This is a genomic window from Halobacillus trueperi (genome assembly GCF_003386945.1).
Classification (GTDB): domain Bacteria; phylum Bacillota; class Bacilli; order Bacillales; family Halobacillaceae; genus Halobacillus; species Halobacillus aidingensis.
The window spans coordinates 57672-115342 of the sequence record NZ_QUAE01000005.1 but is presented as its reverse complement, the minus strand read 5'-3'; the positions used below and the strand labels follow the sequence as shown (position 1 = coordinate 115342).

The 57671-nt window shown below is 43.4% G+C and carries 56 protein-coding genes (1 of these 56 only partly in view); 3 read left to right on the top strand and 53 right to left on the bottom strand.

The window, feature by feature from the left end:
* Window positions 1-170 precede the first annotated feature (170 nt).
* On the top strand, window positions 171-794 hold the full coding sequence (gene lexA / locus DYE48_RS08485; protein WP_089654996.1) for a transcriptional repressor LexA: 624 nt from the start codon (window positions 171-173) through the stop codon (window positions 792-794).
* Window positions 795-840: 46 nt separating this feature from the next.
* On the opposite strand, the gene DYE48_RS08480 is transcribed toward lexA, so the two are convergent.
* The 8 genes from DYE48_RS08480 to miaA form a co-directional block, all read right to left on the bottom strand.
* Window positions 841-1065, bottom strand: coding sequence for a hypothetical protein (locus tag DYE48_RS08480; RefSeq protein ID WP_115823244.1), 225 nt, complete (start codon window positions 1063-1065; stop codon window positions 841-843).
* A 164-nt stretch (window positions 1066-1229) separates the two neighbouring features.
* Window positions 1230-2561, bottom strand: coding sequence for a type I glutamate--ammonia ligase (glnA, locus tag DYE48_RS08475; RefSeq protein ID WP_089652331.1), 1332 nt, complete (start codon window positions 2559-2561; stop codon window positions 1230-1232).
* Between the two features lie 24 nt (window positions 2562-2585).
* Complete coding sequence (locus tag DYE48_RS08470; RefSeq protein WP_089652332.1) at window positions 2586-2990, bottom strand: MerR family transcriptional regulator; 405 nt, start codon at window positions 2988-2990, stop codon at window positions 2586-2588.
* A 126-nt stretch (window positions 2991-3116) separates the two neighbouring features.
* Window positions 3117-4364 carry a methionine gamma-lyase family protein gene (locus DYE48_RS08465; RefSeq protein WP_115823243.1) on the bottom strand — a complete coding sequence of 416 codons (1248 nt, stop codon included), beginning with the start codon at window positions 4362-4364 and terminating at the stop codon, window positions 3117-3119.
* 55 nt (window positions 4365-4419) lie between these two features.
* Entirely contained in the window at window positions 4420-5652 is a 1233-nt protein-coding gene (gene hflX / locus DYE48_RS08460; RefSeq protein ID WP_115823242.1) for a GTPase HflX, read from the bottom strand.
* An 80-nt stretch (window positions 5653-5732) separates the two neighbouring features.
* Window positions 5733-6677: an AAA family ATPase gene (locus DYE48_RS08455; protein WP_115823241.1), complete on the bottom strand. Its 945-nt coding sequence runs from the start codon at window positions 6675-6677 to the stop codon at window positions 5733-5735.
* A 147-nt stretch (window positions 6678-6824) separates the two neighbouring features.
* Window positions 6825-7049 carry an RNA chaperone Hfq gene (gene hfq / locus DYE48_RS08450; protein ID WP_089652336.1) on the bottom strand — a complete coding sequence of 75 codons (225 nt, stop codon included), beginning with the start codon at window positions 7047-7049 and terminating at the stop codon, window positions 6825-6827.
* Window positions 7050-7094: 45 nt separating this feature from the next.
* A complete protein-coding gene (gene miaA, locus DYE48_RS08445) occupies window positions 7095-8024 on the bottom strand; it encodes a tRNA (adenosine(37)-N6)-dimethylallyltransferase MiaA (RefSeq protein WP_115823240.1) in 930 nt (309 codons plus the stop codon).
* 185 nt (window positions 8025-8209) lie between these two features.
* Between miaA and DYE48_RS08440 the strand changes: the two genes are divergently transcribed.
* The gene (locus DYE48_RS08440) at window positions 8210-8569 is read left to right on the top strand and encodes a helix-turn-helix domain-containing protein (protein WP_115823239.1); all 360 of its coding nucleotides are present in this window, start codon (window positions 8210-8212) and stop codon (window positions 8567-8569) included.
* Window positions 8570-8677: 108 nt separating this feature from the next.
* On the opposite strand, the gene mutL is transcribed toward DYE48_RS08440, so the two are convergent.
* From mutL to DYE48_RS08320, 24 genes are all read right to left on the bottom strand, one after another.
* A complete protein-coding gene (mutL, locus tag DYE48_RS08435; protein ID WP_115823238.1) occupies window positions 8678-10540 on the bottom strand; it encodes a DNA mismatch repair endonuclease MutL in 1863 nt (620 codons plus the stop codon).
* Window positions 10541-10553: 13 nt separating this feature from the next.
* Entirely contained in the window at window positions 10554-13136 is a 2583-nt protein-coding gene (mutS, locus tag DYE48_RS08430; protein ID WP_115823237.1) for a DNA mismatch repair protein MutS, read from the bottom strand.
* 621 nt (window positions 13137-13757) lie between these two features.
* The gene (cotE, locus tag DYE48_RS08425) at window positions 13758-14333 is read right to left on the bottom strand and encodes an outer spore coat protein CotE (RefSeq protein ID WP_115823236.1); all 576 of its coding nucleotides are present in this window, start codon (window positions 14331-14333) and stop codon (window positions 13758-13760) included.
* Between the two features lie 169 nt (window positions 14334-14502).
* Entirely contained in the window at window positions 14503-14928 is a 426-nt protein-coding gene (locus tag DYE48_RS08420; RefSeq protein WP_089652342.1) for a YlbF/YmcA family competence regulator, read from the bottom strand.
* The gene (gene miaB / locus DYE48_RS08415; RefSeq protein ID WP_115823235.1) at window positions 14929-16500 is read right to left on the bottom strand and encodes a tRNA (N6-isopentenyl adenosine(37)-C2)-methylthiotransferase MiaB; all 1572 of its coding nucleotides are present in this window, start codon (window positions 16498-16500) and stop codon (window positions 14929-14931) included.
* Window positions 16501-17189: 689 nt separating this feature from the next.
* The gene (locus DYE48_RS08410) at window positions 17190-18365 is read right to left on the bottom strand and encodes a glycine C-acetyltransferase (RefSeq protein WP_115823234.1); all 1176 of its coding nucleotides are present in this window, start codon (window positions 18363-18365) and stop codon (window positions 17190-17192) included.
* A gap of 18 nt (window positions 18366-18383) precedes the next feature.
* Window positions 18384-19424: an L-threonine 3-dehydrogenase gene (gene tdh, locus DYE48_RS08405; RefSeq protein WP_208639645.1), complete on the bottom strand. Its 1041-nt coding sequence runs from the start codon at window positions 19422-19424 to the stop codon at window positions 18384-18386.
* A 504-nt stretch (window positions 19425-19928) separates the two neighbouring features.
* Window positions 19929-20189, bottom strand: coding sequence for a stage V sporulation protein S (locus DYE48_RS08400; protein ID WP_008640081.1), 261 nt, complete (start codon window positions 20187-20189; stop codon window positions 19929-19931).
* Window positions 20190-20297: 108 nt separating this feature from the next.
* The gene (locus tag DYE48_RS08395; RefSeq protein ID WP_115823233.1) at window positions 20298-21095 is read right to left on the bottom strand and encodes a TIGR00282 family metallophosphoesterase; all 798 of its coding nucleotides are present in this window, start codon (window positions 21093-21095) and stop codon (window positions 20298-20300) included.
* 87 nt (window positions 21096-21182) lie between these two features.
* Complete coding sequence (rny, locus tag DYE48_RS08390; RefSeq protein ID WP_089652346.1) at window positions 21183-22745, bottom strand: ribonuclease Y; 1563 nt, start codon at window positions 22743-22745, stop codon at window positions 21183-21185.
* Window positions 22746-23088: 343 nt separating this feature from the next.
* A complete protein-coding gene (recA, locus tag DYE48_RS08385; protein ID WP_089652347.1) occupies window positions 23089-24132 on the bottom strand; it encodes a recombinase RecA in 1044 nt (347 codons plus the stop codon).
* Between the two features lie 165 nt (window positions 24133-24297).
* Window positions 24298-25536 (bottom strand): competence/damage-inducible protein A, encoded by a 1239-nt coding sequence (locus tag DYE48_RS08380; protein ID WP_115823232.1) that lies wholly within the window; start codon window positions 25534-25536, stop codon window positions 24298-24300.
* Window positions 25533-26111 carry a CDP-diacylglycerol--glycerol-3-phosphate 3-phosphatidyltransferase gene (gene pgsA, locus DYE48_RS08375; RefSeq protein WP_089652349.1) on the bottom strand — a complete coding sequence of 193 codons (579 nt, stop codon included), beginning with the start codon at window positions 26109-26111 and terminating at the stop codon, window positions 25533-25535. The genes DYE48_RS08380 and pgsA overlap by 4 nt, the downstream gene beginning before the upstream one ends.
* A 117-nt stretch (window positions 26112-26228) precedes the next feature.
* Window positions 26229-27146 carry a helix-turn-helix domain-containing protein gene (locus DYE48_RS08370; protein WP_115823231.1) on the bottom strand — a complete coding sequence of 306 codons (918 nt, stop codon included), beginning with the start codon at window positions 27144-27146 and terminating at the stop codon, window positions 26229-26231.
* A gap of 18 nt (window positions 27147-27164) precedes the next feature.
* Entirely contained in the window at window positions 27165-27956 is a 792-nt protein-coding gene (locus DYE48_RS08365; RefSeq protein WP_089652351.1) for a DUF3388 domain-containing protein, read from the bottom strand.
* Window positions 27957-28150: 194 nt separating this feature from the next.
* On the bottom strand, window positions 28151-28411 hold the full coding sequence (locus tag DYE48_RS08360; RefSeq protein WP_115823230.1) for a DUF3243 domain-containing protein: 261 nt from the start codon (window positions 28409-28411) through the stop codon (window positions 28151-28153).
* Between the two features lie 67 nt (window positions 28412-28478).
* Window positions 28479-29198 (bottom strand): elongation factor P 5-aminopentanone reductase, encoded by a 720-nt coding sequence (ymfI, locus tag DYE48_RS08355; RefSeq protein ID WP_115823229.1) that lies wholly within the window; start codon window positions 29196-29198, stop codon window positions 28479-28481.
* Window positions 29191-30483 carry an EF-P 5-aminopentanol modification-associated protein YfmH gene (yfmH, locus tag DYE48_RS08350; protein ID WP_115823228.1) on the bottom strand — a complete coding sequence of 431 codons (1293 nt, stop codon included), beginning with the start codon at window positions 30481-30483 and terminating at the stop codon, window positions 29191-29193. Before yfmH ends, ymfI begins: the two co-directional genes overlap by 8 nt.
* On the bottom strand, window positions 30483-31769 hold the full coding sequence (yfmF, locus tag DYE48_RS08345; protein ID WP_115823227.1) for an EF-P 5-aminopentanol modification-associated protein YfmF: 1287 nt from the start codon (window positions 31767-31769) through the stop codon (window positions 30483-30485). Before yfmF ends, yfmH begins: the two co-directional genes overlap by 1 nt.
* 140 nt (window positions 31770-31909) lie before the next feature.
* Window positions 31910-32869 (bottom strand): ABC transporter permease, encoded by a 960-nt coding sequence (locus DYE48_RS08340; protein WP_208639644.1) that lies wholly within the window; start codon window positions 32867-32869, stop codon window positions 31910-31912.
* Window positions 32870-33916: an ABC transporter permease gene (locus DYE48_RS08335; protein ID WP_115823226.1), complete on the bottom strand. Its 1047-nt coding sequence runs from the start codon at window positions 33914-33916 to the stop codon at window positions 32870-32872.
* Complete coding sequence (locus DYE48_RS08330; RefSeq protein WP_115823225.1) at window positions 33916-35442, bottom strand: ABC transporter ATP-binding protein; 1527 nt, start codon at window positions 35440-35442, stop codon at window positions 33916-33918. Before DYE48_RS08330 ends, DYE48_RS08335 begins: the two co-directional genes overlap by 1 nt.
* Window positions 35443-35570: 128 nt before the next feature.
* The gene (locus tag DYE48_RS08325) at window positions 35571-36692 is read right to left on the bottom strand and encodes a BMP family lipoprotein (RefSeq protein ID WP_279629294.1); all 1122 of its coding nucleotides are present in this window, start codon (window positions 36690-36692) and stop codon (window positions 35571-35573) included.
* A 113-nt stretch (window positions 36693-36805) separates the two neighbouring features.
* Entirely contained in the window at window positions 36806-37531 is a 726-nt protein-coding gene (locus DYE48_RS08320) for a GntR family transcriptional regulator (RefSeq protein WP_089652357.1), read from the bottom strand.
* 351 nt (window positions 37532-37882) lie between these two features.
* Here DYE48_RS08320 and DYE48_RS21630 point away from each other — a divergent pair, with 351 nt between their 5' ends.
* A complete protein-coding gene (locus DYE48_RS21630) occupies window positions 37883-38155 on the top strand; it encodes a hypothetical protein (RefSeq protein WP_482793341.1) in 273 nt (90 codons plus the stop codon).
* 232 nt (window positions 38156-38387) lie between these two features.
* On the opposite strand, the gene DYE48_RS08315 is transcribed toward DYE48_RS21630, so the two are convergent.
* The 21 genes from DYE48_RS08315 to DYE48_RS08210 all read right to left on the bottom strand — a co-directional run.
* Window positions 38388-40688: a DNA translocase FtsK gene (locus DYE48_RS08315; protein ID WP_115823224.1), complete on the bottom strand. Its 2301-nt coding sequence runs from the start codon at window positions 40686-40688 to the stop codon at window positions 38388-38390.
* Window positions 40689-40816: 128 nt separating this feature from the next.
* Window positions 40817-41023, bottom strand: coding sequence for a YlzJ-like family protein (locus DYE48_RS08310; protein ID WP_089652360.1), 207 nt, complete (start codon window positions 41021-41023; stop codon window positions 40817-40819).
* Window positions 41020-41739: a ClpP family protease gene (locus tag DYE48_RS08305; protein ID WP_115823223.1), complete on the bottom strand. Its 720-nt coding sequence runs from the start codon at window positions 41737-41739 to the stop codon at window positions 41020-41022. The genes DYE48_RS08310 and DYE48_RS08305 overlap by 4 nt, the downstream gene beginning before the upstream one ends.
* Window positions 41740-42303: 564 nt before the next feature.
* Window positions 42304-43176 (bottom strand): 4-hydroxy-tetrahydrodipicolinate synthase, encoded by an 873-nt coding sequence (gene dapA, locus DYE48_RS08295; RefSeq protein ID WP_115823221.1) that lies wholly within the window; start codon window positions 43174-43176, stop codon window positions 42304-42306.
* Window positions 43173-44414: an aspartate kinase gene (dapG, locus tag DYE48_RS08290; protein ID WP_115823220.1), complete on the bottom strand. Its 1242-nt coding sequence runs from the start codon at window positions 44412-44414 to the stop codon at window positions 43173-43175. Before dapG ends, dapA begins: the two co-directional genes overlap by 4 nt.
* Before the next feature lie 25 nt (window positions 44415-44439).
* Complete coding sequence (gene asd, locus DYE48_RS08285; RefSeq protein ID WP_089652364.1) at window positions 44440-45486, bottom strand: aspartate-semialdehyde dehydrogenase; 1047 nt, start codon at window positions 45484-45486, stop codon at window positions 44440-44442.
* A gap of 103 nt (window positions 45487-45589) precedes the next feature.
* The gene (locus DYE48_RS08280; protein WP_115823219.1) at window positions 45590-46186 is read right to left on the bottom strand and encodes a dipicolinate synthase subunit B; all 597 of its coding nucleotides are present in this window, start codon (window positions 46184-46186) and stop codon (window positions 45590-45592) included.
* Window positions 46186-47079 carry a dipicolinic acid synthetase subunit A gene (gene dpaA / locus DYE48_RS08275; RefSeq protein WP_115823218.1) on the bottom strand — a complete coding sequence of 298 codons (894 nt, stop codon included), beginning with the start codon at window positions 47077-47079 and terminating at the stop codon, window positions 46186-46188. The genes DYE48_RS08280 and dpaA overlap by 1 nt, the downstream gene beginning before the upstream one ends.
* A gap of 110 nt (window positions 47080-47189) precedes the next feature.
* Window positions 47190-47417: a YlmC/YmxH family sporulation protein gene (locus DYE48_RS08270; protein WP_244157172.1), complete on the bottom strand. Its 228-nt coding sequence runs from the start codon at window positions 47415-47417 to the stop codon at window positions 47190-47192.
* A gap of 27 nt (window positions 47418-47444) precedes the next feature.
* On the bottom strand, window positions 47445-48365 hold the full coding sequence (locus DYE48_RS08265) for a polysaccharide deacetylase family protein (protein WP_115823217.1): 921 nt from the start codon (window positions 48363-48365) through the stop codon (window positions 47445-47447).
* Between the two features lie 171 nt (window positions 48366-48536).
* Entirely contained in the window at window positions 48537-50660 is a 2124-nt protein-coding gene (gene pnp / locus DYE48_RS08260; RefSeq protein ID WP_089652369.1) for a polyribonucleotide nucleotidyltransferase, read from the bottom strand.
* A 122-nt stretch (window positions 50661-50782) separates the two neighbouring features.
* Window positions 50783-51052, bottom strand: a complete 270-nt coding sequence (rpsO, locus tag DYE48_RS08255; protein ID WP_089652370.1) for a 30S ribosomal protein S15 — start codon at window positions 51050-51052, stop codon at window positions 50783-50785.
* Window positions 51053-51253: 201 nt separating this feature from the next.
* Complete coding sequence (truB, locus tag DYE48_RS08250) at window positions 51254-52150, bottom strand: tRNA pseudouridine(55) synthase TruB (protein WP_115823216.1); 897 nt, start codon at window positions 52148-52150, stop codon at window positions 51254-51256.
* 67 nt (window positions 52151-52217) lie between these two features.
* Complete coding sequence (gene rbfA / locus DYE48_RS08245; RefSeq protein WP_089652372.1) at window positions 52218-52568, bottom strand: 30S ribosome-binding factor RbfA; 351 nt, start codon at window positions 52566-52568, stop codon at window positions 52218-52220.
* A gap of 27 nt (window positions 52569-52595) precedes the next feature.
* Window positions 52596-52874, bottom strand: coding sequence for a DUF503 domain-containing protein (locus DYE48_RS08240; RefSeq protein ID WP_089652373.1), 279 nt, complete (start codon window positions 52872-52874; stop codon window positions 52596-52598).
* Window positions 52871-54931, bottom strand: a complete 2061-nt coding sequence (infB, locus tag DYE48_RS08235) for a translation initiation factor IF-2 (RefSeq protein ID WP_115823215.1) — start codon at window positions 54929-54931, stop codon at window positions 52871-52873. Before infB ends, DYE48_RS08240 begins: the two co-directional genes overlap by 4 nt.
* Before the next feature lie 7 nt (window positions 54932-54938).
* Window positions 54939-55253 (bottom strand): YlxQ family RNA-binding protein, encoded by a 315-nt coding sequence (locus DYE48_RS08230; protein ID WP_089652375.1) that lies wholly within the window; start codon window positions 55251-55253, stop codon window positions 54939-54941.
* Entirely contained in the window at window positions 55250-55525 is a 276-nt protein-coding gene (gene rnpM, locus DYE48_RS08225; protein WP_115823214.1) for an RNase P modulator RnpM, read from the bottom strand. The genes DYE48_RS08230 and rnpM overlap by 4 nt, the downstream gene beginning before the upstream one ends.
* A gap of 14 nt (window positions 55526-55539) precedes the next feature.
* Window positions 55540-56649: a transcription termination factor NusA gene (nusA, locus tag DYE48_RS08220; RefSeq protein ID WP_115823213.1), complete on the bottom strand. Its 1110-nt coding sequence runs from the start codon at window positions 56647-56649 to the stop codon at window positions 55540-55542.
* 14 nt (window positions 56650-56663) lie between these two features.
* Window positions 56664-57137: a ribosome maturation factor RimP gene (gene rimP / locus DYE48_RS08215; protein WP_089652378.1), complete on the bottom strand. Its 474-nt coding sequence runs from the start codon at window positions 57135-57137 to the stop codon at window positions 56664-56666.
* A gap of 344 nt (window positions 57138-57481) precedes the next feature.
* Window positions 57482-57671: the final stretch of a PolC-type DNA polymerase III gene (locus DYE48_RS08210; RefSeq protein WP_115823212.1), read on the bottom strand. 4103 nt of this gene lie beyond the right edge of the window; only the last 190 of its 4293 coding nucleotides appear in the window; its start codon lies off the right edge, out of view; it ends in the stop codon at window positions 57482-57484.

Here is a 57671-nt window from a genome sequence, read left to right as displayed (position 1 = left end):
CCTCCGTTTTCATAGAACGAACGTTCTTAAGAACCTGTGTTCGTGTTTGTTACTTTTATTATATACGAACACAGGTTCTTGTCAATGGTTTTTTCGAACGCGTGTTTGTATTTTTGAATCATAAGTGGTACAATGTGGTTACTATAATCCTATGTACGAGGTGCTAATCTATGAGTAAACTTTCAAAACGGCAGCAGGAAATACTAGATTTTATTAAAGAGCAGGTTTTAATGAAAGGATATCCACCATCCGTAAGAGAGATCGGTCAATCCGTTGGTCTCGCTTCAAGTTCAACAGTACATGGTCACTTATCCAGATTAGAGAAAAAAGGCTACATTAGACGCGATCCGACGAAACCTCGTGCCATTGAAGTCATTGAATTGGAAGAAGATCACAGTATTCCGAGAAGTGAAGCCTCCTATGCTCCAGTAATCGGTAAAGTCACGGCTGGTTCACCGATTACAGCTGTAGAGAATATCGAAGAATATGTCCCGCTTCCAGATACACTCGCAGGATCTGATGACAACACGTTCGTCCTGATCGTCCAGGGGGAAAGTATGATTGAGGCAGGAATTCTAGACGGCGACATGGTCATCGTCAGACAACAGCAAACCGCTCAGAACGGCGACATCGTCGTGGCGATGACAGAAGATGAAGAAGCCACTGTCAAACGATTCTTCAAGGAAAGAAATCACGTTCGTTTACAGCCTGAAAACGCAACAATGGAACCGATCCTATTACAGGACGTATCCATTTTAGGGAAAGTCGTCGGTCTATACAGAACCGTACATTAATTGAAAGAGGCGAGTTTTGTTAAACTCGCCTCTTTCTTTATTTTTGTCATGCTCCATAACTTTTCCGGATGGAGGTTAAAGGAAATACAGACAATATATTATTTTTTCTGAACGTTCTCACTTGTTTTCGTTCATAGCAGTAAGCAATTACATATTCATCCTGAATGTCGACCACTCTAATCACCCGTTGAGACAAATCGCCTTTATGGTTGATATAGATCCATTCCAACTTCATCTTTTCGAGTTTTGAACGTTGGAATAATGCTTCCATTGGTGACACCTCCATAATAGGGAACGTTTGTTCTTACTAATATTATATGTAACACATCCACTAAAGTATACGACCAAAATCTTGAAATTTTCTTCACCCTATTCAAACTGTTTCGTGAGGCATAGAAAAACCCTTGAAGCTATTAGCTTCAAGGGTTTTAAGGTTTAATACGTCTGTAAATATTGTTCGCGTTCCCACGGATGAACCTGTGTGCGGAACATATCCCATTCAATTTCTTTCGCTTCAATGAAATGTTCAAATAGGTGTTCGCCGAGAGCTTCTACCATGATTGGATCTTGATGCAGCTCTTCCAATGCATCATACAAAGTAGCAGGTAGGTCTTTGACTCCGTGTGCTTCACGCTCTTTCTTATCCATAACGTAAATGTTCCGATCGACTGGAGCAGGTGCTTCCAGTTTATTTTCCACACCATCAAGTCCAGCAGCAAGAAGGACTGCCATCGCCATGTATGGGTTCGCTGATGGATCAACACTCCGAACTTCGATTCTTGTGCTCAAACCACGGGATGTTGGAACACGTACGAGCGGACTACGGTTCTGACCGGACCATGCTACATAACATGGAGCCTCATACCCTGGTACAAGACGCTTGTAAGAATTGACAGTAGGGTTTGTCACGGCTGTGAAGTTCGTTGCATGCTTGATGATGCCTGCTGTAAACTGGTAAGCCACTTCTGACAGTTGTTCCTTCCCTTTCTCATCAAAGAAAGCATTACCCTTTTCGTTGAAAAGAGACATGTTCGCGTGCATACCAGATCCGTTCACGCCAAACAACGGCTTAGGCATGAACGTTGCATGCAAGCCATGTTGACGTGCTATGGTTTTGACGACAAGTTTGAATGTTTGAATATCATCACAGTGCTTGACGGCATCCGCATATTTAAAGTCGATTTCGTGCTGACCTGGAGCGACTTCATGGTGAGAGGCTTCAATTTCAAAGCCCATTTCCTCAAGCTCAAGGACGATGTCACGACGGCAGTTTTCACCAAGATCGGTCGGTGCCAAGTCGAAATAGCCGCCTTTATCATTCAATTCCATCGTCGGTTCGCCTTTTTCATCTAATTTGAATAGGAAAAATTCAGGTTCTGTACCAATGTTGAAAGCAGAAAATCCGAGTTTCTCCATTTTTTTGATGTTACGCTTTAAGTTATAGCGTGGGCATCCTTCAAAAGGAGTTTGGTCTGGGTTGTAGATGTCACAGATGAATCGTGCGACCTTCCCTTTTTCTGAAGTCCAAGGGAAAACGACGAAGGTATCCAGGTCTGGAACCAAATACATGTCCGACTCCTCGATACGAACGAATCCTTCAATGGAGGACCCGTCAAACATCATCATGCCATCAATAGCTTTATCCAACTGGCTTAGTGGAATTTCCACGTTTTTGATCGTACCAAGCATATCCGTGAACTGAAGACGGATAAACTTGACGTTTTCCTCATCGATTTTTTTGTAGATTTCTTCTTTTGTTAAACCCATTGAATTTCTCCTCTCAACACAAAATTAATGGAAGAACCTTGACATTTCTCCCTGTCTGATTGCTAATTTACCTTGTCTTCCCGCTGTGAATAGTTCTCGTTGCAGCATACGACGTAGTTCTTTTTCGGTAAGTTCATTATGAACTTCCTTCACTTGATCCTCGTCATATACTTCATTATCTGGCTGATCGTTCAGCTTCAGAACTTTCTTGATTCCGGCCATGTTCACACCTTGATCGATCAAGTCTTTGATTTCAAGCAGCCGATCGACATCATTAAATGAGAACATGCGACGGTTCCCTTCTGAACGGGCCGGCTGAACCAGCTCGTGCTGTTCGTAGTACCGGATCTGCCGTGCAGTAAGGTCTGTCAATGATTGAACAATCCCCATCGGGAATAACGGCATAGAACGACGAATTTCATCACTCATCGATGTGCCACCTCCCCATAAGAATGATACTTTAATTATACGTCACGCAAGGGATATGTCAACATATGTGAGGAATGTTCACACAATTTGGCGCTATTTTTTGAAAGGGTTATCATTCCCTCCGCTTCAAAGTTTAACCATACCCTCTTCGATCAACTGCTCTACCGCTTGTACGACAGCGATCTTTACATGCGCGTAGGTCAATCCACCTTGAACGAATGCCGTATATGGGGGACGAATGGGACCATCGGCCGTCAATTCAAGACTCGCGCCTTGAATGAAAGTACCAGCAGCCATAATCACTTCATCCTCGTATCCAGGCATGGCGCTCGGTTCTGGTTTGAAATGAGAATTCACAGGAGATGCCTGCTGAATGGATTGACAGAACCTGATCATTTGTTCAGCCGTATTGAAATTTACGGATTGAATCAAATCCGTCCGCTTCACATCATAAGCAGGAGATGTGTCGAAGCCCCATTCACTTAAATATTTAGAAGTGAAAATGGCTCCTTTCAAAGCTTCTCCTACAACATGTGGTGCGAGGAAAATCCCTTGATACATCTCTTGCAGGCTGTTCAAACTCGGCCCTGTTTCTTTCCCTAACCCAGGAGCCGTCAGTCGATAGCTGCATTTTTCAATCAGGTGTTCATGTCCCGCAATATAACCCCCGACTCTGGCAATCCCGCCTCCCGGATTTTTTATTAATGAACCAGCAATCATGTCAGCACCTACTTCAAGCGGTTCTTTCATTTCTACGAATTCACCATAACAATTGTCAACAAAGATTATCACATCGTCTTTTATCTCACGGACGAACTGAATGATGGATTGTAACTCGTCAATAGTAAACGAAGGGCGATCCTCGTATCCTTTGGACCTTTGGATGGCTACGACCTTCGTTTTTTCATGTATAGCTGCTCGGATTCTATCATGGGAAAAAGCCCCACTCCCTTCTAAAGGAACGGTTTGATAGCTGATACCAAAATCACTTAAAGAACCTGTATCCTTATTGTCTTCAGAACCAATGACATCTCTTAGGGTGTCATAAGGATCTCCAGATATGTATAGCAGTTCATCCCCCGGGCGCATGACACCGAATAAGGCGGTCGTGATCGCATGCGTTCCGGAGATGAGCTGAGGTCTGACAAGGGCATCTTCCGCTTTGAATATTTCTGCATACAAAGCCTCTAGTGTGTCTCGCCCAAAGTCATCATAGCCATAACCTGTCGTCGGATTAAAGTGAGAATCGCTGACCCTCAGTTTATGGAATGCCTTTAATACCTTTTCTTGATTGTACTCGACAATCTCATCAACCATCTCGTGTTGGTTCTTGATCTCTTTTTCTACATGGTGTTTCAATTCTTGAATGTTCATGATGAGTCCTCTTCCTATCTTGCAGAATTTCGTTGATTCAACGTTTTGTTCAAATTTATAATATTTGATGTTTCAATGGGTGCTCAGGATGGATGAAACCATGAAGGGCATAGCCTTCTTTCTCCTCATAAAAATGGATGCTCGTGATCATACTGTAGGCCTTGAATTGCTGCAATCGTTTCCCTTCAGAAGCTGGCACGAAAACGTCATACTCATACCACTCTTCCTTTAAAACCTCTTCGATTTTATGAAGGACACGTTTACGGTCAATCGGATCATGAACGCTCACCGTCAACGACGGGAAGGAGTGTGGAATGAAATCCTCCTGCAGTAGATCTTTTTTATTGTAAACGGTCAGGATCGGCAGTTGACCAGCTCCAAGTTCATCCAACAATCTCAATACGGTCTTTTCCTGCTGCATATGATCAGGGTGTGAAGCATCCACCATATGAACGATAAAGTCCGCTTCTGTTACTTCCTCTAATGTCGATCGGAAAGCCGCGATGAGCGTCGTTGGTAAGTCCTGAATAAAACCTACCGTATCAGAAAGGAGAGACAAAAAGCCAGAAGGAAGGCTCATTTGCCTTGTCAATGGATCGAGCGTAGCAAACAATAAGTCCTCTTCAAAGGACTGGCTGTCGGTCACTCTATTGAAGAACGTCGATTTACCAGCATTCGTATAACCTACGATTGCGACTTGAAAGGCACGGTTTTCTTTTCTCCGTTTTCGATACTGCTCCCGTTGTTTTACGACCGTATCCAACCGCTTCTTGATATCATCAATTCTACGTTGGATATGACGACGGTCGGTTTCCAGTTTGGTTTCACCAGGACCACGGGTACCAATCCCTCCACCTAACCGGGATAACGCTGTTCCTTGTCCGGATAGCCGTGGAAGTAAATATTGCAGTTGAGCAAGTTCCACCTGCAATTTTCCTTCCTTTGTACGCGCCCGTCCTGCGAAAATGTCCAGGATCAGCTGACTTCTGTCGATGACACGCACGCCGACCCTGTCCGCTATATTTCTAAGCTGGCCAGGTGATAACTCATCATTGAATATCACGAGTTCAGCTTCAGCTTCCTCTGCTGCTTCTTTTATTTCTTCCAGTTTGCCCTCACCTAAATATGTAGCCGGGTGAACCCGGTCACGCTTCTGAGTAATAATTTTGCACACTTCTCCATCAGCGGTTTCCGTCAGTGATTGAAGTTCTTCCAAAGAGGACTGAAACCGTTCTTCTTGTTCGAATGGATCTTTTCGCGCAACTAACACGACCAATTCTTTTGACATCTGTCTCTTCACCTACTCTTCCGTCTACCTGTATCTTTTTCATCATAACAGAAAAATGTTTCCTATGAATGTACGACCGTTTAGATCAAGTCTGTTTCTTGTAAAGGAACATCAAAATCTTCCGCCTGAAGGGTCATCAGTGTTTTTTTCTTCGGATTCGGGGTGCTGATCACTCTCCAAGCATGTTTTCGAATCGCTTCTTCAATGAGGTTCCTTACATAGCGGGCATTTGAAAAATTCTCCTCACGTCTGGTGTACACGTGGGCCAGATGCTGAAAAAGTTTTCGCTCCGCTTCTTTTGTTAAACAATATTCCCTTTCTTCAATCATTCCAAAAGCAATCTGCGTAAGTTCTTTCGCAGAATAATCCTTGAAAGAAAGCTGGATGGGGAACCGGGAAGCAAGGCCTGGATTTAAGGTCAGAAAATCCTCCATCTCATCCGGATATCCAGCAAGGATGATAATGCATTCATTATGATGATCTTCCATGCATTTAACCAATGTATCAATCGCTTCTTTTCCGAAATCTTTTTCTCCACCTCTTGCTAATGAGTAAGCTTCATCAATAAAAAGGACGCCCCCCAATGCTTTATGGATCAGGTCCTTCGTCTTTTGAGCCGTATGACCGATATACTCTCCTACAAGATCACTCCGATCCGCTTCGATGAATTGACCCTTATCAAGCACCCCGACATCGCGGAATAAAGCAGCAACCATCCGCGCGATGGTCGTTTTTCCCGTGCCGGGGTTTCCATGAAAAACCATGTGCAGAACTTGCGCATTCGATTTCAATCCTGCTTCTTCTCTTTTCTTAGAAACGAGCACCTGTGCATAGATTTCTTTTACCCTGGTCTTTAAATCCTCCATCCCAATGATGGAATTGAAAAATTCCTCGATTTTCAGAAAAGGGGCGCCTGTCTGTTTGAGGGCGGCTGCTTTCCGATCAGGAATCGCTTTTTCTTTAGAATCATTCAACACAATATTGATTGTGCTGTTTGGTCTCACCGTTTTAGCTTGGGGTTGCACATCGATCCCTCCTCATTCTTCTTCATCATACGCGTAGGTGGGGTTTCCTGTGACAAACGCCCAAGGATGATCATGCAAAATCATTTCCTTTATCCATGAAAGAAGCGGATGCCTTTAAAGGCACCCGCTTTTTTGCTTCCATTTACACTATTCTTTATCCAATGAAACATTTTTGACAGGAGCAAATGTTGAAATTGCATGTTTGAAGATCAATTGTTGCTTTCCTTCCGTCTCTAACAAGACAGTAAAATTGTCGAATGCTTTGACGATGCCTCTCAATTGAAAGCCATTGAGTAGAAAGACAGTCACCTGCATGCGTTCTTTCCTTAATTGATTCAAATAATTGTCTTGGATATTAACCGATTGGGCCATGGATCTTCCTCCTCTTTTCTATCTGTAATAATACGATTCTACGCATTAGTCTATCTTTCCTGCTAAATCGCCTAAAATTGTTTCAAATTTCTCCTCATAGTTCGAAGGAGATACTTCATACCAGTTGATATCCATTTTGTTCTTAAAGTACGTGTACTGACGTTTGGCATAGCGCCTGGAATTACGTTTCAGCAATTCAATGGCTTCCCCAAGGGCACATGAACCTTCGAAGTATGGAATCAATTCCTTATACCCAATCGCCTGCATTGATTGAGAGTCCTTCAATCCTTGTTTATAGAGATTTTGAACTTCTTCTAATAAACCCTGTTCAATCATTTGATCGACCCTGCGATTGATACGATCGTACAGTAATTCCCGGTCCATCTCCAGCCCGATTAACAGTGGGTTAAAAGGAGATTCTTTCTGCTGCTGATGATGACGATCACTCATCACCTGGCCTGTCGTTTCATAAACCTCAAGGGCTCTTAGTACACGTCTTTCATTATTCGGATGAATTTTTTCTGCTTGTTCGGGGTCAATTTCAACGAGGCGTTTGTACATATAATCTCTGCCATTTTCCTTCCATTCTTTTTCAAGCTTCTCCATGATGGAAGGATCTTTTTTTTGTTCTGAAAAATGGAAGTTAAAAAGTGTTGCTTGTATGTATAAGCCTGTCCCCCCTACCAAAACCGGAAGCTTCCCCCGCTCATGAATTTCCCAGATTAACTTTTGCACATTCTCCTGGAACTCAGCAACTGAAAACTGCTCCGCAGGATCTTTAAAGTCAATCATATGATGCGGGATGCCCTGCATCTCCCCTTTGGTCACCTTCGCTGTTCCGATATCCATCGTCCGGTAAATCTGCATAGAGTCCCCACTAATCACTTCTCCATTAAAACGCTGAGCGATTCGGATCCCCAAATTCGATTTTCCAACTGCTGTAGGACCGACCACTGAGATCACCAATGGTTTCACACTCCCACCTCCTTCACACGTCTCTATTATACATGAATGGCTCTACAATCATACCTCAGCTCACAAACTAACGCAATCCGTTACCACTACTAACGAATTCCGTTACAAATATTCAAAATATTCGTTAGTCGTACTATCGCATTTCGTTAGTCTGTGTTATAGTATAGAAAAGGAGGCGTCTTAAAGTGGTTCATGAAAGAATTCGTTCACTTAGAAAAGAAAGACGTTTAACACAATCGATGTTAGCTGAAAAAGTCGGTGTGTCCCCACAAGTCGTGTCGAATTGGGAACGGAGTTACACTTCACCAGATCTTGACGATCTCACGAAGATCGCTCACGCTCTCCATACCACCGCAGATTATCTCCTCGGTTTAAGTGATGAACAAGAGGATGAAATGCGCGAAATTAAGCAGCTCCTGGAAACGAAGGGATACACAAAACCTGTTTTTTTTGACAAGAAAGCATGGTTTGGAATTCAGCCGGAGGATATTAAACAGATCGATAACTATTTTCGTTTTCTTCTCCAGCAGAAGAACATCTCCTAATCCCCTACTCTGTCATTCGTACTTATTTATAAGTTGATTATAAAAACATTATGTAAACAAAATAGCAAACAAAAAAGAGAGACTCCAAAGCGGGAGTCTCTCTTTTAATTACATCACACGTTTGAACATTTTTTCCATCTCATACTCTGAAAAGAAAACGATGATCGGACGTCCATGAGGACAAGTAAAAGGATCGGTCGACTTTCTCAAATCTTCTAAAAGATGAAACATATCGGTTTGGTTCAAATAATGGTTCGCTTTGATCGATCGCTTACACGACATGAGTATCGCCGCTTCTTCTCTTAGTTTAAGAATATCAATCCGATCTTCTTCCATCAGCTGCTGAATCATTTCATCAATAACTTCCTCTTCAAATCCTTTCGGGAACCACTGGGGGTGACTGCGCACGATATAGGTCGTGTCTCCAAATGGTTCAAAAAACAATCCCACTTTTTCCAGTTCGCCTTTGTACTCTTCCATCCTTAACGATTCAGCCTTCGAAAATTCAAAAGTCATCGGGACAAGGAGTTCCTGTACTTCATGGTCCACTTCCGAGAGTTTGTCTCTGAAGAATTCGTATTTGATCCTTTCTTGAGCCGCATGCTGATCGACGATATACATACCTTCCTCATTTTGAGCAAGGATGTATGTTCCATGCAGCTGACCAATCGGATGCATGGTCGGGACTCTTTTCCGTTCACGAGGAGGTCCTTCTTTTTCGACTTTATCTTCGGACTGTACGCTCTCTATTGAAGCAGAGGTATCTGTGTCGAATGTCGGGTTCATCTCTTTGATCAATTCTTCCTGTTTTTTTTGGAAACCGTCCTCTTGGAGTAGTCCTTGCTCACTTTTCAATAAATGGTCCACCGTGGATTCCCGCTCGCGATGAGCATCCTCCTCCCTCGTATGGTAGAGGTTAAAGGATTCCTGTGTAGTTTTTTCTTTTGCAGGCTTAGGTGCCGGCTGTGACACATCAGGAATGAGGGTTTGTTTGCGAAAGGCCTGCCGAACGGTCTCTTCTAATAAATCATACAATTCCTTTTCTTTACTAAAACGCACTTCCATTTTAGATGGATGAACATTGACGTCGACTAGAATTGGATCCATGTCTATATTTAAAACGACAATCGGACTTTTCCCAATTGGCAACAGGGTATGATAGCCTTGCAAAACAGCTTTATTCAAAGGAATGCTCCGAATGAAACGACCGTTGATAATCGTTGACATATAATTTCTTGATGCACGGTAAACTTCGGGTTTCGCAATATATCCATCGACTTTAAAGTCCGCGGTTTCCATCTCTATCGGGATCATTTTTTTAGCGACATTCATTCCATAAATGTTCGCTATGACTTGGAGGAGATCTCCACGTCCATTCGTCTTAAAGATTTGCTTTTCATTATGAGTACAAAGGAACTGCACTTCCGGATGGGCTAAGGCCGTACGATTTAATACATCCGTGACATGACCAAGCTCGGTATGAATGGTTTTCATATATTTCAACCGGGCCGGCGTATTGAAAAACAATTCTTCAACCGTAATGTCCGTTCCTTTTCTCGCATCACTTTTTCCTCTGGAGACGAGATGGCCTCCTTCGAGATTCATTTTCGTCCCCGCACTGTTCCCAGTAGAGGTTTGAATACTCAAGCGGCTCACTGCAGCGATACTTGCTAATGCCTCTCCGCGAAAACCGAGGGACCGGACATGGAAAAGGTCATTTTCATCAAGAATTTTACTCGTTGCATGGCGATGAAAGGCAATTTCACAGTCCTCTTCATCCATTCCCGCACCATCATCGGTAATCCGGATGCGCTGCAATCCGGCTTCCATTAAATCAATCTTCACCCATGTGGCACCTGCATCAATACTGTTCTCTACCAGTTCTTTGACGACAGAGGCTGGGCGTTCAACAACTTCTCCGGCCGCTATTTTGTTGGCTAGGTGGTCTGGCATCAGTCGGATCCGCGCCATCTCTGTTCCTCCTTTACGATTTCAAACGTTTTTGCAATTGGTACAATTCATTCATAGCGTCCATCGGTGTCATTTCCATTAGATCTAACGACTGTAGACGCTTTTCTATATGAGAAGCCTGCGGTTCCGTTGTCCGCTTTTTCTCCGGCTTCGATTCTTCAACAAACAAACTTAGCTGCTCCTCTTCTTCTGCAGAGGTTGAGGCTTCATTTTTGACGGGCCCATTTTCAAGCTGATCCAGAAGGGCGGTTGCTCTGTTGATCAGCGGATCAGGCAAGTGTGCAAGCTTCGCCACATGAATGCCGTAACTTTCATCCGCAGGTCCATCTTTAATCTGGTGAAGAAAGACAACATTACCTTCATACTCTTCCGCTCGGACATGGACATTTTTTAAACGCTCAAGCTGTTCATCCAATGAGGTCAATTCATGATAATGGGTAGAGAATAGCGTTTTCGCTTTAATCTCCCCATGAATATATTCCACAATGGCCTGAGCCAGAGCCATGCCATCATACGTACTTGTCCCTCTTCCTATCTCATCAAGAAGGATCAAGCTGTTTTCCGTCGCATGCGTCAATGCATGGTTTGCTTCCAGCATTTCGACCATGAATGTACTATGACCAGAAACAAGATCATCGGCCGCACCAATTCTTGTAAATATCTGATCAAAGACTGGTAAACTCGCAGACTGGCACGGAACAAAAGAGCCCATTTGCCCAAGAATTGCCGTCAATGCAAGCTGACGCATGTACGTACTTTTACCGGACATGTTCGGTCCTGTAATCAGTAACACATCAGTCTCTTCATTCATGTAAATATCATTCGGTACAAACGTTCCTTCCTGCATCACTTTCTCTACCACAGGGTGACGGCCTTGACGGATGTCCACCACACGTTGTTCACGATATTCCGGCCGCACATACTGATAGGATTCTGCTACTTGAGCAAAACCTTGGAGAACATCAATGCGGCTGATTTGGTCTGCCAGCTGTTGAAGTCTCTTGACGTACGCCTTCACCTTTTCACGGACTTCGAGAAACAGTTCATACTCAAGCTCCACACTTTTCTCCTGGGCTTCGAGGATCATCGTTTCTCTTTCTTTCAGCTCTGGAGTAATGAAACGTTCGGCATTTGTAAGGGTCTGCTTCCGCTCATACCTTCCTTCAGGTAGATGTCTCAAGTTCGCTTTTGTCACTTCGATATAATAGCCGAACACACGATTATAGCCGACTTTCAAGGATTTGATTCCTGTTTCCGTTCGTTCCCTTTGTTCAAGCTCTGCAATCCACTGCTTTCCGTTCTTGGAAGCATATCTATAGTCATCCAACTGTTCGTGGAAGCCGTCCCGAATCAAGCCCCCCTCTTTTACAGAGATCGGAGGGTCATCGGCGATGCTTTCTTGAAGAAGTTCTTTTAAATCATGAAGCGGGTCAACATTGTCATATAGCTTTCCTATGGAAGGGTGGTCGAATTTTGAAAGCGTCGTTAAGATATCCGGAATATGACTTAATGAATTTCTCAACTGGATCATATCCCTGGCATTCACATTGCCAAAGGCAACTCTTCCTGCTAAACGTTCCAAGTCGTAAACATTCGATAGCTCATCTCTCAGAGTCTCTCTCTCAAAAAACTGATCAAGAAATCCTTCGACCTGGTCATGCCTCATCGCAATAGCATCCGCTGATAGCAACGGACGCTCCATCCACTTTTTAAGCATACGCGCGCCCATGGAAGTGATGGTTTTATCGATGACAGAAAGAAGGCTTCCCGCTTTCCCTTTCTTTCTAAGGGTTTCCAACAATTCTAAGTTTCTTTTGGAGTACATATCGAGGGTCATAAATTGCTTCAATTCAATCACTTTCACAGGCTGCAGATGATCGAGTGACCTTTTTTGCGTATGCTGGATATAATTGAGAAGCCTCCCGAAGCCGACTAAAAGCTTATCCTGATGAACCTCCTCAACAAGAGGTTGGAATTCAGGAGCAATCTCCGTCACGTCCTGATGAGAAACCGTGTAATCCAAACGATCGATCAACATCTGTTTATACTCGACATCAAAATCATTGGATACAACCACTTCTTTGACCGGCCGGCTGTACAATTCACTCATAGCCGCGTCAAAACCGCCCGGAATAAGAGCTACACTGTTTTCTCCGGTCGTGAGATCATTGTAACTGACGACGTATGAGCCATCTTCAAATGCACTCAGTGAGGCCAAGTAATTGTTTTCCTTTTCATCGAGCATGCTGCCTTCCATGACCGTACCCGGTGTGATCAGTTGGACAACTTCCCGTTTCACAACCCCTTTGGTTGTTTTCGGATCCTCGACCTGCTCACAAATAGCAACCTTGTACCCTTTTTCAATCAACTGCTTTATGTAATTGTCTGCGGAGTGATAAGGGACACCGCACATGGGGATTCTTCCGTTTGAACCTCCGTCCCTGCTCGTCAATGTAATTTCAAGTTCCTGGGATGCTTTCGTTGCATCCTCAAAGAACAATTCATAAAAATCGCCTAACCGGAAAAACAGAAAGGCATCTTTTTGGTCTGCTTTAATTTTTAAATACTGCTGCATCATGGGTGTGTATTTTGCCATAAGGTTAAACCTCCAAAACGTGCATAAGATTCTCCACCCATTATAGCATACGAGGCAAATAATCTTACACGGAAGAGCATGACATTATTAAAGTATATGGCAGGATTGTTGAAGACTTGATTTCGAGATTTTTTTGAGTGGATGGGGCTGCGGGGAATGACTCGCTTTCCGCGGGAGCGCGTTGAGCCTCCTAAGGCTGACGCCTTGCGGGGTCTCACCAAGCACTCTTTTCCCGCAGGAGTCTCGCCATTCCCCTCCGCCCCTTTACCATATCAGTGTCTCAAAACCACTTCTTGGATAAGTTAGCTATCCAGCTTGTGGGAGTGTAAGAATAAACTCCCCTGTCCAGGTTCATGAAAGCTTGATACAGAGCGCTTTATGCTTCTAAACAGCGGGGTAGTGGAAGAGAGACCCCGCAGAGCTTTAGCTCGGGGAGGCTCTCCGCCATCCCCGCAGGAAAGCGAGCGGCTTTCCAACCACCCCTGACGCACAATATGGCAAACGAACCCCGGTTATCTCGAAACTGAGTCTTCCACAATCGGGAGGCTATTATTATAATTATCATAAAATATTAGAAAGCAAAAAAAAGAAATCCTCGCTGTAGCAGCAAGGAATTCATCATTAATCGTGACTATCGTGATCTTTGTCTGAAGAAGATGGAAGGAAGTCCGTTTCAATGGCTGAAAAATCATCGGAAGACAAGTCATAATCATAATCATCATCATGGCCGCATCCATGAGGATCCACTTTCACACACAATTTCGTTTCACCTATAACATCTACAACAAACTCTCTCTCTACTTCCACAACGATCTTTTGCCCATTTCCTGATATGTTCGCTTCTAAACAGTTCGGTTGCTGTACGACCTTAGCGATTACCTCAAAGTCATCATGTACACAATTATCATCTTTCACTGCCAACTTGACGTGATCACAATAGCTGACACGCTCTGTAACGACTTCTGTTTTTGTATTGTCGTTATACGAATACCAGACGTTTACATCGTAACTGCCAGAGATTTCAACGTGATCTCCTTTCTTTTTGGCGTTGTAGATGTGATTGATGACCCAACAACCTAGGATACTTGTCGGACGGTGCGAAGGGCTAATGGTGTGTGTGGATTCTGTAAACTTTTTACCTTTAGCGATTACAGCTTTTGTAATGATCTCTCTGTAATCTCGTTCAAAAAAAGACATAGGGTTTCACTCCTCCTTATTCTACCACCCATCCTATGTTTGGTTGGGCGAATGGTGACTAACGGGAAAATGGCCTAAGGACGTGTTTAATTCATTCTATGCAATAGCCTATAAAATTGTACAAAAAAAACCGCCAGAGGGGGAAAACCCTCTGACGGAAGTGTATGCATCAATGGCTGCAACCATGACTTGATTTATTTGAACCTGTTTCTCCTTGCAGGATATCCCCGCCCGTGGAACGAATGACCTCATTGGTAACTTCACGTGATATCGTGTTTGAAACCATTTGAAGGATATCGTTAATAATGGTTTGAGAATCTTTAAATTCTGCAACCACAGGAATCTCATCCAGCTCATCTTGGAGACGATCGATTTCTTTTTCAATCTTCTGAAGAGCTTCCGTTTTCCCGTAAGCTTGAAAATTAACTGCCTGCTTTTGCAAAGCTTTGATTTTCTTAATATGAGATTGAACCTTTTGATTGTCATTCAATTTCGCTTCCAATTGCTTGAAACGATCGATTTCTTCAATATCAGCCATCATTTTAGCTAACTTTTTTGCTTCTTCTACAACTTGTTGTCTCGTATACTGTGCCATTTATTTCACCTCTGCGTTGATTTCTACTAACTCTCCATCAAGGGACCAAGTTTTCGCTTTGGTCACTCTTACAGGTACAATTTGCCCGATTGTAGACTCAGGTGCACGGAAGTTGACCAACTTGTTCCGTTTTGTGTACCCGGCTAACACATCCGGATTATTCTTACTTTCTCCTTCTACAAGGACATCTACAATTTCACCTTCGTATGCTTTCATCGCGTCTGCAGATTGCTGGTTGACGATTTTATTCAACCGCTGCAAACGATCCTTCTTCTCTTCGATTGAAACGTTATCTTTCATCTTAGCTGCGGGTGTATTTTCTCTTGGAGAATAGATAAACGTATAGGCAGCTTCAAAGCCGACTTCTTCCACAAGGGATAACGTATCCTGAAACTGTTCTTCGGTTTCATTCGGAAACCCGACGATGATATCCGTCGTAAGGGTTGCATCTGGCATCGCTACACGAATTTTGCGAACAAGTTCAAGGTACTCTTCCCTCGAGTATTTACGGCCCATGATCTTCAATATATCGCTATTTCCTGACTGGACCGGTAGATGGATATGGTCAAGCATATTACCACCTTTAGCAAGTACTTCAATCAAACGATCGTCAAAGTCTCTTGGGTGAGAAGTTGTAAAGCGAACCCGTGGAATATCAATACTCCGCAGTTCATCCATTAAGTCACCGAGCCCATAGGCCATATCCAAGTCTTTTCCATACGCATTGACGTTTTGGCCAAGGAGGGTAATTTCTTTATACCCTTGAGCCGCCAAATGCCTTACTTCCTGAATGATGTCTTGTGGTAAACGACTTCTTTCTTTTCCTCTTGTATATGGAACAATACAGTAAGTGCAGAATTTGTCACAGCCATACATGATGTTTACCCAAGCCTTGATTTTTCCTTTTCGTGATCTTGGAAGGTTTTCAATAATGTCCCCTTCTTTCGACCACACATCAATTACCATTTCTTTCCCAAACATCGCTTCTTTTACCAGCTGCGGGATTCTATGAATATTATGTGTACCGAAAATAAGATCGATAAATGGGTGTTTTTTTAGAATCCGGTTTACGACAGACTCTTCCTGTGACATACATCCACAGATTCCGATAATCAAATTCGGATTTTCCATTTTCAAAGGCTTCAAGTGTCCGATTTCACCGAACACCTTATTTTCTGCATTTTCACGGATGGCACAGGTATTCAATAGAATGATGTCCGCTTCTTTTGTATCCTTTGTGGGTTCATAACCCATTTCTTCAAAAATCCCTGCCATGACTTCAGTATCATGTTCGTTCATCTGGCATCCGTATGTACGGATCAAATATTTTTTACCCTTGCCTGCTTGATCCATATCTTCAGGAATTTCAAAATCATAATGCACATCTGTTTCTTTCCGCTTCCGGCGTTGTGCATCCCTCATGTTCGGAGGTTGGTATGTCGTTTCAAAATATTTAACAAAATCTTCACTAGTTTTTTGTTTCAGTCGATTTAAGTTATCTTGTTCTGCTTTAGCATCAGCCGTGGAAGGCTTACGAATTTGTGACATTTCCTTACGTTGCTGTTCGTTCATAATGATCTCCTTTCAAGCCGAACCTTCTAACTGTACCATTATATCAAGTTTTACATGATAAATTAAGCGTAAACATGAATTCCACCTTTTTTCATCCATTTTCCAAGTATTTTATTCAACAATATGGCAGGATTGTGGAAGACTCAGTTTCGAGACTTTTGTCGAGTGGATGGGGGCTGCGGGGAATGGCTCGCTTTCCGCGGGAGCGCGATGAGCCATTCCCCGCAGCCCCTTTGACATGTGAGTATCTCGAAACCATTTCTCTGGAACTCTGCTTGTATTCTCAGCGGAATGAATAATATAAAACTATGCCCCGGTGCCATTCCTAGCGTGAAATCTTGATATAAAGCGCTTTATGTCGCCTTCTGAATGGTGCGGAAAACGTCCCTCTTGGTATAAGGGTTCGTTCCTCCTTAATATTGAAATGGGGTGGTTGGGAAGATGCGAGACTCCCGTGGGTGAAGGAGATAGGCGAGATCCCGCAGGACGTAGTCCGAGGAAGCTCGGCGCTCCCCCACAGGAAAGCGAGTAGCTTCCCGACCACCCCTGACTCCTAACATGGCAACCGAACACCGGTTATTTTGAAACTGATTCTTCAACAAATGGAGCGTTTTCCTTAATAGGGGAAGTACTGTTTTTTTCAATTAAAAGAAGCCAGCTATGCAATCGCATAGCTGGCTTCATTACTATTACAAGATCCCTAATTTCTTACCGACTTTTTCGAAGGCATCGAGAGCTTCTTGTAGTTCTTCTTTTGAATGTTCTGCTGTAACGATTGTTCGGACGCGTCCCTTTCCGCGCTGGACTGTCGGGAAGACGATTCCTTGTGCGAATACTCCTTCTTCGAACAGTTCATCGGAGAATTTGTGTGTCAGGGCATCATCCCCAACCATGACAGGAGTTACCGGTGTTTCACTGATTCCCGTGTCAAATCCAAGAGCGTTCAGACCATCTTTGAAGAATTTTGTATTGTCCCAAAGTTTTTCGATCAGTTCTGGCTCTTCTAACAATACATCAATCGCTGCATCATTCGCAGCCGTTACGGCTGGCGGGTGGGATGTACTGAACAAGAACGGACGTCCTTTATGAATTAAGTAATCTCGAAGGGTCTTTGTACTTGCCACATACCCTCCAAGTACTCCAATCGCTTTACTGAGTGTTCCCACTTGAATGTGGACGCGGCCATCCAGATTGAAATGGTTGACTGTTCCACGTCCGTTGTCACCAAGAACTCCACTCGCATGAGCATCATCCACCATAACGAGAGCATCATACTTTTCAGCGAGTTCTACGATTTCCGGTAGTGGAGCAATATTTCCATCCATGGAGAAAACGCCATCAGTAACGATTAATCTTGTACGATAATCGCCACTTTCTTTCAACGCTGATTCTAATGACTCTATGTCGACGTGTTTATAAATTTTACGATCCGCTTTTGTTAAACGAATCCCGTCGATGATTGAGGCGTGATTTAACTCATCAGAGATGACTACATCTTCTTTACCTAGAATAGAAGATAAGACACCCTGGTTCGTTGTGAAGCCGGATTGGAATACTAACGCAGCTTCTGTATGTTTGAATTTCGCTAACTTTTCTTCAAAGTCTTCATGCATTTTTAGTGTACCTGCAATCGTACGAACAGAACCTGTTCCTACGCCATATTCTTCATTAGCTTTTTCCGCTGCTTCTTTCATCTTCGGGTGTGATGTAAGCCCTAGATAGTTATTGGAAGAAAGTTGAATCACTTCTTTTCCTTTGATTGTCACTTTGGAACCTTGTGCAGATTCCAGAGGGATCAACGTACGGAACGTCCCTTCTTCCTGCATCTCGTTTAGTTCTTTTTGCAAGTATTCAAAGCCTTTCATAAAACATCCTCCTTACAATTATGGGTGTAAAACTACTTTTCCACATTGACCCTGATTCATCAAGTCAAAGCCCTTCTCAAATTCTTCAAGCTTTAAATGGTGAGTAATCAATGGAGTGACATCCACCTGTTGAGATTGAAGAAGACGGGAAACCTGCTGCCATGTTTCATACATCTTTCTTCCAGTAATCCCCTGAACCTCTACGCCTTTGAATACGATGTCATTCGTCACATCGAGGCTCACTCTCTTCGTAGGCAGACTTAGAATGGAAACGCGTCCGCCATTCGTAATCATTTTAAATCCTTGGTCCATCGCTACAGGGTGGCCACTCATTTCACAAACGACGTCTACCCCATGGCCATCCGTCAATTCTTTTGCTTTTTCGACAGGATCGATTTCTCCCGAATGAATCACGGTTGTCGCTCCCATTTTCTCAGCAAGTTCAAGTCGATATGGATTCAAATCAAAAGCTAGTACTTGAGATGCGCCAGCTGCCTTGGCTACGCCTACAGCCATCAAACCAATAGGTCCACATCCGATGATGGCTACTGATTTTCCTGCTACATCGCCATTTAGAACCGTATGTACAGCATTCCCCATCGGCTCTTGAATAGAAGCGATGTCTGTTGGCATTTCATCAGGGTTCTTCCAAAGGTTCTCTGCTGGAAGCGCTACATATTCTGCAAAACATCCTTGCGTATCCACACCAATAATTTTAGTGTTTTCACAAATATGGAATTTACCCGTCAAGCATTGCGGACAGTGTCCACAAATAAGGTGAGTCTCTGCACTCACATAATCTCCTGCTTGGAAATTATGAACCTTACTTCCTACTTCCACAATCTCTCCTGAAAATTCATGACCGAAAACGTAAGGTGGTTTGACGCGGCTTTCAGACCACTCATCCCAATTATATATATGGACATCCGTCCCGCAAATAGATGTCGCTTTCACACGAATCAATACTTCATCATCACGGATTTCCGGAATCGCAACTTCTTGCATTTGCGCTCCTGGAGCTCGGTGATGCTTAACGATCGCTTTCATCGTTCCATTCACAGTGAACACTCCCTACCTCAATAAATCATTATTAAACCTCTTATACAAACAATATTAACATGGATTGAGGAAAACGCAAACTCACCTGTCCACTGTGAAAATACAATCTCTCATATCATACCACCTTCTATTAACCTCTATTAAATATCCATTTCCACTGCATACAAGCTCCCTATTCTTTCAGACCTGAATGGAGAGATGTTTGATGAGTAGACCGGCTCAGTCGGCGCGGAATAGCACACTCTCCAACCACCGCTGCATCTTAATATGAATCAACACCCGTTAGCTTAAAGATGAGCCTCACATAACCTGCTATATTGTTCAATATCTTTCTTTCGAAAAACCATTTATACTAAAAAACGATCTCTATTAAAAAAGGGCGCACTCGATTGTGAGTACGCCCTTTTCTTTCCATTCTATTTTTCTTTCATCCATAAGGTCAAGGTATTCGCTAGCAAACATCGTAAGTACGCGAAACTTATAAAAACGCTTGTTTTTTTACGTTCATCGAGGTTCGACGATCAACTTAATCGCTGTTCGTTCCTCCTCGTCGATCATGATATCTGTAAATGCCGGAATGCAAATCAAGTCCATGCCACTCGGGGCAACAAACCCTCTTGCAATGGCAACGGCTTTAACTGCCTGATTCAATGCTCCGGCTCCGATCGCTTGAATTTCGGCCGTCCCGCGCTCTCGTACTACGTTGGCCAAGGCTCCTGCTACTGAATTAGGTACGGATTTGGCTGATACTTTTAAGACTTCCATTACTAGCTCCTCCTTCAATCACTATAGTTGTTCCATAACTACTATATTCTTGGAGATGTAGGATATTACCTTTTCATTATGAATGAATTTGTCGCAAAATTCAAATAATCAATGAAAGAATGGATGGTCATCGTTGATTAAAATACGCTGGACTTTTGTAGATTTTCCTGTTTTATCATCTACATCCACCAAGAAAGCACTCAGTTGTGCTCTTCCCTTTTTTGGAACTTCAAAACGTACAGGTAAGTTTGTAAGAAAACGCTTTAAAACCGCTTCACGTTCCATTCCCAGAATTCCGTCATAAGGCCCTGTCATACCTACGTCAGAAATATAGCCCGTTCCTCCTGGCAGAATTCTTTCATCTGCTGTCTGTATATGGGTGTGTGTCCCTACATTCACACTCACTCTGCCATCTACATACCAGCCCATCGCCTGCTTTTCACTAGTTGCTTCTGCATGAAAATCCAGAAAAATGATAGACGTGCGTTTTTTTGCTTCTTCTATCAACTCATCGATTTTTCTGAATGGATCATCATTCGCAGATAAGAACGTACGCCCTTGCAAGTTAATGACGGCGACCTCACCCTTAGGGGTTTTGACAAAAGTAATCCCCTTTCCAGGCGTGCCTTCAGGGTAGTTGGCAGGGCGGACGAGGTATTCCGCATCCTCGATAAATTCAAAAATTTCCTTTTTATCCCACGCATGGTTTCCAAGTGTGACGGCCTGCGCTCCTTTCTCAAGGAAGCGGCGATATATTTTTTCAGTAATACCTTTCCCTGACGCTGCATTTTCCCCGTTAATAATCGTGACAGCAGGCTGATATTTCTGCTTCAATTTTGGTAAGTATTCGTCAACCATTTCCCGACCTGGTGAACCCACGACATCACCTATAAATAAAATTCTCATAAAACAAAACCCTTCCTTCCGCAATTGTTTCTTTATTGTACCCGTAAAAACAGAAATGAAGCGACCAAGAAGGCCGCTTCATTCATTTTATTTCGCATACTCCACAGAACGTGTTTCACGAATAACGGTAACTTTAATATGACCTGGATAATCGAGTTCTCCCTCGATTCGATTTCGAATATCTCGTGCTAATCTTGTTGCTTCAAGATCATCAATTTCATCAGGACGAACCATAATGCGAACTTCGCGTCCAGCTTGAATCGCGAATGACTTCTCTACGCCATCATAAGACTCTGAAATCTCTTCCAGCTTTTCAAGACGTTTGATGTAATTCTCTAAGGTTTCACTTCTGGCTCCAGGACGTGCCGCAGATAGAGCATCGGCAGCAGCAACAAGTACAGAAATGATTGAAGTCGGCTCTTCATCACCATGGTGTGATGCCACAGCATTGATGACTGTTTCATTCTCTTTGTACTTCATAGCCAGTTCTTTACCGATTTCCACGTGGCTTCCTTCTACTTCATGGTCAATGGCTTTACCAATATCATGAAGCAGCCCTGCACGACGGGCCAGGGTTTCATCTTCTCCAAGTTCAGCAGCTAACAAACCGGAAAGGTATGCGACTTCCATTGAGTGTTTCAAGACGTTTTGCCCGTAACTAGTACGGTACTTCAGACGTCCTAAAATCTTAATCAGATCTGGGTGGAGACCATGAACACCTACTTCAAAAGTCGTCTGTTCACCAACTTCTCTGATGTAATCATCAACTTCTCGTCTGGACTTGTCCACCATCTCTTCAATACGAGCTGGGTGAATTCGTCCATCCTGCACTAACTTCTCAAGGGCCATTCTTGCTGTTTCTCGTCGAATTGGATCAAAGCCTGAAAGGATGACAGCCTCAGGAGTATCGTCAATGATCAAGTCAATGCCTGTAAGTGTCTCTAATGTACGAATGTTCCGGCCTTCACGTCCGATGATGCGGCCTTTCATTTCGTCATTAGGAAGGTTGACAACAGAAACGGTCGTTTCAGCCACATGATCGGCTGCACAACGCTGAAGGGCAAGAGAAAGAATGCTTTTCGCTTTCTTATCCGCTTCTTCCTTCGCGCGGTTTTCCGCTTCTTTAATCATAAGGGCTGACTCATGAGATACCTCTTGTTCGACGCGTTCTAAAATCATCTGCTTCGCCTGGTCTGATGTTAAGCTTGAAATGCGTTCAAGCTCTGTTTGTTGTTCTTGAAGCATAGCTTTCACTTTGCTTTCCATTTCTTCAATTTGTTGTTGTCTCTCGGCAAGAGTCCCTTCTTTCTTTTCGAGTGAAAGATCACGTTGGTCAAGCGTTCCACTCTTACGATCAAGATTCTCTTCTTTCTGAGTTAAACGATTTTCAGTTTTCTGCAGTTCCATGCGGCGTTCGCGGATCTCGTTCTCCGCTTCCTGGCGAAATTTCTGGTTCTCTTCTTTTGCTTCAAGAAGAGCTTCCTTCTTGGCTGATTCAGCATTGCGATGACCTTCTTCCACAATCTGTTTCGCAAGGTCCTCAGCACTGGAAATTTTCGCTTCCGCAATCGATTTCCGAATAAGATAACCAACAACAGAACCGATGATAAGGGCAAGCAAAATGAAGATGAGCGAGGATATTATATCCATAATTTCACCTCCTCTTGCTATGAACTTGGTCCGTTTGTCGGCAATTACAAACGTTTCATTTTCAGTTTCATTTGTTTAAGATAAGGGTATAAAGATGAAAATGATACACATTCATTTTATGCTTGACTATACGGAATGTCAAGGAAACGCCCTATGTATCTGCTAACATATTCAAATATTTGAAAATGTCAGTCTATTAATTTTACATTTCGAGACCGGACCGCTGAATAAAAAGCCCTGAATAACCCTAAAAATAGTTCTTGATATTGACTTCGAAAAATCAAACATATTAAAAAAACGAGTATGAAACAGCTGTTTCATACTCGTTTTTTCTACTAATCGATTAAACGTCCAACGTTTCCTGACTTTCTTTATTATCGGCATCTGCAGTTTCTGGATCTGCTTCCATGCCATAATGGTCTCGAATCAATTTTTTCACTTCTTCGTAGACCTCTACATTTTCTTTCAGGAATTGTTTCGCATTCTCACGCCCTTGGCCAAGTCTATCATCTTTATATGAATACCAGGAACCACTCTTCTGTATGAGATCGAGGTCTGTTCCGATATCAAGCAGTTCCCCTTCTCGAGAAATTCCTTCTCCGTACATTATATCTACTTCCGCCTGTCTGAAAGGAGGGGCCACTTTGTTTTTGACTACTTTCAAACGGGTTTTATTTCCGACCATTTCGTTTCCTTGTTTCAAAGTCTCCGCACGACGGACTTCCAATCGAACAGAAGAATAGAATTTCAGCGCACGGCCACCAGGGGTTGTTTCAGGGTTACCGAACATAACCCCCACTTTTTCACGAATCTGGTTAATGAAGATGGCCGTCGTTTTCGATTTATTTATGGCTCCAGAAAGCTTACGAAGCGCCTGGGACATCAAACGGGCTTGCAAACCGACGTGTGCGTCACCCATTTCCCCTTCAATCTCAGCTTTCGGTACAAGTGCTGCTACAGAGTCGATGACAACCATATCAACGGCACCACTACGGACAAGGGCCTCCGCGATTTCCAGTGCCTGCTCTCCCGTATCCGGTTGAGATAGTAGAAGTTCTTCAATGTCTACACCCAATGCTCTTGCATAGACAGGATCAAGGGCATGCTCTGCATCGATGAAAGCTGCCTGACCGCCTTTTCTTTGAGCTTCTGCAATAGCGTGAAGCGCAACAGTCGTTTTACCTGAAGATTCTGGTCCATAAATTTCTACAATTCTACCACGAGGGTAGCCGCCGACTCCAAGAGCCACGTCAAGAGCGAGGGATCCACTCGGAACCGTGTTCACTTTCTGCTCAGCGCTTTCCCCCAACTTCATAATAGAGCCTTTTCCGAATTGCTTTTCTATTTGACGTAATGCCATATCTAATGCTTGTTTACGATCGCTCATTATATACCGCCTTTCAATATTTCTATCCCTATCATAACTTGTTTTTGATCGTTTGCCAACTAAAAAGCGAATAAATGTTCCCGTTTTTTCAAAAGAATAAAAGGTGCAATTTTTTTATTTCCTCTACGTGAAATTATCAAAATTGCACCTTTTTAGCAATGAAAATCAATTTTTTAATCTATGGAAAATCATTTCGTACGCCTTTTTCACAGCTCTCACTCTCACCTGTTCCCGTCCTCCATCGAAATGAAATTTATGAACTTCAGGTTTTCTCTCCCCTATTTGAAGACCGATAAAGACGGTACCTGGTTCATGTCCTTCACTGGCATCCGGACCTGCCACACCTGTGAAACTGACAACAACATCGACGTCTAAGTTCGCTTGAGCATTTAAAGCCATCATCTCCGCACATTCATGGCTGATGGTTCCGTATTTCTTTATTAGGAATTTGGGTACCTGAAGAATTCTCTCTTTCATCTCAGGAGTATAGACGGTATATCCGCCTTGACAGACGGATGAAGCACCGGGCAGTGCAATCAAACGCTCTAGAAACCTCCCACCGGTAAAGCTTTCTGCTGAGCCGATTTTGAGGCTCTTTTCTTTAAGAAGATCTCGTACCTTCTCTTCAATGGTAATCGCATCACTGCCGTAATAATACTTTCCGACATGTGCTAGGATTTCAGTTTTGAGCGAGAGAATTTTTTCCTTCGCCTGTTCCGTGGATTCCCCTGTCGCTGTCAACCTTAAACCCACTTCCCCTTCAGAAGCGAGCGGGGCAATGGTTGGATTGGTTTGAGATCTAATCAAAGACTGCAGTTTGGTTTCCAAATCCGATTCACCGATCCCGATGAAACGCATCATTTCTGAAACGATTTGGGATTCAATGTGGTAATTATTCTGTAAATACGGAATGATATACTCATCCATAATATACTTCATTTCTCTAGGGACCCCTGGAAGGAAGACCCACAGGGTATCCTCATGCTTTACCAGTTGACCAGGCGCCATCCCTTCTAAATTTTGAAAGACGGAGGCACTCTCAAACACACGCGCCTGTTTACGGTTGTTCTCTGACATAAACTTTTGGTTTCTTTGATAATAGCTTTTGATCTTCTCCATGGAATCTTCATGTTCGACCAATTCCTGATCAAAAACGAGCTGAGCGGCATCCAGTGTCAAGTCATCTTCTGTAGGACCGAGACCACCTGTGACAATAACAAGATCAGCCCTCGACTCGGCCAATGCAAAAGAATCTGTCACTCTTTTCAAGTTATCTCCAACAACGGTGTGGTGATAAACCGAATGCCCGAGAGTCGCAAGCCGACTTGAGATCCACTGAGCATTTGTATTCGCAATTTGACCTAATAGTAATTCCGTACCGACACCTATAATTTCTGCTCTCATTTAGAATCCCTCATTACATGCCAATTTTTTTTGAAGTAATCATAACCAGAGTAAACGGTAATCAATAACGCCAAATATAGAGCAATCATTCCCAGAGGGAAACCGATGAAAGCGAATGGCCAATTATGCAAGAGCAGAAGAGAAATGGCGATGATTTGGATCCATGTCTTCAGTTTCCCCATTTGGCTTGCAGCAAGGACACTTCCTTCTCCCGCGGCTACTAATCGAAGTCCCGTCACAGCGAATTCTCGGCTGATGATCAATATGACGATCCATGCAGGTGCAAGACCGATCTCAACTAGTAAGATGAGGGCTGCACTGACTAAAAGTTTATCAGCCAAAGGATCGAGAAACTTCCCTAAGTTAGTGACAAGGTTATATTTCCTTGCAATATACCCGTCGATCCAGTCAGTTGTAGAAGCTATAATAAACAGCAAAGCACCTGCTAAGTGGGCGACAGGTAATTCACGTTCTTCCATTTGAAAAGTCCCCCAATCAAATGGAACACTCATAAGGATAATGAAAATCGGAATAAGAAAAATTCTGGACAATGTAATTTTATTTGGTAAATTCATAAGCTCACTCTCCTAACATTCATTTCAATACATGAAAGGCTGCCCGTCCACGAAGAGTGGATTTGCACTCTTCCAATGAAACGCTTTGGCAGCCTAGTCATGATTATATTCAGTTTCTTAGTTGAATTGCAACAATAACTTTTGTGTGGATACTTCTGGGTTAGGATAAGGAACTTCCTTCCCATCAATCGTAACGGTTGTCCCCGGTGCATTCCCAGTCTTAATGTACAATTCAGCTTTGTCTCCTAAATCAAGGGAGATAGGCGAATCATCCGCGGTATATTCCTTCGCTGTCACAAGGTCTTCACCACTCTTAGGAGCTTGCACTTCCATGTAGGCTCTCCCTGTCAACTCGATGGTAACGGAACGTTCAGTTGTGCCACTGACATCATAGGTGTGCTCTGGAAAAGAACCTGTCCCTTCCTGAACCAGTTGAATGTCTACCTCTTCTTCATCCTCCGCAGGGGTTTCTTCTTCCTCTGGATCTGGTTCTTCTTCTGAAGCTGGTTCTTCAGATTCACTTCCATCTTCATTACCTTCCGCTTCTTGCTGATCGTCGGAAGTTTCACTTTGAGAATCCTCTGGGACACTTATTTCATTGTCGGAACCATTATCTGTTGCCGTACTGCCATCCTCTGCCCCGCTCATATTCTGCCATACGAGCCAAACAACAAATATTAAGCCAATGATCAATCCAACGGTTAAGATCGTCGGCAGCACCCTGGAAGATGGGCCGCTTTTCTGTGTCGCTTCTTTCTTTGTCCTCTGAACACGGCTGTATTGTACCGTACTTTCCTCATCAAAGGTCGGAAGCTCCCCTTTATGTTCTTCCATGACTACTTCAGGGTCTAATCCGACAGCAGAGGCATATTCCCTGATAAACGCTCGGGTGTAGAATTTTCCAGGAAGCACTTGAAACTCATTCTTTTCAATCGCCTGAAGATAGCGTTTTTGTATTTTTGTTGTCTCTTGCAACGATTCTAAAGAAAGCCCCTTTGATTCCCGGGCTTCCCTCAGTCTTTCACCAATCTCCATGTTAACACCATCCAATTTCTAAAAATCGAACATGGAAAAACCTTCATTCATTGACATTTCTTGTTTTTCCACAGGTTCATAAGTAATTTCTTCATCTTCGTTATTCCGAAGTTCAATAATATAATCAAAGTCATCCATTGTATATTCCGTTTCCTGAACGAAAATGTCTGGGTGTTCAATGACTTTCGTAGCAGGAAGTCTCATGATTTCACGTACAAGCTGCCAGTGCTTTTCATTCGCTCGTTTAGCAGACACAATCCCATCTATGATGTAAAGATTGTCTTCATTATACTCTTCATCGATCAGCTGGTTTCGTACCGTCTGTTTTAAAAGCGTACTTGATACAAATAGCCACCTCTTGTTTGCACATACACTCGCTGCTACGACAGACTCTGTTTTTCCTACTCGTGGCATCCCGCGGATTCCAATCAGTTTATGCCCATCCTTCATAAAAAGTTCGGCCATAAAATCGACAAGTAATCCCAAGTCCTCCCGATTGAAACGGAAAGTTTTACGATCATCCACATCACTATGTATATATCGTCCATGCCTTACTGCCAAACGATCTCTTAATTTAGGACGGCGCAGTTTGGTCACTTTTATTGTATCCATTGTATTTAAAATCGATCTCAACCGAGTGATTTGTTCTTCATCTTTACATAAAAGCAGCATTCCCCGGTGTGAATTTTCCACACCATTGATGGTGACGATGTTAATCGCCATCATCCCGAGCAGTGAGGAGATGTCCCCAAGCAATCCTGGGCGGTTATATTGGATTTCATATTCTAAGTACCATTCTTTTTTTTCCATAATACAACTCCTCTGAAAAATTGTCGTTATTTGTCAAAGTCGAGTGATTTATGGAATTTTTCACTCTCTATCTATCATAAAGGATTTTATCTAAATAGGAAAGGTTCGATCCTACATAAACATACAAAAATTGAAAAAGCTTGGTTTTATCAGAAAAAAATCCGCACAGACGTCTGTGCGGATTGATGACGAGGTTAAGCTTGTGTTCCTTCGTTTTGAACCATCTTCACCATCATATTGGCAATGGCGTGTTGCTCTTTTTCATCTGCTACATTCCAAAGATCACGCAAGACAGCTTCCTGCTCGTTCTTCGCATCAACGGAGTTTGCTAAATAACCACCAATTTCATAAGCAAGCTCAGAAACCGCTTGTTCTTGCATTCCTTGACCTTTCGCCTGATGTAAGCGATCACCCAAGAAATCTTTCCAAGAATCGAAATTATCGAGAACAGACATGATGTAACCTCCTCTGAATTTTTTCATGCTTAGTATGAGAAGGAAACACCGATTTTATGCAACAGAATTAAGACCAACCACCATCGACTTGAATCACTTGTCCCGTTATATAGCTTGATTTGTCACTCAACAAAAAGTCGGCCATGTGTGCGACTTCCTCAGGCGTCCCAGACCGCCCAAGAGGAATATCGTCCTCAAGGAAGTCCAGTTCTTCCTGAACCAGATGGGCGTTCATCTTTGTCGCAATTAAGCCAGGGGCAATACAGTTGACTCTTATTCCACTTGGAGCAACTTCTTTCGCAAGCCCCTTGACAAAGCTGTTCTGTGCACCTTTCACAGAGCTGTACACAACCTCCATACTCGCACCCTCAAGTCCGAAAATAGAACTGATTACAAGAATATTGCCTCTTTTCTTTCGGATCATATAGGGAAGCACCTTCTTGGTGATCATCCACAAAGATTTGACGTGTACCAAATACAGTTCGTCTAGCTCATTCTCTTTCATATCCTGGAATAAACCGCTATACATATGCCCGCCAGCAAAGATCACAGCATCCCATTCTTCATTGATTTGACCTAAAAATGAATGGATGCCATCCAACGTGGAAAGATCCGCTTGATATACTCCAGCCCTTTGCGAATCAGGAATCTCTTTACTCATTTCTTGAATCATCTGCTCACTTTGGTTGTAATGCAGGCCAACAGAAAACCCTTGATCGACAACACGTTGAACGATTGCCTGACCAATTCCTCCGCTGGCCCCTATGATCAAGCACTTTTTATGCATTGGCTTGTGGTTTGACTTGGAAGACGGTGATCGCGTCTTCTTTCAACCAGTGTTGCAAGTATTCTTCCGCATCATCCGCGGTCAAGGATTCAATGATTGGCAGCACTTCAAATAAGTCTGTACCGAGCGTGTGGTAATGGGTGAATTGATTGGCGATAAACTCCAAGGAGTTCATCGCTCTCATAAATTGACCGATTTTCTTCCTCTTCATCCTTGTGAAGTCTTCATCAGATATACGTTGTTCCTTTAACTCATGTAACATTTCCTTAATCCGTGAAGCCATTTCGTCCGGCTTTCTAGAATCTCCGCCAAGAATGGTGAAGCCAAACTGGCGATCAAGTTCTGTTTCAAACTGGAAACTGTCATCGATGAGATCGTTTTTGTAAAGCTCCTCATAGAAAACACCGCTTCTTGAGAAATAATAATCGAGAATCATCCCTGATAGAAGCTCTCCACGAACTAATTCTTCGCCAGTTAACCCTTCGACGTTTTCCTTGACCCCGACCATCGCCTTCGCTGTTGTGACGGGCATCGTGATCGAATGTTCTTTTTTAGCTGCTGTAGCTGGTTCTTCAGGATAGGAACGGTTAATTTCAGGTGCATCAGGGAATTCTTTTTTCGCTTGATTGTCCCTGATCATTGTCATCATGGACTCAGGATCGATATTTCCAGCAACGAATAAGACCATGTTCGAAGGGTGATAAAACGTCTCGTAACAGGTGTAAAGGTCATCTTTCGTAATCTTTTGTATGCTGTCAACTGTCCCGGCGATGTCCACCTTCACAGGATGGTCGTGGTATAAACTTTGGATCGTTCCAAAAAAGGAACGCCAATCAGGCTGATCATCGTACATGCGGATTTCCTGAGCGATGATTCCCTTTTCTTTTTCCACAGACTCCTCTGAGAAATAAGGGTCCTGTACGAAATCAAGCAGTGTCTGTACATTTTTATCAATTTGACTGGTTGCAGAAAACAGATAAGCCGTTTTCGTAAAGGATGTAAAGGCATTCGCTGATGCGCCGAGTCTTGTAAAATCCTGGAACACATCACGATCTTCTTTTTCAAACAGTTTATGTTCAAGAAAGTGTGCAATACCTTCTGGTACCGTCACTTTCTCACTTTTCCCGATCGGTGTGAACGTTTGATCAATCGATCCATAATTGGTTGTAAAGATACCAAATGTCTTGGCCATTTCAGGTTTTGAAAGTAAAAACACTTTCAACCCATTATCCAATGTTTCCTGATAAACCGTTTCGTTCAGCTGAGTATAAACCAGTTCTTCCATTAAGATTCCCCTCCTTCTTTACTCGTCAAAAAGTAAATCGTGTCCAGTTCAATCTTTTTGGCCATTTGGACGACTTGTTCTTTCGTAACTTTTCGAATATTATCGATTAACTCATTCGCAGGCATTTCAGCACCTGATAACATCTGATGATAAAGAACTTCGATCATCCCGTTCGCATTGTCCATCGTTTCTTGAAGTTGATGAATGACCTGTTCTTTCGTCTCTTCAACTTGATCCTCTGTAAAGTCCCCGTTCTTCATTGCGTCCATCTGCTCCAATATGATCGATTTCGCTTGATCAAAATCTTTAGGATCTACGCCACTGAAAACTAGCAGAAGGCCTTTATGACTCTCAAACCTTGAAGCAGCATAATAAGCTAAGCTGTGTTTCTCACGTACGTTCATAAACAGCTTGGAACTTGGGAACCCTCCGAATATGCCGTTGAAGATCTGCAAGGCATAGTAATCATCGTCACCGAACTTCGTATAAGTTCGGTAGCCAAGGTGAAGTTTGCCTTGGTTCACTTCTTCCCTTTCGATAACTTCCCTTGCTTCCTTAACTTCTTTCGTGACAGATACTTGGTCGTCATCGGCATTAGTACTTCCTTTTCTAGAGAAATACTGATCTGTAAGCTTTTCAATCGCTTTTTGATCCATATCACCAATTACATACACATCAAGCATGTCTTTTGCGATCATGTCTTTATAATAAGCGTAGAGCTTTTCAGATGTAATCGTTTCGAGGTCTTCTAAGTATCCATGCACATGCAAAGCGTATGGTTCGTCTTTGCACATATGATCCATGAGCCTCATATTGGCATAACTCATTTTGTCATCTTTGATGCTGGTGATTTTTTGCTCAAGGGTCTGTTTTTCACGATCGACGATTGAGGAATCAAATCCTTCCCCTTCCGTCTTCGGATCAAACAAGACTTCATTAAACAATTGGACCGCTTCCTCGAGAATCGGTTCCTGATCATTCAAGTACGCTTCATTGACGACTTCCATACGGAAGCTGATGACATGGTTCTCCCCCTTTTTGGAGCCGTCGCTTGAAAGAGCGGTTCCGTAAAGGTTTTCAAACGCAGATTGGAGTGATCGCACATTCGGGTGATTGTTCGTCGCTTTTTGCAGGACATGTGGTAAAAGCGCACGTTCAGTGATTCCTTCTCTTTTCAAAGGGGCTTTGAATTTTGCAACAATTGTAATGGTTTTGTATTTTTTGCTTGGTAAAATATGTAGACGATACCCTTCTTTTTCGAGTAGCGTTTCTTCAGTTATTTTCATATTCATCCTCCTTGTCAGTCTCTTCTATTATAGACCTACATGTCCATATTCATCCATTCTAACTAAGTCTTATGCTAAGGTATATGTGTGAAAAAGTAAAAAAATTAAGTCCGGCACCTACGTACCGGACTTGAAAGCTTTTATCGATTTCCTTTTACATAAGCTTCTCCCAATGACTTTGGTGCTTCCGCTCTTCCGATAAACCCTGCCAGAGCAAGGATCGTCAGTACATAAGGAGCGATGAGCATGAAGACAGAAGGGACATTTTCCAAAAGGGCAATATCTGATGAAACAATACTTAAACTCTGAGCAAATCCGAAGAAAATAGCTGCGCCGAGCGCTCCAAGCGGGTGCCATTTCCCGAAGATGACCGCAGCAAGCGCAATAAACCCTTGCCCCACGATTGTACCATGAGAAAAGTTATGGGTTACTGTCAAGGCGTACACAGCGCCACCAAGACCACCGAAGGCACCAGAAAGCATAACTCCGATGTATCTCATCTTGTAGACATTGATTCCGTTTGTATCTGCAGCCATAGGATGTTCACCTACAGAGCGAAGACGAAGTCCAAATGGTGTTTTAAAAATAATGAACCACACAATGAATGCCATGGCAATAGCTAAGTAAGAAGTCCAGTACCACCCGGTGAAAAACATGTCCCCTAGAATAGGGATTTTATTAAGTAGAGGGACATTTGAAGAATAGATCGGACTTTCAATGAAATCCGTCTGTCCTTTGTCATACCATTGCTTGGTAAGGAATAACCCAATTCCTAAAGCCAGGAAGTTTATAGCCACCCCACTCACGACTTGATCCGCCCGGAAAGTAATCGAGGCAACGGCATGGACAAGTGCAAAAATAGCGGATACGATCATCGCAATGATTAGGGATACGACAGGAGTCGCGGCGCCGAAAACACTATGGAAAGTCAAGTTGGAAACGATCGCTACGAAAGCTCCCATAATCATTAAGCCTTCGAGACCAATGTTGATGACTCCGGATCTCTCACTGAACACTCCCCCTAAAGCGGTAAAAATAAGAGGGGTTGCGAATACAACAGATGCGCCGAGTATACGGCTGATCAGTTCAATAATCTCCATTTATTTCCCCTCCTTTTTAAACCGAAGAATGACCCAGCGGATCATGTAGCTTGAAGCTACGAAGAATATGATTAAAGCAATAATGATTTCTACAAGCTCTGTCGGGACACCTGCAGCTGTCGGCATATTCAATGCACCGATTTTCAGGACTCCGAAGAGGAAGGCGGCGAGAATGACACCAAATGCCGTATTCGCACCAAGTAAGGCGACGGCGATCCCGTCGAAACCAATGTTTGTAAAACCTGCTTTAATGGACATGAATCCGAACGTACCTAGTCCTTCCATAGCCCCGGCAAGTCCTGCGAATGCACCGGAAATGACCATTGCAAGTACAATATTTTTACTAACGTTCATACCTGCATATTTTGAAGCATGCTGGTTGAAGCCTACAGATCTTAATTCAAACCCGGTCGTTGTCCGGTTGATAATGAACCACATGACAAACGCCATAAGAATGGCGACAATAAAACCATAGTGGATCCTTGAATAAAATGTCATTTCTGCAAGCCAGTTGGATTGTAAAGATGCTGTTTCTGCTACTTTATCTGTTCTGTCAGCCCCGTCACTCAATAGATTCCGAACGATGGAGTTACTCAAATATAAAGCAATGTAGTTCATCATGATGGTAACAATAACTTCATGAACACCCAGTTTCGCTTTTAGAAGACCAGGGATAAAACCCCAGAATGCTCCAGCAACAGCTGCAGCCAAAATCGCTAGCGGCAAGTGGACAATCATGGGAAGATCGAAAGAAATCCCAATCCAGACCGAAGCGATCCATCCCATGAACACCTGACCTTCAACACCAATGTTCAACAGACCTGATCTTAACGCAAATGCGACCGCAAGCCCTGAGAGGATGTAAGGCGTCACTTGCCTGATCGTCTCTCCGAAAAAGTATGCATCGCCAAAGGCTCCATTCCATAGTGCAGCAAAACCGGCAATCGGATTATAACCGAAGATCAGCATGATGATAGCACCAGAAATCAGGCCGAGCAAAACAGAAATAATAGGTACTAATATATTGAATAGTCGATTTGAAAACATTATTGCTCACCTGCTTTCTCTGTTGAATTACCAGCCATGAGCAACCCGAGCTTCTGCTCATTCGTTTCTTCTGGTTGGACATCAGCAATGATCTGTCCATCAAACATGACGGCAATCCGATCACTCAAGTTCATGATTTCATCTAGTTCAAATGATAGAAGAAGAACGGCGCGACCTTTGTCTCTCTCTTCAATTAATTTTTTATGGATAAATTCAATAGCTCCTACATCCAGGCCACGTGTGGGTTGTGCTGCAATAATCAAGTCCGGGGACCTGTCCACTTCACGGCCGATGATCGCTTTTTGCTGGTTCCCGCCCGAAAGCGTTCTCGCCGGCGTATATACATCCGGCGTGCGGACATCATACTCGGCAATCAAATCTTTTGCTTTTTGATAAATGTTCTTAAAGTTCATGACGCCCTTTTTCGAATAAGGTTTCTGGTGATAACTTTGCAGTACCATATTTTCACCAATGGGAAAATCGAGTACAAGACCGAATTTATGACGATCCTGTGGGATGTGAGAAACACCGGATTGTGTTACTTTACGAGGCGTTAAATTGGTAATTTCCTTATCATGAAGGCGGATGGTTCCAGAGTCACTTCTTCTTAATCCTGTGATCGCTTCAATTAACTCGGATTGGCCATTGCCATCAACACCAGCAATTCCTACAATCTCTCCTGCACGGACTTCCAAGTTTAATCCTTTGACCATTTCGACACCGCGGACATCTTTCACGCGTAAATCCGTGATAGAGAGGTAAGCTTCTTTTGGATCTGCCTTTGTCTTCTCAGTCGAAAAGCTGACATCACGACCTACCATCAAAGAAGCAAGCTCTGTTGGGTTGGTTTCAGAGACATTGACAGTCCCGATTCCCTGCCCTTTTCGTATAACGGTGCACCGATCACAGACCTCCATAATTTCCTTCAACTTATGGGTGATCAGGATGATTGATTTCCCTTCTTTCACAAGGCTATGCATAATATCAATCAACTCTTTGATTTCCTGAGGAGTAAGAACCGCTGTGGGTTCGTCAAAAATTAAAATTTCCGCTCCTCTATAAAGCGTTTTCAATATCTCGACACGCTGTTGCATCCCTACGGATATATCACGGATTTTCGCTTTTGGATCTACATTTAGACCGTATTTCTCCGAAAGCTCTCTCACCTGTTCTTCCGCATGTTTTAAGTTCACCGTTCCTGCTTTCTTCGGTTCGCTGCCTAGAACAATATTTTCAGTGACTGTAAACGTGTCCACGAGCATAAAGTGCTGGTGAACCATCCCGATGCCTTGTGCGTTCGCTACATTGGGATCTGTGATGTTGACTTTCTCTCCACGCACTCTGATTTCTCCTCTTTCCGGCTGATAGAGGCCGAACAGTACGTTCATCAGTGTAGATTTACCTGCTCCATTTTCCCCAAGAAGAGCATGGATTTCACCTTTTTTCACTTGCAAATTAATATTGTCATTCGCTACAATACCCGGGAATTCTTTTCTAATGTTCAACATTTCAATTACATAGTCCATTCGTCTCTCTCCCTCCCCCGTTCACCTTAAAAAATCACCAAAGGAAAAGGGCCGGAACAATCTTTTCATTTGGTGATTTTCTTTTACAGAAGAAAAGGCCGGCTCACACCAGCCCTTTCTGACAGTTGTTACATGGAATCTAAGAATGTTTGAAGATCTTCACGTGTACTTGGCACTTCAACTTCGCCGTTGACGATTTTCTCTTTCCACTCTTCAACAGCAGAAACGATTTCTTCTGTCATCGCTTCCTCGTTCGTGCGAGCGATGCTGATCGCATCATCAGCAAGACCAAACTCAAGAACTTCCCCTCCAGGGAATTCTCCGTTCATTGCTTGATTTGCTACTTCTTGAACAGCTATGTCTACACGTTTAACCATAGAAGTTAGGGTGACGTTGGAGTCACCGATCTGACCTTCTTCGTGTTGGTCACGGTCGACACCAATGACCCATACCTCTTCATCAGGATTACTGTTCTTTATGTCTTTCGCCTGAGCGAATACACCGTTACCTGTACCACCAGAAGCATGGTAAATGACATCGATATCTTTGGAATACATGTTGGATGCAATCGCTTGTCCCTTTTGAGAATCGTTGAAGCTTTCTGCATACTCTACTTCTACTTCGATCTCAGAGTTCACAGATTTAACACCAGCGACAAATCCTGCTTCGAACTTGTTGATCAAGCTTCCATCAACACCACCGATGAAACCGATTTTATCCGTGTTCGTCTTGTTTGCAGCAGCTACACCTGCAAGGAAAGAACCTTGGTGCTCTTTAAACATGATGCTTACTACGTTATCTCCTTCTTGAACGGCGTCAACAAGGGCGAAGTTCGTATCCGGATATTGCTCAGCAACTTCTGCGATGGCCGGTTGAAGAAGGTACCCGATCCCATAAATCAAATTATAATCCTGACGTACAAGACGGTTCAGGTTTGTTGCGTAATCGGCATCACTCTCAGATTGAGCGTAATCGATTCCCTCACCTTTGCTCATTCCATTTTCTTCACCAAAAGCCTGTAAGCCTTCCCAAGCGGATTGGTTGAAAGACTTATCATCAACCCCGCCCACATCGGTAACCATGGCTACAGAGAAATCGCTGTTTTCTTCTTCAGAAGATTCCTCACTGCCAGAATCATCACTGCTGCTTCCACTCGTTTCTTCCTCTCCTCCAGAAGAACCACAAGCAGCTAAAAACACACCAAAAGTTAATAGAAATACTAGAACCATAAGAAAACGACTTTTCAACAAAAAAATTACCCCCTAATTTTTTTAGTATGACGTTAATCAAAATCCAGCAGATTTCAAGAATCTATAACCAGCCTCACCTCCCTAAAATGAATCCGCCACACTATTGTAAGCCCTTACACTCTTTTTCTTAAGACATGGAAGCTGAACTTGTCAGCCCGGAAGTAATTGGAGGAAAGCAGCATCGGAACATCATCCTGGGAGTAATGCATTTGTCTCAAAAGTAAGAGAGCCTGGTCAGGTTCACAATTCAAAATCGGAGAAATTCTCTCATGAAATCCGATCGGTTCAATATGAGTTACCGCATAGCCAATCGTTTTCCCTGTATATCGTTCTAAAACATTAAATAAAGAATCCGCTTCTCTAATCTGATCGATCGGGAGTAAGCCTTCTGGGATTTTATCTGTACAATAAACCACTGGCTGGTCGTCGGCTGTTCGTACACGTTCGACCTTTGCAATGCTATGTACCTCCAGTGGAGAGAATCGTTTTCGATCTTCTTCTGTAGGTTCGATAAGCTCCGCAGATAGATACTGAGACCCAGGGGTCATTCCTGATTTCGCAATCATCCCTGTGACACTGTCTAATTCCTCGATCCCTGATGTGAACAAGGGTTTTGGATTAACAAAAGTACCCACTCCATGCCTTCGGGTAACCACACCTTCTTCTTCTAGTATTCTCAATGCTTCCCTAAGCGTCGCCCTGGAAACCCCAAGGGATTTGGAAAGCTGGAATTCGGATGGTAGTTTTTGCTTTTCTAAAAAGATACCGTTTTCAATATCGCGTTTAATCTGCTCGATCACCTGTAAATAAAGATGTCGAGTATCTTGTCTGATGGACATCACTTTCACCCCAAGTCTATTGAACTATCTGTCTAGAGATCTGACCTCTGACGTTCGACACATCACATTTTGACAATAATATAACACTATTCGATAAATAAATAAATAGAATTAGGACATTTTTATGAATTTTGACTCATTTCCATGGAAACGTTTGATAGATTTCGATAAGCACTCCATCCATGCAAAATTTCTAAATTTATTCCAGAAAAGCTCCCTTTTCTTAAAGACTCAGTTTCGAGACTTTTGTTGAGTGGATGGGGGCTGCGGGTAATAGTTCGCTTTCCGCGGGAGCGCGGTGAGCGCATATCGCGAACCCTTAAGGGAAGCCTTGCCTAGTTGAAATAATGAATGACCATTTCTGGCCATGGATACGGGGTCAGGGAAACGACGATTTGCGGTGTTTTGGATCAGTCAGTAGAAAAACACACACGTTCGTTTCTCCATTCGCTTTTCATGCGGACGTTTCCCAGACCCTATTCCCACGCCTTATTTGTGCAGGATCTTTGGTTAAAACAACTCTATAACGGCGCGGGTGAGCAGGTCTTCCTTACAGAACTCGGCAGGTTACTGTTAGAGGGTTTCGAGAACCTCATATGGCAAAGGGACGGAGGGAAACGGTGAGACTCCTGTGGGAAGTGCGTGGTAGATGAGACCCCGCAAAGCGTTAGCTCGAGGAGGCTCATCACTCTCCCACGGAAAGCGAACCTTTTCCCGGAGCCCCTAAGGTCCCACAAAAGTCTCGAAACTGAATCTTCAACAATCCTGCCATTTTGTTTAATAAGTAAATATGTAAGCTTGATCATGCCTTATCAGAAAAAAGGATCCACCTGAATAGGTTGGATCCTTTTTGGATTTATGAAGTATGTTGTTCTTCGGCTTGCTGTGAAACAAGGACAGCACGTGGTTTACTACCTTCATAAGGCCCGACGATGCCATTGTCTTCCATGGCATCGATCAAGCGGGCTGCTCTCGTATACCCGACGCGAAAACGTCTTTGAATCATAGAAACACTGGCACTTTGCATTTCGATGACCATTTGGACTGCTTCAGGATAAAGGTCATCATCCACTTCCTGCTTCACTTCACTTTCCTCTTCAGGAATCATCTCTTCTTGGTACTGTGCTTTTTGCTGCTCTACACAGAAGTTGACGATCCTTTCCACTTCCTCATCGGATAAGAAAGCGCCTTGCACCCTTGTCGGCTTGTTGGATCCGACTGGCGTAAACAGCATGTCCCCTCTTCCCAGGAGCTTTTCTGCTCCTCCAGAGTCCAAGATCGTTCTCGAATCAGTCTGAGAAGATACACTGAAAGCAATTCTTGAAGGAATGTTTGCCTTGATCACACCTGTGATGACATCCACAGAAGGACGCTGGGTGGCGATAATTAAGTGGATGCCGGCTGCGCGGGCCATTTGCGCAAGACGGGTAATGGCATCTTCCACTTCGTTTGAAGCAACCATCATTAAGTCTGCAAGTTCATCTACAAGGACAACGATGTAAGGAAGCTGAGGCTGTTCGTCTTCATTTTCCTGATTATGTTTTTTAATATATTCATTGTAGCTTTCTATATTTCTTGTTCCTGTATCTGAAAAGAGGTCGTATCTTCGTTCCATTTCGGATACTACTTTCTTCAATGCACGTGAAGCTTTCTTAGGATCTGTGACAACCGGAGCTAAAAGATGTGGAATTCCATTATAGACATTCAATTCAACCTTTTTCGGATCGATCATCATCATTTTCACTTCATGAGGCTTTGCTCTCATCAAAATACTCGTAATGATCCCGTTAATACAAACACTTTTACCACTTCCGGTAGCACCTGCGACAAGCAAGTGAGGCATTTTATTCAATTCTGACATGACTGCCTCACCTGAGATGTCTCTTCCTAAGGCAAAGCTTAACTTGGCTTCCGGTTTTGATTTGCCCGTTTCTAATACTTCACGTAAAGAAACCATAGAGACTTCTTGGTTTGGTACTTCGATTCCGACCGCTGATTTGCCTGGTATCGGGGCTTCAATCCGGATATCTTTTGCTGCTAAGGCTAAGGCAAGATCATCATTCAAGTTTACGATTTTGCTGACCTTCACCCCTACGTCAGGGTACACTTCATACTTCGTTACCGACGGACCAACATGGACTTTAGTCACTTTCGCTTTCACACCAAAACTTTGGAAAGTCTTTTCAAGCTTTCTAACAGTTGCCTGGATGTGAGAACGCCCCTGACTTTGCGGGGTTGATGTAGGTTCATCCAACAATTCCAGGCTTGGTAACTGGTAATCCATATTTTCGAGTTCAGCTGTTGGCATCGACTTTTCAATATTTACCTCGTCAACATCCTGCTGTTCTTCCGTGCCACCTTCTGCCGGCTTATTCGTTTTCTCAGAAGCATAAGCGGTATCGGTAAAGTCTTGTATGATCGGCTCTTGGTCCTGCTCTTCTTCCTGATCATTAGACGTATCATTCAATTCATAAACCACTGTATCTTCTTCCTGCTCTTCCAATGCCTGCTTTTTCTTCTCTGCTTTTTGCTCTTTCTGATCCTTCATCTTTTGCACTTGTTCTGTGCTCATCTCTTTCACTTTACGCCCAAGCTTAGCAAAGAGCTCACCTATTGATTTCTCACTGACGAAGATGACACCGATAATAAATAGGAAAAAAGATAATATAGCTGCTCCAGCTTTTGCAAAAAGGTAATAGCTGATGGAAAGAAGGATGGCACCCGTTAATCCTCCGCCAATGCTGTAAAATGGAAGTTCTCCTCTCATCATTCCGGTGATTCTGTCCCAAGTCATGGCAAAAATCGAACCTTCGCCAGTTCCAAGCTCAGCAGAAAGTGTTTCAAGGTGTGTGAACAAGAGTAAAGCCGTAACTATGGTGTACACGCCCAACAGACGTTTATGTAAAAAAGTAGGCCATTTTCTTTTTACCATCAAATACACACCAACAATTAAAAAGAACAGGGAGGCGATAAAGTACCAAACACCAAATAAGAACTGCCAGAACCTCTCCAAACCTCCTGGAACCGCTCCATCACTAATAGCAGAAGCCCCGCTCCCAATGACAGCAATGAAGAGGAAGAACAGCCCTAAAAGTTCAAATTTCAAATGGCTTTTCATATTCGATTGCTTTTTCTTCTTTTTTCTTTTCCTAGCCATGGTCTTTCCTCCCCCATATGTAAAACTTAACGAGAAAAATGCCGATGGTTCCTTCAATATTCATGAAGAAATACAGCACCGGCATCCAGTCACTCATTTATTCTATTATACCATAGCCATCTACAATGTTACGAGTCCAACCATTGTCCTGGTTGAAGATCTGGATCCATGTAATGTGATGGGTCTGTCGATAGGACTTGCATGATCTGTTTTTTACCATCTTCCGATTTGCGGCACATTAACGGACAATTGTTATGCTCATGATACACGACAGACATTTCTTCTTCCATTGGAAAAATGTCATGTTCACTTAAAGGAGTGTATAGTATGGTCATTGAACCACCTGCTGATCAGAACCTTTTGTCTGCTCAATAAGTTCATTCAATTTAGACATCGCTTCTTTCACTCCGCCTACAGCATCAATAAGACCATGATCCACCGCCTGCTGACCGACCACATTTGTACCAATATCACGAGTTAAATTCCCCTTATCAAACATGAGCTCCTTGAATTTTTCTTCTGCAACATTGGAATGCCTCGTTACAAAGCTGATGACACGGTCCTGCATTTTATCCATGTACTCAAACGTTTGAGGGACACCGATGACAAGACCGGTCATACGAATCGGGTGAATCGTCATCGTCGCCGTTTCGACGATAAACGAATAGTCCGCAGAGACAGCAATCGGAACACCAATGGAGTGTCCACCTCCTAACACGATGGATACCGTCGGTTTTGATAGGGAAGAAATCATTTCAGAGATGGCAAGTCCAGCCTCAACGTCTCCTCCAACTGTATTTAACAGGACAACCAAGCCTTCAATTTTAGGGTTCTGTTCGATCGCAATTAGTTGAGGGATCAAGTGCTCATACTTCGTTGTCTTATTTTGTGATGGCAACTGAACATGCCCTTCCACCTGCCCGATGATCGGCAGCACATGGATATTGGAATCAGCCGGCTGAGGGACATTGCTTTGTCCGAGCTGCTGAATCTTGTCAACGAGAGAGGATTGCGATTTGGATTGATCTTTTTCTTTGGAATCGTCTTTCATGGATCGATCTCCTTTCGCTCTTTTCCCGTAGTATGACTCAAACCATGTGAAACATACTAAAACATGACGCTCATGTTTACATTCTTCACAATTCCCTCATTAAAATTGTTTTAAAGTATATGCTCAGTTTCGAGATGTTTCTGGGTTCGTTCTACGCGCTGAGTGTCAGGGGTGGTCGGGAAGCTACTCGCTTTCCTGTGGGGGAGCGCCGAGCTTCCTCGGGCTACCGCCCTGCGGGATCTCGCCTATCTCCTTCTCCCACGGCGCCTTTCGGAGTTCATTCCCCTCCAATTACCATGTGTATAAAAGCAGCTTATTCCGAAAGTGGTTTCTAGATAGTTATATGGCAAAGGGGCGGAGGGAAATGGCGAGACTCCTGCGGGAAAAAAGTGCATGGTGAGACCCCACAGGACGCAGTCCGAGGAGGCTCACCGCGCTCCCTCGGAAAGCAAGCTATTACCCGTAGCCCCCATCCACTCAACAAAAATCTCGAAACTGCGTCTTCAATAAAAGGGAGCTTATCTTTAATAAGACAATACAAAAACCAGGGTGACCCACCCTGGTTTAAGTAAGTTGTTGCAAGCAGTTTGCAACGGCTGCTTCTTCGTTTTTTGTTAAGGGAACCAATGGGAGTCTTACACCACCGGTTTCAAGACCCTGGATTTTCAAAGCTGCTTTTACAGGAGCTGGGGAAGGAGCGCTGAACATTCCATTGAACACTGGTAACAACTTTCTATGGAGATCTCCTGCTTCTCTCCATTTACCTTCTTCAAAGAGAGAGAGCATCGTTTGCATCTGATTTCCTATGACATGCGAGGAAACCGATATAATGCCGTTTGCACCGACAGCGTAAGCTGGAAGGGTCAAATGATCATCTCCACTGTAAATGGAAAAGTGTTCATCAGTGAGTGCCCGAACTTTGGCCATTCCTTCTAGATCTCCGGTCGCTTCTTTTAAAGATACAATGTTTTCGATCTTGGAAAGTTCCATGATAGTTTCTGGTTGGATTCGTACGACCGATCTTCCCGGAACATTATAAATCATCACAGGAAGTTTCACGGATCCTGCAATGGTTTTGAAATGTTGATAGAGACCGTCTTGATTCGGTTTATTGTAGTATGGGGCGACGAGCATGATGGCATCTACACCTGTGGCTTCAGCTCTTTTGGATAATTTTATCGAGGATTCTGTACTATTGCTTCCTGTTCCTGCGATGACTGGTACACGCCCAGCGACTGTTTTCACGACATGACTCCATAAGCTTACTTTTTCATCCGCTGTCAACGTGGGAGATTCCCCCGTCGTTCCAGCAATGACAAGTCCGTCAGTTCCATTCTTTAATAAATATTCCACCAGCTCGGTCGTTTTATTGAAATCGATCTCACCATGCCGATCGAACGGTGTCACCATGGCTGTCAAAACCTTTCCGAAATTCATGTCAGTTTTTCCCCTTTCTTAGGTGCTTTACTCAATCGGAAAGTTTTATGGAGAGCGTTGACCGCTTCTATAAGATCATCTTCTTTAACCAGTACCCAGATCGTCGTATGGGAATCAGCGGATTGGAGAATCTGAATTCCCCGATCAGTCAATGTTTGAACGATTTGTGCTGTTACCCCAGGAATGCCTGTAATACCAGCCCCGACTGTGGAAACTTTTGCACAGCCTTCTCTCACTTCTGGTTCATAACCGAGTTCTTCAAGAATTTGGATGGCTTTGTCAGTAAAGATATGGTTAATGGTGTAAAGGACACCGCTAGGAGATATATTGATGAAGTCTACGGAAATATTGGCGGAAGCCATGGATTTGAATACATCGGATTGTAGTTTGGAAGGGTCTTCTTTCGATTGAACTTTGATTTGTGTGAGGCCATCCATATGAGCGATCCCAGTTACGGTGCGTTCTGATATGTCTCTTCCTGTTCGATCTTCTTTTGTTCCCGTCACAAGCGTCCCAGGAAGATCAGAGTATGTGGAGCGTACACGGATGGGAACCTTCGCATACATAGCAATTTCTACAGCCCTTGGATGGATGACTTTTGCTCCTTGGTAGGCCAAGTTGCATATCTCATTGTAGGTAATGGTGTTGAGAGGTCTCGCTTCTTGAACCAGTCTTGGATCGGCGGTCATGATGCCTTCTACATCTGTGAAAATATCGATAAAATCTGAATGCAATGCCGCTCCTAAAGCAGCAGCCGTAGTATCACTGCCTCCACGGCCAATCGTTGTGGCTTCTCCGTGAATGGTTTGACCTTGGAATCCTGCAACGACAACGACTTCATGTTTCTTCAGTTCTTCTAAGATCCTGCCAGGGTTTACTTGAGTAATTTTAGCTTTTGTAAAATCCCCATTTGTCATAATCCCTGCTTGGGCTCCTGTTAACGAGACGGCGTTTACACCAGCCTGATTCAACTCATGAGCAAAAACAATAGAAGAAATCGTCTCTCCGCATGACATCATCAAATCCTGCTCTCTTGGCGAAACGTTTGTTTTAGGGAAGTCAATTAACCCGAGCAATGTATCTGTGGCATATGGACTTCCTTTTCTCCCCATAGCTGAAACGGTAACAACGACTTTAAATCCTTCTTTCAAGCCGTTTTTCACATGGTGGATGGCCCGAGACCGACTCTCCTGGTCCCGGACGGACGTTCCACCGAACTTTTGCACAAGTAGCTTCATTTGGCCACCTCAACTCAATAAAAGTTTACAGCCACTTATTCGCAACCAAGCGTTCTGCAATTTGCACGGAATTCCATGCTGCACCTTTTAACAAGTTATCTGATACAACCCATAAATGGAATCCTTTTTCATCATCGAGATCTTTTCTGATTCTGCCGACAAACACATCTCGCTTTTCTGCCGCACTCAATGGTGTCGGGTATGTTTGGGTAGAAGGATCGTCTTCGAGAACGATTCCAGGCGCTTCATTCATCAACTGTTTCACTTCCTCAACCGTAACCCCTTCTTTTTCTACTTCAATATATACACTCTCCGCATGAGATGTGAAGAAAGGAAGGCGTACACAAGTAGCTGCCACAGAAAGATCAGGTGCATGCATGATCTTTTTCGTTTCATTGATCATTTTCATTTCCTCGAATGTATAACCATTATCCTGAAAGACATCAATTTGAGGCAGGGCGTTAAATGCGATCGGATAATGCTTTTTATCTCCTTTAACAGGAAGCAGGTTGGCTTCAAGCTCTTCCCCATTCAAGAAAGATTGAGATTGTTCTCTTAATTCATCAGCTGCTTCATTTCCAGCGCCGGAAACGGCTTGGTAGGTTGAAACAATGACACGGTTCATGCCATAAGCTTTACGGACCGGCTCAAGAGCAGCAACCATTTGAATGGTCGAACAGTTTGGATTGGCAATGATTCCTTTATGTTCCTTGATATCTGCTTCGTTCACTTCAGGTACCACAAGAGGTACACCTTCCGCCATACGGAAAGCGCTCGTATTATCGATGACGACAGCACCGTGTTTAACAGCTTCAGGAGCCAGTTTCTTAGATACAGAACCTCCAGCAGAAAACAAAGCAATGTCCACACCTTTGAAGCTTTCAGGTGTCGCTTCTTCAAGCGTGTATTCTTCACCATTGAACACCATTTTCGATCCTGCTGATCGACTTGATGAGAGAAGCTTTAAGTTTTCAACAGGAAACTTTCGATCTTCCAAAGTTTCCAACATCTTTTGTCCTACGGCTCCAGTCGCCCCGACGACCGCTACATTATATTTTTTCGTTTCACTCATATTAGGCATCCTCTCTTGTATATCATTTGTAAGAATAGTAAGACATGTCACTATTTTTGTTATTTTATCATATTTACAAGAACACCTGGTATGAAAAAAAGAATTAATTCGTATACCTTTCAATTAAAACGGGTTGTCGCTGCTTTCCTTCGAGCGCTGCTTCAATCGTTTCTGGGATTAAAGTCATATCCGCTACCAATGAATTGGGCTTTTTGAAAGGATGATCCTGACCTAGAGGTACAAAGTAAATATTTTTTGTTGCCATAAGACGCATAATGTTTACACCATTCAATCCAAGAGCATCATTTGTTGAAACGGCCACGACAACAGGACTTTCGTTCCTCAAGGTTGCCTTAGCAGCCATCAACACAGGGGAGTCCGTCAATGCATTTGCGAATTTACTAGTCGAATTCCCCGTAAGAGGTGCAATCAGCATGCAGTCCAAAGGACGTTTAGGTCCGAGGGGTTCTGCATCAGGAATCGTCAAAATCGGTTCTTCACCTGTGATTTCTTTTATTTTTTCTAAATGATCGGAAGCATCACCAAAGCGGGTATCCGTATTTTGTACAGTGTAAGATAAAACAGGGACTACGGTGGCTCCGAGATCGACGAGCTCCTGCATGACAGGAAAAACCTCATGGTACGTACAATGGGATCCAGTTAACCCGAATCCAATCACTTTCCCTTTTAACTTAGACATTATTCATTCTCCTTTCGTGAACCTTCCTGAACAATTCGTGACACAACATCTGCTATGATTCTCCCAGCCGTTTTTGGTGCTACGATTCCCGGCAGACCTGGTGCGAGTAATGCTTTAATTCCTCGTTTATCTGCATAACGGAAATCGGTTCCTCCCGGTTTGGATGCGAGATCCAAAATCATCGCATGAGAGGGCAACTGTTTAATGACCGAAGCATCTACGACCAGATATGGAACGGTATTCAGCAAGATGTCACATGACATATCTGCATTCTCTATGTCATTCATATCAATCGTGTCCAGCCCCATTTCATAAACTCTTGCCGCTGCTTTTGAAGAACGTACTCCAACAGATACTTTGGCACCGAGGTGGTCAAACGTGCGTGCAAGACTCATTCCTACCCTTCCAAGACCGAGTACAATGACTTTAGATCCGTGAATCGTAAAATCCGTATGTTGAATGATCAACATGAGCGTCCCTTCTACGGTAGGAATAGAATTATAAATGGCAACATCATCCCGATCCATTAAGGGGATGAGTGTACGATTGGTTTTAGCTGCTAAATCTTTTAAATGATCATTGGCAATTCCAGAAAACACTTGGCAATGGTCGGGTGTCCTTTTCAACCATTCTTCTGACAAATGGATCAGCTGGTTGGAGAATATCCCTTCAATCTTTCCGTCCGAATCCGTCCCCGGTACAGGAAGGATGATGGCATCCAATTTTTCCACCTGCTCGCTGTCGAAGTCAAGGTCAATGGCTTCTCTAAAGCTTTCATTCAGTTGGTCGAACCCAGCCAAATAGACGGTGGCATCCCACTCATTCAACCTTCGAATAAGTTCGATCTGCCGGGCATCGCCCCCTATGACTGCTACATGATATCCTGTTAGCATCCCGGATGTCTCCTTTATCTAGTATCTTATCTCCTTGTATCCTATGCCGGAATGCGGAGTTAGTGATTTCGATTAATAAACAAAAAACACTGCAGCACAGGCTGCAGTGTTCATCGTTTTTTTAAGAGGATCGTTTCCTCACCAATGGTCTCAATTTGACTCCAATCGATCGTCATTGCTTTTTTTGAAGATCCAAACCCAATGAATCCTTGATTCATAATGACCAATGACTTGATCACTCCCGAATCGGGATCAATGATTAAGTCCGCTTTTCCTAGAATTCCTAATTTCTCCCCATTCTCTACATCAATCACTTGTTTTTGGGCTAGAGATTTCATTCTCACTTGGGCTACTCTCCTTCTTCTCTATCTCTCTTCACTCAATAATTTTTGCAGTGAAACCAGTTTATACCCTTTATCTTTAATTCGTTCAATTAGTATTGGAAGGCTTTCCACCGTCACCTCGGTCGGATGCATAAGGATGGTAGCACCATTATGGACCTTGCCCGTGACCCTTGTGATCAGTACATCTGAAGTTGGCTTTTTCCAATCGATCGTATCCACTGTCCACAAGATGGTTTCCATTCCCATTTCATCTGCCGCTTCAACGGTAGCGGTATTAAAGCTTCCAGATGGAGGAGCGAAATACTTCACTTTTTCCTTTGTCAGGGCGAATAAAAGCTCATCCGCTTGTTCTAAATTCGCTTTCGATTGTTCTTTCGTCATTCTTCCCATGTCCTTATGTCTATACCCATGACTCCCGATCGTATGCCCTTCTTCTTCAATCATCTGAACGAGGTGTGTAAAATCGTTCGCAAAGGCTCCATCAATGAAAAAAGTAGCTTTTACTTGGTGCTCATTTAAGATTTTCACCATATCTGGAATGTATTCTTCCCCCCAGGAGACGTTAATTAGAAAAGAAACGGCTTCTTTATCCGGATGACCTCTATAGATCGGAGAAGCGGGTAAATCCTCCAGAGAAACCTCAGGCTTGATCAATTTATAGACATACAATTCAGGATTGTATTTGCCATATTTTTGCATTTTCTTATAAGAGGCTTCGACATCTACTTTCCGGCCAACAAGCCCGGGTGTCTTTTTCCATACAGAATCGATCTTCGCATCCTGTGCTTCCCATTCAAATTCTTCTTTTTCGGCCTGGATTTTTTGGTAGATGGTATCTTCTTTATTGACGGTCACGACATGGTCTGCAGTCAAAAAAGCCATGCCAAACCCTATAAAAAAACAGAGATTGACGCTGAATAATACGATTAATCTGAAGCTCATGGACCATCACCCCTATCTCCATTCTATGGGGCATGTCCTCCTTCTAGACCAATTTTACTTACCATTAGCCATTCCTCCTGCGCACCAATCGCATCAAAAGATCTTCAAAATGGATTTTAGGCATAAAAAAAAGAGACTGGCAAGCCAGTATCTCTTCTTTACGTAACCATATTAGGATTGTTCAACGTTTTCTTGCTTTTTCTTCTCATCGAGAAGGATTGCTTTTCTAGAAAGATTGATTCTTCCCTGGTTATCGATTTCTTTGACCTTCACTTTAATTGTATCACCAAGGGATACGATGTCTTCCACTTTTCCAATGCGCTCTTCAGCCATTTCAGAAATGTGGACAAGCCCTTCTTTTCCTTTGAATAGCTCCACGAAAGCACCGAACTTCTCGATACGTTTCACTTTACCATCGTAAATTTCGCCGACTTCTACTTCACGTACGATATCCTCGATGATTTTCTGTGCTGTTGCATTCATGCTTGCATCTGTAGAAGAAATGAACACCGTTCCATCCTGTTCAATATCGATCTTCACACCAGTATCATCAATGATTTGGTTGATTTGTTTCCCGCTCGGTCCAATAACATCACGAATTTTGTCTGGGTTGATTTTCATCGTCATGATCTTCGGAGCATGTGCTGAAAGTTCTTTGCGTGTTTCAGGAATCGTCTCAAGCATGTGTCCAAGGATTTCCATGCGGCCTTTTTTCGCTTGAGCCAATGCTTCTTCCAGAATTTCTCTGGAAAGACCTTCAATCTTGATATCCATTTGAAGGGCTGTTACTCCTGTTTCAGTTCCTGCAACTTTGAAGTCCATGTCTCCAAGCGCATCTTCCATGCCTTGAATATCTGTAAGGATGGTATAATCATCGCCTGATTTCACAAGACCCATCGCAATACCAGCCACTGGTGCTTTAATTGGAACACCAGCATCCATCATAGCAAGCGTACTTGCGCAAATACTCGCTTGAGAAGTAGATCCGTTTGATTCTAGAACCTCAGAAACCAGTCGGATAGTGTAAGGGAATTCATTCTCAGAAGGAATGACGACCTCAAGTGCACGTTCACCAAGAGCACCGTGCCCGATTTCACGACGACCAGGTCCACGGATCGGGCCTGTTTCTCCGACAGAGAATTTAGGGAAGTTGTAATGGTGCATGAAACGCTTGGACTCTTCAAGATCGAGACCATCGAGGATCTGTACATCTCCAAGAGCTCCAAGGGTACATACACTCAGGGCCTGGGTTTGACCACGTGTGAACAAACCGGAACCATGTGTACGTGGTAGCAATCCTACACGGGAAGTCAGTGGACGGATAACGTCAACACCACGGCCATCCGGACGAATTTTATCTTTCGTAATGAGACGGCGCACTTCCGTTTTCACCATATCTTCTAATATGGATCCTACTTGTTTGATCGTCTCTTCATCTGCTTCTTGCTCTTCATAAGAAGCGATAACGTCAGCTTTCACTTGTGCAATGGCTTCTTCACGAGCTTTCTTTTCTTCTGTTTTGATGGCCTGAACAATAGCTTCTGTTGCTTCTGCTTCTACTTTCTCTTTCAGTTCAGCATCCAGGTCGAACAATTGAACTTCCATCTTTTCACGACCTACAGCTTCAACGATTTCTTCTTGGAAAGCAACTAAGCGCTTAATTTCTTCATGTCCAAACATGATGGCTTCAAGCATGTCCTCTTCAGAAACCTCATTGGCACCCGCTTCAACCATATTGATGGCATCCTTCGTACCCGCTACTGTAAGGTCAATATCGCTTTTCTCTTGTTGTTCAACGGTAGGATTGATGACAAATTCACCATCTACTCGTCCAACGATGACCCCTGCAATCGGTCCTTCAAAAGGAATATCAGACACGCCTAAAGAAATGGAAGACCCTAGCATTGCAGCCATTTCTGAAGAACAATCCTGATCCACACTCATTACGGAGCTGATCACTTGTACATCGTTACGGTACCCATCAGGGAATAGCGGACGAATCGGACGGTCAATCAAACGGGAAGCAAGGACAGCCTTGTCACTTGGACGACCTTCACGTTTAATGAATCCTCCTGGGATTTTACCTACTGCGTAAAGACGCTCCTCATAATTTACTGTCAATGGGAAAAACGGCAGGTCCTTCGGCTCTTTACTGCCGGTAGCTGTGGATAGGACTGTCGTATCTCCGTAATGAATGAGTGCTGCACCATTCGCTTGTTTCGCCAACTCGCCAATTTCTACAGAAAAAGTACGACCGGCAACGTCAATGGAAAACACTTGTTTTTCTTCTGCCATAAAGAACTTAACTCCTCTCGATAACTCTTCTTATTTCATTATAAGGGTTTATTGTCAGTTTACACCCTTCTGTATGTAAACATACAGAAAAAGCGGGAATAACTCCCGCTTTTCCCCATACATTAGCGACGCAAGCCAAGGCTCTTGATTAGCTCACGGTAACGTGTAATGTCCTTATTACGAAGGTAGTTCAATAGGTTACGACGCTTACCTACCATTTTAAGCAATCCACGACGAGAGTGGTGGTCCTGCTTGTGTGTACGCAGGTGCTCGTTCAAAGTAGTGATCTGCTCAGTTAGTACAGCGATTTGTACTTCTGGAGAACCTGTGTCGTTGTCATGAGTTTTGTACTCATTGATTAGTTCTTGTTTACGTTCTTGTGTGATAGCCATTATAGCTACACCTCCTGATAAAATTTAGAATTCCCTTTCCCCGAGCGGACGTCGGAGTTACGTTCCGCCAAGCGAAGGTTCCATATTAAAGGGTACATTTTTTTTGAATGAAATGCAAGGAAAACCAACAAACTCTGATAAAAAACTATGGCTATGTCCCCTAAAGAGGTCAATTTCATTCACCATCTAAAAGTGAGAGCGTTAAAATACACGTACCGGCTTTATGAGGCCGGTTTTTCGTGGATGCTGCTGGTAAATCGCCAAGACCTCTCCAGCATTCATCACTGTAAATTGCTCTTGATGGATATGGGCAGGTTTTTCGAATACTTGACCGTGATTGATTTTTTCGATCTGTTCATCATCCACCTCCCAGGAGGCCATATGAGCGAGTCCCCTGGATAAAGGAAGGAGTAATTGTTCTCCAGAGCTTTCATCTACGACCTGCTGGATTTCATCGAAAGAATAGCAGTCTTCCTTTGTAATGTCTGCGGTCTGTGTCCGTACCAAAGAGGACATGTGAGCGGCATATCCAAGGGCTTTTCCAATGTCTACACATAGCGTTCGCACGTAGGTGCCTTTTGAACAGATCACTCGGAACGAAAAAGTAAAGGTGTCTCCCTCTTGTTTCGGTTCAGGTGAAATCAGTCCGATATGCTTAATGTGCACCTCTCTTGATGGCCTCTCCACTTCCATCCCTTCCCGGGCATATTCATAAAGCTTCTTCCCGTTAACTTTTACAGCAGAGTACATGGGCGGTGTCTGAGTAATCCAGCCTTTAAAAGTTCCAAGTACGCTTTTGATCTTTTCTATGGAAATGAATTCATTTACTGGGGTCGTTTCAACCGTCGCACCTGTTGCATCCTCGGTGTCTGTCGCATACCCGAGTGTTACAGTAGCTTCATACACTTTATCTGTCTCCGTTAAAAAAGGAACGATTTTCGTAGCCTTTCCTACGCAAAGGGGCAATACCCCTTCCACTTCTGGGTCAAGGGTCCCTGTATGACCGACCTTTTTCGTTTTCAACATTCCACGGGCCTTACTGACACAATCATGGGATGTAAAACCCTTTGGCTTCCATAATGGAAGAATCCCGTCCATATACCTCTCACCTCGAAACTTTTTTATCCTATATAAAATCCGTGCTGAACCAGCACGGATTTTTCTGTCAATCTTCCGTATCGTTTAAATCACGAAGAATCGTTTCAATACGATTTCCTCTTTCGATCGCTTCGTCAAACTCAAACATGATTTCCGGTGTCTTACGAAGACGGATTCTCTGGCCGATTTCAGACCGGATGAACCCTTTCGCTTTTGCAAGACCTACGAGGGTATCATGTTTCTGTTTATCATCACCCAATACAGAAATATAAACTTTCGCTTGTTGTAAATCTCCTGTCACTTTCACTTCTGTGACGGTGACGAACCCTACGCGTGGATCCTTGATTTTTTTGCTGATGATGTCACTCATCTCTTTTTTCATCTGTTCTCCAACGCGGTTCGCTCTTAAATCGTTCATGTTTTATTCACCTCTTCTAACCAGACATCATAGCCATTCCTGGTGGGTTTCTGTCCGTTCAAATTCAGGAAATGAGTCGATGAAAGCCAAAGCTTGCTGCATCGTTTGTTCCGCAATCACTTTATCACTAGCGATCGTGACGAGGCCGATCCGAGTTCTTTGCCACAAGTCTTGATATTCAAGTTCACTTACAGCTATGTTGAATTCGTTCCTCAGCCTTGTCATGATGCGTTTCAAAACCGCACGCTTGTTTTTCAGTGATTGCGCATCATAAATGATACCATCCACTTCTGCGCTTACAATCATTTACGCTCGATTTCCTGCATTTCAAATGGTTCAATGATGTCGCCCACTTTAATGTCGTTGAAGTTCTTGATAGTAATTCCACATTCATATCCTTTTTGAACTTCTTTTGCATCATCTTTATAACGTTTCAGTGCATCGATTTCACCTTCGTAAATGACGACACCATCGCGGATGACACGGATACCGGAATTTCGGCCGATTTTACCATCCGTAACGAAAGATCCAGCAATCGTACCAATCTTAGATACTTTGAAGATTTCACGCACTTCCACCTGACCGATGATCTTCTCTTCATATTCTGGATCGAGCATCCCTTTCATAGCTGCTTCGATCTCTTCCATCACCTTGTAAATGATGTTATGAAGGCGGATTTCTACATCTTCCGCTTCAGCTGCTTTTCTAGCATTCCCGTCTGGACGGACGTTAAAACCAATAACGATGGCATTGGAAGCAGAAGCGAGTGTAATGTCAGATTCTGTAATGGCCCCAACACCTGTGTGAATGATTTTAACTTTCACACCTTCCACTTCAATCTTCTCAAGAGATCCGGCAAGAGCTTCTACAGATCCCTGCACGTCCCCTTTAACAATCAGGTTAATTTCTTTAACTTCGCCTTGTTTAATTTGATCAAACAAGTCGTCAAGGCTCACTTTTGCTGTAGAGCCACGGTTTTCTTCCAATTGTTTTTGAGCACGAGCTTCACCGACAGAGCGCGCTTTCTTCTCGTCATCAAAGACTAAGAAACGATCACCTGCCTGTGGAACATTGTTCAATCCGGTAATTTCCACTGGTGTAGATGGCCCGGCAACTTGTACGCGACGACCAATATCGTTCACCATGGCACGTACACGTCCCCAAGTATTTCCTACTACAATGGCATCACTGACATTCAAAGTACCGTTCTGGACCAGCAATGTAGCAACAGGACCGCGTCCTTTATCCAACTCAGCTTCAATAACCGTACCATAAGCAGCACGTTCAGGGTTTGCTTTCAATTCTTCCATCTCAGATACAAGGCCGATCATTTCAACAAGATCGTCGATTCCTTCACCATTGACCGCTGACATTTTGACAAAGATCGTTTCTCCACCAAAGTCTTCAGCAATCAGCTCATATTCCATAAGCTCCTGCATAACACGGTCAGGGTTCGCGCCTTCTTTATCCATCTTATTGACCGCAACAATAATTGGTACTTCTGCTGCTTTCGCGTGACTGATCGCTTCTTTCGTCTGCGGCATTACACCATCGTCAGCAGCAACGACAAGAATGGCGATGTCTGTCACTTGAGCACCACGGGAACGCATGCTAGTGAATGCAGCGTGACCAGGCGTGTCAAGGAAAGTGATCTTCTTGCCTTTATCTTCAATTTGGTATGCACCAATATGCTGAGTAATTCCACCCGCTTCGCCTTCTGTCACCTTCGTGTTGCGGATCTGATCAAGAAGCGTCGTTTTTCCGTGGTCTACGTGTCCCATGATGGTTACGACAGCAGGACGGTCCTTCAAATCTTCCGGTGCGTCATCGAACGTCAGGTTCTCAATGTCTGTCTCGTCAACAATGACCTCTTCTTCAACTTCTACTCCGAACTCTTCACAAATCAATTCGATCGAATCTGCATCCAGTTCCTGGTTGATGGTAGCCATTGTGCCTAGGAACATAAGCTTTTTGATGATGTCTGAAGAATCCTTGTTTAGCTTTTCTGCAAGCTCACCAACCGTCAGGCTGCCTGAATATGTGATCTTTTCAGGTGTCTGCTTTTTAGACTTTTTAGGTGCTTGCTGCTGGGAAGGCTTTTGGTTTTTCTGGTTGTTGTTTCTTTGCTTTTTGTTGGCTGGTTTTTTGTTGTTGTTCGGTTTTTGAGACTTCGATTTATTCTGGTTTTGACCTTTGGATGCTTGCCCTTTTCCAAATGCTTGATCCAGCTTCTTCGCTGCATCCTCCTCCAAAGTGGACATATGGTTGTTCACTTCGATATTCAGATTTTGCAGTTTTTGAATGACTTGTTTACTAGATAGTTCATTTTTCTTTGCATATTCATATACGCGCATTTTACTCATAAAATCTTCACCCCCGAATAGATTCATCGAGTAGCGATTGCAACTTTTTCGCAAATCCTTGGTCAAGAACTGCGATCGCGACTCTCCCTGCCTTTCCGATAGCCTGTGATAATGTCTCTCGATCATCGACTTCATAGCAAGGTATTTCATAGAAACTGCATTTATCTGTCAGCTTCTTCTTTGTTTGTTTCCCTGTATCATTGGCAATGAGAACGAGCTTAGCTTTTCGCTTTTGGATGTCTCGTACGATCGATTCTTCACCGAGCGTACACTTGCCGGCTCTTAAAGCCAGACCCAACAGGTTCAAGTAGCTGCCCTTCATGATGGGTCAGCCTTTACTTTTGCTCTCAATTCCTCATAAATGCTGTCATCCACCTTCGTTTTAAGGTGACGGTTCAGCACCTGCTGCTTTTCAGCCTGTTCAATGACTTGAAGGTCTTTCATGAGATAGGCTCCACGCCCATTCTTTTTTCCTGTGTCGTCCACAAAAACCTCTCCCTCTTTATTGCGTACAACACGGATCAATTGTTGTTTAGGAATCATATCCTGTGTAACGACACATTTTCTTAACGGTTGTTTTTTGGAACGGGTCATCGTTCTCCCCCTCCTTAATCTTCAGACAATTCTTCGTCAAAAACGTCTTCATCTTCAATATCGGTTTCTTCTGTAGAAAGAAGACCTTGTTCACGTGCTTCACTTTCACTCTTAATGTCAATCTTCCAGCCTGTCAACTTAGCCGCAAGACGAGCGTTTTGACCGCGTTTACCGATCGCAAGGGACAGTTGATAGTCAGGAACGATCACTGTTGTCGCCTTATCCTCTTCATCTACAAGCACTTCCACGACCTTTGAAGGGCTTAAGGCATTCGAAACATATTCAACGGGATCCTCTGACCATTGAACAATGTCGATTTTTTCACCCTTCAGTTCATTAACAATGGCTTGTACACGCTGGCCTCTTTGACCTACACAAGAGCCGACCGGATCGATTTCTTGATCTTCTGCATAAACCGAGATTTTCGAACGGTCCCCTGCTTCCCGGGCTACAGACATGACTTCAACAGTACCGTCATATATCTCAGGTACTTCCATCTCAAACAAACGCTTCAAGAGACCCGGGTGTGTACGGGAAACATAGATGTGTGGACCTTTGTTGCTGTTTTCCACCTTTGTCACAAATACTTTGAGGCGATCGTGAACTTCATAGGTCTCTGTCGGCATCTGCTCTCCTTCTGGAAGACGTGCTTCAATTTTACCTAGATTCACATAGACGAAGCGGGGATCTTTTCTTTGGATGATCCCTGTCATGACATCCTCTTCACGATCGACATACTCACCGTAAATGATGCCTCGCTCTGCTTCACGGACACGCTGCGTAACGACTTGCTTAGCCGCTTGGGCTGCGATACGGCCGAAGTCCATAGGTGTCACTTCCACCTCGATGACATCTTCAATCTCATAGTTCGGATCGATGTCTTTCGCTTCTTCTAAAGAAATCTCCTGCTGCGGATCCATGACTTCTTCTACGATTTCTTTTCGCGCAAGGACTTTCATGGCACTTTCTTCTTCATTAATATCCACGCGTACGTTCGTCGCGGAATTGAAGTTTTTCTTATAAGCAGAAATCAATGCTGCTTCAAGTGCTTCCAATAAAAGATTTTTGTCGATGCCTTTTTCCTTCTCTAAATAATTCATGGCATCAAATAGTTCACTACTCAACAGTTTTCTCCCCCTTAATTAAATGTGACAGCTAAATTGGCTTTAGCTATTTTTTGGTATGGTACTTCCAGTTGTTTCTTACGTGTCTTAATACGAATCTCTACGGTTGCCACGGAATTTTCAAAAGACTTCAGTGTCCCTTCAAACTCCTTCTCCCCATCAATCGGTTCGTAGAGTTTCATGTACACATATTCACCGACAAACTTTTCAAAGTCTGCTTCTGTCTTTAGAGGACGTTCCGCCCCAGGTGATGCAACTTCCAGGAAGTACGCAATTTCAATGGGATCTTCTTCATCTAATTTTTCACTCAGTTGTTCAGATACTTGTCCGCATTCTTCTATGTCCACACCGCCTTCTTTATCGATAAAGACGCGAAGGTACCAGTTCTGACCTTCTTTCTTGTACTCGATATCCACAAGTTCGAGGTTCATCTCCTCAAGGATCGGCTGGACAAGACGTTCTGCAACGGATGTAACATGATTGCTCATGCTCTTCCCTCCTTCGAACACAATGTAATGGTTAGTATTTATTATTATGGGATGTATTCGCTCATTTCATTTAAGTAACAGGGGCCAGAATTGCAAGTACCATGAGAAACCGCTATGACATAGATCATAGCGGTTCGTCTCGCGGGTACTAAAAACCCCTCATGCATCGAAGTTTCTCCACAAGCAAGAGGCTGGAATATGACGAAAGAGTGGGTTGCCCCACTCTTTCGTCGTTCGTATCACTCTTCTCACCATAAAAAATATATCATAGATGCGTATTCTATGCAACAAAGGAAGAAATCAACAGCGTTTCCTCCGCCCCTCACTGATGTGGAGCTGAGAAATTAGAAAAGAGACAGTTGGTTTTCATCTGGCATTCCCTCTAAGCATCCGAAATTATCCAGGTACTCCAGAACGGTTTTGGAAATACGGCTCCGTTCTCTCAAATCTTGCTTCGATAAGAATTCGCCTTCTTTTCTTGCATTGACGATATTGATTGCTGCGTTCGTTCCTAAACCGTCGACCGCATTAAAC

Coding starts and splice junctions, on each gene's coding strand:
- rimP (WP_089652378.1), bottom strand. CDS start 57,137: ATGAGCAATCATGTTACATCCGTTGCAGAACGTCTTGTCCAGCCGATC.
- DYE48_RS08360 (WP_115823230.1), bottom strand. CDS start 28,411: ATGTCTGTTCTCGATAATTTCGATTCTTGGAAAGATTTCTTGGGTGAT.
- yfmF (WP_115823227.1), bottom strand. CDS start 31,769: ATGAAAATAACTGAAGAAACGCTACTCGAAAAAGAAGGGTATCGTCTA.
- DYE48_RS08240 (WP_089652373.1), bottom strand. CDS start 52,874: ATGATTGTAAGCGCAGAAGTGGATGGTATCATTTATGATGCGCAATCA.
- mutS (WP_115823237.1), bottom strand. CDS start 13,136: ATGGCAAAATACACACCCATGATGCAGCAGTATTTAAAAATTAAAGCA.
- pnp (WP_089652369.1), bottom strand. CDS start 50,660: ATGGCAGAAGAAAAACAAGTGTTTTCCATTGACGTTGCCGGTCGTACT.
- DYE48_RS08395 (WP_115823233.1), bottom strand. CDS start 21,095: ATGAGAATTTTATTTATAGGTGATGTCGTGGGTTCACCAGGTCGGGAA.
- DYE48_RS08280 (WP_115823219.1), bottom strand. CDS start 46,186: ATGTCTAAGTTAAAAGGGAAAGTGATTGGATTCGGGTTAACTGGATCC.
- DYE48_RS08335 (WP_115823226.1), bottom strand. CDS start 33,916: ATGTTTTCAAATCGACTATTCAATATATTAGTACCTATTATTTCTGTT.
- DYE48_RS08480 (WP_115823244.1), bottom strand. CDS start 1,065: ATGGAAGCATTATTCCAACGTTCAAAACTCGAAAAGATGAAGTTGGAA.
- DYE48_RS08465 (WP_115823243.1), bottom strand. CDS start 4,364: ATGAACATTCAAGAATTGAAACACCATGTAGAAAAAGAGATCAAGAAC.
- DYE48_RS08315 (WP_115823224.1), bottom strand. CDS start 40,688: ATGGCTAGGAAAAGAAAAAAGAAGAAAAAGCAATCGAATATGAAAAGC.
- DYE48_RS08305 (WP_115823223.1), bottom strand. CDS start 41,739: ATGAAAGACGATTCCAAAGAAAAAGATCAATCCAAATCGCAATCCTCT.
- DYE48_RS08230 (WP_089652375.1), bottom strand. CDS start 55,253: ATGAAGGGCAGCTACTTGAACCTGTTGGGTCTGGCTTTAAGAGCCGGC.
- miaB (WP_115823235.1), bottom strand. CDS start 16,500: ATGAACGAACAGCAACGTAAGGAAATGTCACAAATTCGTAAGCCTTCC.
- mutL (WP_115823238.1), bottom strand. CDS start 10,540: ATGGCGCGGATCCGACTGATGCCAGACCACCTAGCCAACAAAATAGCG.
- rpsO (WP_089652370.1), bottom strand. CDS start 51,052: ATGGCTATCACACAAGAACGTAAACAAGAACTAATCAATGAGTACAAA.
- DYE48_RS08340 (WP_208639644.1), bottom strand. CDS start 32,869: ATGGAGATTATTGAACTGATCAGCCGTATACTCGGCGCATCTGTTGTA.
- glnA (WP_089652331.1), bottom strand. CDS start 2,561: ATGGGTTTAACAAAAGAAGAAATCTACAAAAAAATCGATGAGGAAAAC.
- DYE48_RS08330 (WP_115823225.1), bottom strand. CDS start 35,442: ATGGACTATGTAATTGAAATGTTGAACATTAGAAAAGAATTCCCGGGT.
- asd (WP_089652364.1), bottom strand. CDS start 45,486: ATGAGTGAAACGAAAAAATATAATGTAGCGGTCGTCGGGGCGACTGGA.
- recA (WP_089652347.1), bottom strand. CDS start 24,132: ATGAGCGATCGTAAACAAGCATTAGATATGGCATTACGTCAAATAGAA.
- infB (WP_115823215.1), bottom strand. CDS start 54,931: ATGAGTAAAATGCGCGTATATGAATATGCAAAGAAAAATGAACTATCT.
- yfmH (WP_115823228.1), bottom strand. CDS start 30,483: ATGGAAGAACTGGTTTATACTCAGCTGAACGAAACGGTTTATCAGGAA.
- truB (WP_115823216.1), bottom strand. CDS start 52,150: ATGGACGGGATTCTTCCATTATGGAAGCCAAAGGGTTTTACATCCCAT.
- DYE48_RS08365 (WP_089652351.1), bottom strand. CDS start 27,956: ATGGAAAAAAAAGAATGGTACTTAGAATATGAAATCCAATATAACCGC.
- hflX (WP_115823242.1), bottom strand. CDS start 5,652: ATGTCAAAAGAATTGGTCGTGTTAGTTGCGCGAAAAGATCCATTCGAA.
- ymfI (WP_115823229.1), bottom strand. CDS start 29,198: ATGCATAAAAAGTGCTTGATCATAGGGGCCAGCGGAGGAATTGGTCAG.
- dapG (WP_115823220.1), bottom strand. CDS start 44,414: ATGAAGCTACTTGTGCAAAAGTTCGGTGGAACGTCCGTCCGGGACCAG.
- dpaA (WP_115823218.1), bottom strand. CDS start 47,079: ATGCTAACAGGATATCATGTAGCAGTCATAGGGGGCGATGCCCGGCAG.
- DYE48_RS08420 (WP_089652342.1), bottom strand. CDS start 14,928: ATGGCACAGTATACGAGACAACAAGTTGTAGAAGAAGCAAAAAAGTTA.
- cotE (WP_115823236.1), bottom strand. CDS start 14,333: ATGTCTTTTTTTGAACGAGATTACAGAGAGATCATTACAAAAGCTGTA.
- rnpM (WP_115823214.1), bottom strand. CDS start 55,525: ATGACCCGTTCCAAAAAACAACCGTTAAGAAAATGTGTCGTTACACAG.
- DYE48_RS08370 (WP_115823231.1), bottom strand. CDS start 27,146: ATGGAGATTGGTGAAAGACTGAGGGAAGCCCGGGAATCAAAGGGGCTT.
- rny (WP_089652346.1), bottom strand. CDS start 22,745: ATGGATATAATATCCTCGCTCATCTTCATTTTGCTTGCCCTTATCATC.
- DYE48_RS08410 (WP_115823234.1), bottom strand. CDS start 18,365: ATGAAAGGCTTTGAATACTTGCAAAAAGAACTAAACGAGATGCAGGAA.
- pgsA (WP_089652349.1), bottom strand. CDS start 26,111: ATGAATTTACCAAATAAAATTACATTGTCCAGAATTTTTCTTATTCCG.
- DYE48_RS08380 (WP_115823232.1), bottom strand. CDS start 25,536: ATGAGAGCAGAAATTATAGGTGTCGGTACGGAATTACTATTAGGTCAA.
- DYE48_RS08270 (WP_244157172.1), bottom strand. CDS start 47,417: ATGAAATCTCTAGCCCAAAAACAAGTGATTGATGTAGAGAATGGGGAG.
- DYE48_RS08320 (WP_089652357.1), bottom strand. CDS start 37,531: ATGTCCATCAGACAAGATACTCGACATCTTTATTTACAGGTGATCGAG.
- DYE48_RS08265 (WP_115823217.1), bottom strand. CDS start 48,365: ATGAGCTTCAGATTAATCGTATTATTCAGCGTCAATCTCTGTTTTTTT.
- dapA (WP_115823221.1), bottom strand. CDS start 43,176: ATGAATTTCGGAAAGGTTTTGACAGCCATGGTGACACCGTTCGATCGG.
- lexA (WP_089654996.1), top strand. CDS start 171: ATGAGTAAACTTTCAAAACGGCAGCAGGAAATACTAGATTTTATTAAA.
- hfq (WP_089652336.1), bottom strand. CDS start 7,049: ATGGCCCAATCGGTTAATATCCAAGACAATTATTTGAATCAATTAAGG.
- DYE48_RS08400 (WP_008640081.1), bottom strand. CDS start 20,189: ATGGAAGTCTTAAAAGTATCAGCCAAATCCGTACCTAATTCAGTAGCA.
- rbfA (WP_089652372.1), bottom strand. CDS start 52,568: ATGAACGATTTAAGAGCGAACCGCGTTGGAGAACAGATGAAAAAAGAG.
- DYE48_RS08470 (WP_089652332.1), bottom strand. CDS start 2,990: ATGAGTGATGAAATTCGTCGTTCTATGCCGTTATTCCCGATGGGGATT.
- DYE48_RS08310 (WP_089652360.1), bottom strand. CDS start 41,023: ATGACCATACTATACACTCCTTTAAGTGAACATGACATTTTTCCAATG.
- DYE48_RS21630 (WP_482793341.1), top strand. CDS start 37,883: ATGACCATTTCTGGCCATGGATACGGGGTCAGGGAAACGACGATTTGC.